This is a genomic window from Arsukibacterium sp. MJ3, assembly GCF_000987765.1.
In the GTDB taxonomy this organism is placed as follows: domain Bacteria; phylum Pseudomonadota; class Gammaproteobacteria; order Enterobacterales; family Alteromonadaceae; genus Alishewanella.
Map to the genome: position 1 here is coordinate 57,672 of NZ_LAHP01000008.1, position 57,671 is coordinate 115,342.

A 57,671-nucleotide genomic window follows, 5' to 3' on the forward strand; every position below is an offset into this window, starting at 1 on the left:
GTAGACATTAACGAACCAAACACACCGCCATTGGTAATGGTAAAATTACCACCGGTTAAATCGTCCATAGACAACTTACCGTCACGGCCTTTTAAGGCAATAGCTTTAATGGCTTTTTCAATTTCAGCCAAATTCATCTTATCGCAGTCGCGCAGTACAGGTGTTACCAAACCCCGTGGTGTTGATACTGCAATACTGATATCAAAATAGTTATGATAAACAATATCATCACCATCAATGGCGGCATTCACTTCTGGAAAGCGTTTCAATGCTTCAGTTACCGCTTTAACGTAGAACGACATAAAGCCTAAACGAATATCATGACGCTTTTCAAATACGTCCTGGTATTGCTTACGCAACTCCATGATAGGTTTCATGTTAACTTCGTTAAAGGTTGTTAACATTGCAGTAGAGTTTTTAGCTTCCAGCAGCCGGTTAGCAATAGTCTTGCGCAGCCGGGTCATGGGTACCCGTTTCTGACTACGATCTCCTGCTGCTACTGCTGGAGCAGCAGAGGTCGTGCTTTTGCTACCTGCTGCTACAAATTTTTCAACATCTTCTTTAGTTACCCGACCGTTTTTACCACTGCCTTTAATTTTGCTGGCATCTAACCCCTTTTCAGCAATCATCCGCCGCACTGACGGGCTTAACGCATCATCATTGCTTTCATCAGCTGGCGCAGACTCAACCTTGGATTTACTGTCATCTTTTTTGGCTGATGCATCGTCTTTTTTATCAGCTGAGTCATCTTTCTTGGCAGCCGGTGCGCCGCCAGCCTCCATATTCCCAATAACTTCTTCAGCAGTTACGGTAGCACCGGTATCATGAATGATCTCACCCATTACGCCGTCAGCCTGGGCAACTACTTCAAGTACCACTTTGTCAGTTTCAATATCAACTAATACCTGATCGCGTGTTACAGATTCGCCTGCTTTAACGTGCCAGGTGGCAATGGTTGCATCTGCAACAGATTCTGGAAGTACGGGTACTTTAATATCCACTTTTTCACCTTTTAACGGTTAGTCTTATTTCGTTCACCCGGCTCATACAATAAGCCGGACTATTCATTATTTAATGGTAAGCGCGTCGTTAACCAAAGCCTGTTGCTGCTTGTTATGCACCGACAAATAACCCACTGCTGGCGAGGAAGACGCCTCACGCCCTGCATAACTCAGATAGCCTTCTTTAGGCAGCGCTGCCCGGAAGTGATGCTGGCTGCAATACCATGCACCCTGATTTTGTGGTTCTTCCTGACACCAAACATAATCAGTAACATGGGAATAAAGGCTTAACACCTCAGCCATTTCAGCATGCGGAAACGGATATAATTGTTCAACCCGAACAATCGCAACATCAGTCTGCTCACGCTTACGCCGCTCTTCAAGTAACTCGTAATACACCTTACCACTACAGAACACCACGCGTTTTACATCAGCAGGGTTAATATCGTCAATCTCAGCAATGACGTTCAAAAACTTGCCTGCTGCCAGTTCTTCCAGGGTAGAAGTGGCCAGCGGATGACGTAATAAAGACTTTGGTGTCATAACAATTAAAGGCCGACGCATTGGTCGCACCATTTGCCGGCGAAGCATATTATAAACCTGAGCCGGGGTGGTCGGGATACAGACCTGCATATTATGATCAGCACATAATTGCAGGAAACGCTCTAACCGGGCTGAAGAGTGTTCCGGCCCCTGACCTTCATAACCATGTGGTAACAATAAGGTTAAACCACACAGCCTGCCCCATTTTTGCTCACCAGAACTTAAGAATTGGTCAATAACTACCTGAGCACCATTAGCAAAGTCACCAAACTGTCCTTCCCAAAGCACTAATGCCCGAGGTTCAGCAGTAGCATAGCCATATTCAAATGCCATTACAGCTTCTTCAGACAGCGCTGAATCGAAAATCTGGAACGGTCCCTGGTCTTCACTAATTTTTTCTAGTGGAATATGGGTACTGCCGTCTTCTTGATTAAACAATACAGCATGGCGATGAAAAAAAGTGCCGCGGCCAGAGTCTTGTCCAACAAAGCGTATCCGGCTACCTTCGGCTACGGTTGCAGCATAAGCCAGAATTTCCGCAAAGCCCCAATCAATCTTTTTTTCGCCTTTTAACATTAATGCCCGGTCTTCATATACCCGGCCTACCTGACGTTGCAATATATGACTGTCAGGTACGCTTATGGCTTTTTCACCAAGCGCCACCAATTTATCGACCGCCATACTAGCATCGTAGGTTACTTCCCAGTCATGCCCAAGGTAAGGCGTCCAGTCTACTGATGGCGCCGTCATTGACCGACGTTCGTCTACCACGCAGTCGCCTTTATCCAGTGCGTCGCGATAATCACCTGTCAGCTTTTTAACATCGTCATCTGTAAGTACGCCTTCACTCACCAGTTTTTTGGCGTAAATTTCCCGTGGTGTCGGATGCTTTTTAATCATCTGATACATCAACGGCTGAGTCGCGTTTGGCTCGTCGGCTTCGTTATGACCATTACGCCGGTAACAAAACAAATCGATAACCACATCACGTTTAAACGTATTACGATAATCTACCGCTAACTGAGCAACAAACACCACGGCTTCAGGATCATCACCGTTAACATGAAAAATAGGTGCCTGTACCATTTTAGCAATATCAGTACAATAAGGGGTAGAACGGGAATCTTCCGGATTAGAAGTAGTAAAACCAACCTGGTTATTGATAACTACCCGTACAGTACCACCGACTTTAAAGGCACGGGTTTGCGATATGTTGAACGTTTCAGCAACCACACCCTGACCTGCAAAAGCCGCATCACCATGAATGGTAATAGGCAAGGCCAATGAGCCATCAGTACAACCACGACGATCAAGACGGGCCCGCACTGAACCAATAACTACCGGGTTTACTATTTCCAGGTGTGAAGGGTTAAATGCCAGCGCTAAATGAACATTGCCACCTTTGGTTTCAAAGTCAGACGAAAAGCCCATGTGATATTTCACATCACCGGCACCGACAACTTCATATTTCCCTGCAAATTCGTCAAACAGCGTTGAAGGCGTTTTACCCAACACATTAATTAAGGTATTTAAACGACCGCGGTGGGCCATGCCAATAACAGAATCTTTGGCACCCTGCTCACCAGCTCGATGAATCATCGCTTTGAGCATTGGAATTAATGCATCGCCGCCTTCCAGACCAAAACGTTTGGCACCCGGGAATTTAGACCCAAGATATTTTTCAAGACCGTCAGCGGCCACCAAGCCTTTAAGAATACTCAAGCGGGTTTCTTTATCGAATACCGCACTTGACAATGTCCCTTCAAGCCGCTGTTGGATCCAACGTTTCTCGTCGGTTGAGACAATATGCATATACTCAGCACCGATGGAACCACAATAGGTTTTTTCCAGCGCTTGGTGCAAATCGCCTAATTTCATCGTCTCTTGACCACTGGCGAATGATCCAACATTGAACTCAGTAGCGTAATCAGCTTCAGACAAGTCGTGATACGATAATTCAAGATCGCGAACACGTGGTTGCTGCCACAAATTCAAAGGATCTAGTTTGGCATGTTGATGACCGCGAAAACGGTAAGAATTAATAAGTTGTAGTACTTTCACCTGACGGGTGTCTGCGGCATTACCACTGTTAACAATTATAACTTCGCGATGTTTGTTTCGCGCTAAATCAGCAAACTGCCGTCGAACATCAGCATGTCGAGTTTCAAGATCGACCCCATCGATTTTTGGTAAGCCGGCGAAAAATTCACGCCATTCGTCACCAACACTGGTGGGCTCTGCTAGGTAGGATTCATAGAGGTCATCCACATAGGCCATGTTACCACCGCCAAGATGTGAAGACTCTAACCACGCCTTCATTACACCTTCCTGCATTTAGTTTCCCTTATTTCTGAGCACCTGAAAAAAGTAGCAAAAAAACCGTCACTTCGCTGGCGAAATGGCCGGTTTTTCTAATATTAACTAAAAAAGGACGCGTTACAGCGCCCGGTTCAACAACATCGACTTTATCTTACCAATTGCTTTAGTTGGGTTAAGCCCTTTTGGACAAACCGCTACGCAATTCATAATGCCATGACAACGGAACACACTGAACGCATCATCTAAATCGTTTAAACGCTCTTCTGTTGCGGTATCCCGGCTATCGGCTAAAAAGCGATACGCGTGTAATAAACCGGCTGGGCCGATAAACTTATCCGGATTCCACCAGAACGACGGACATGACGATGAACAGCATGCACATAAAATACACTCGTACAGGCCGTCAAGCTTAGCACGCTCTTCCGGGCTTTGTAAAAACTCACCGGCAGGCGGTAATTTACCATCGTTAATAAGATACGGCTTAACCTTTTCATACTGAGTATAAAATTGGCTCATGTCGACAACCAAATCACGAATGACCGGTAAGCCAGGTAAGGGTCTTATAACTATTTTTCCACCTTTCAACCCCGCAGCTGACAAAGGCGTGATACAACCCAAGCCATTTTTACCGTTGATATTAAATCCATCAGAACCACATACACCCTCTCTGCAACTTCTTCTAAAAGAAAGTGTAGGATCTTGTTCTTTTAACTTTAACATCGCATCAAGAACCATCATATCCCGGCCTTCCGGGTTATCTAATGTGTATTCCTGCATGCGCGGCGCTTTGTCGACATCAGGGTTATAACGATAGATTGAGAAAACTATTTTATTCATCGCTTTGCCCTCTTAATATGTACGTGCTTTTGGCGGGAAAGATTCGCGGAACTTAGGTTCTAAGTTTACTTTCCGTTTAAATAACTCATCGTTTTCAGGATTATACACACTGTGACATAACCAGTTAGCGTCATCGCGATCAGGAAAATCAGAACGTGAATGTGCGCCTCTGCTTTCCTGCCGGAAATTAGCTGAGGCAGCAGTTGAGTAAGCCGTCTCCATCAAATTATCAAGCTCTAAACATTCAATACGCATGGTATTAAAATCTGAACTCTTATCATCGAGTCGGGCGTACTTTATACGTTCACGTATTTCATTTAATTCCGACATACCTTCTGCCATAGCGTCACCCTCACGAAATACAGAGAAATTAAGCTGCATACATTTTTGCAAATCTTTCTTAATTTGAACCGGATCTTCACCTTGTCCTGGTTTAGTTTCTTCCCAGCGCTGGGTACGGGCTAAAGCGGCATCTAAATCCGATTGTGAAGCGGCACGAGCTTGTGCAGTAGCCGTTAAGGCTTCGCCTAAATGTAAACCGGTTGCCCGGCCAAACACCACTAAGTCGAGTAACGAATTACCCCCTAAACGGTTGGCTCCATGCACCGATACACATGCAATCTCACCACAGGCAAATAAGCCAGCAACCACAGACTCGGTACCATCCGCTTTGGGCTTAATAACCTGCCCATTAACGTTAGTTGGAATACCACCCATCATATAATGGCAAGTAGGAATAACGGGGATAGGTTCTTTTACCGGATCAACGTGAGCAAAGGTTTTTGACAGCTCACAGACACCTGGTAAACGGCTTTCCAGCACCTCGGCACCCAGATGGTCTAACTTAAGCTTAATGTGTACGCCCCAAGGGCCATCACAACCGCGACCTTCGCGAATTTCTGTCATCATGGCGCGAGCAACTACATCACGACCCGCTAAATCTTTAGCATTAGGCGCATAACGTTCCATAAAGCGTTCGCCGTTTTTGTTAAGAAGGTAACCACCTTCTCCGCGACAACCTTCGGTAACCAAAGAACCGGCGCCAGCAATACCGGTTGGGTGAAATTGCCACATTTCCATATCCTGTAGTGGCACACCTGCGCGCATTGCCATACCTATGCCATCACCGGTATTTATGTGAGCATTTGTAGTAGAGGCGTAAATACGACCGGCACCACCGGTCGCTAACACGGTTGCTTTAGCTTTAAAGTAAACAACTTCGCCAGTTTCAATCTCAATAGCAGTACAACCAACAACTGCGCCATCCTGATTTTTCACCAAATCAAGGGCGTACCATTCAGAAAACACCTGAGTACGGTTTTTAACGTTTTGTTGATACAACAAATGTAGTAAGGCATGGCCTGTGCGATCTGCGGCAGCAGCAGTACGTGAGGCTTGTTCCCCACCGAAATTTTTCGATTGGCCGCCAAAAGCTCGTTGGTATACCCGGCCGTTTTCAAAACGCGAAAACGGTAATCCCATATTTTCCAACTCGGTTATTGCTTCCGGGCCGGTTTTACACATATATTCAATGGCGTCTTGATCGCCGATATAGTCTGAACCTTTAACGGTATCAAACATGTGCCATTCCCAGTTATCCTCATGAGAATTACCTAATGCTACGGTAATACCGCCTTGTGCTGACACAGTATGTGAGCGGGTAGGAAATACTTTGGATAATAATGCACAGGTTAAACCTGATTTGGTAATCTGCAACGCAGCACGCATGCCGGCACCACCGGCACCAATGACAATAGCATCAAACTCTCTTACTGGAATATTCACTTAAGCACCCCACAACACAAATAAGCCAACCGCGACATAACCAAAGGCCAGTGCGTAAAGGAAGAATTGCAAAACAGCACGTGTACTGGCTGATTTAACGTAATCAGTCAGAACTTGCCATAGGCCTATACGGGTATGAACAGCAATAGAGAGCAACGCTAATAAGGTAAACACTTTCATGAATATGTTGGCGAATAACGCCTGCCATATTTCAAAAGTCACCACAGGGGTAACTAAAAAGAAACCCAAAATAAACAGGGTATACAATGACAGCACAATAGCACTGGTTCGCAATGATACGTAATCCTGAACGCCATCACGCTTTAAACTTGCCTGATTTAAAACCATAACCAAACTCCTGCTAAAACAGCTAACACTAGCCATAAACCCATGACGATATTGGCGCTTAACGTACCCGATTTAAGCTCCTCCCAATGCCCCATGTCCATAACGAGGTGTCTGACACCACCTAACAGGTGATAAATCAAAACAGTAATTGTGCCCCACGCGATAAACTTTGCAAAATGTGAGGTCATCAGTAATTGCACATAATCAAAGCTAGCCTGGCTTTGCAATGAATACGCCCATGCCCAAATAACGAATACGAGTGCAAAAAACATTGCTACACCAGTGACACGATGCAAAATCGATGCTTTGGCTGCAGCAGGTAATGATATCGTTGATAAATCTAGATTTACTGGTCTTTGCTTTTTCACAGTTTCTTGCCTATCTATGCTCGTACAGAGCTAAGTTATTGTTTATAGGTGCTGCAAAAAAAGCCACCCGCCATGCCGATATACTCTTGTTTGCCTAAGCTGGTTCAACAAAAAGAATTAGACTGGTGAACTGATTTTACGCCGGCCATAGTATATATTTCATGACCACTTATTACAATTTTTGTTTGGTTTTACTCGGAAAATTCCGCATGCGAAACATTACACATTTAAGGATTGCTTACAATACTACTAGAGTCGAATACCTATTAACCAAATACGCATTAAAATTGACTTATAGGGGCGGTTTGCGAGTAGAATAGTTTTAATACCCTTAGAATCCGAAACTACAACAATTAGGAGAAATCCAATGGCAGATAAAAAGGCCGTCGTGCAGATTGATGGTAACTCATTTGAATTACCTATTTATTCTGGCACGGTTGGTACTGACGTAATTGACGTTCGTACGCTCGGGCAGCAAGGTTATTTCACATTTGATCCGGGCTTTATGTCAACGGGCGCCTGCGAATCTAAAATCACCTATATTGATGGCGATAGCGGTGTACTGCTGCACCGTGGTTATCCAATTGAACAGCTTGCTGAACATTCAGATTACCTTGAACTGTGTTATTTGTTACTTGAAGGCGAGCTGCCTAAAGAAGAGCAATATAACGACTTTGTTACCACCATTACCAGACACACTATGGTGCACGAAAAAATTGCGTCGTTCTTTCAGGGTTTCCGGGTTGATGCTCACCCAATGGCCATGCTGTGCGGCGTAGTTGGCGCTCTGTCGTCTTTTTACCATTCAGATTTGGACATTAACGATCCGCTACAGCGTAAACGCAGTGCGCATCGCTTAATTGCAAAATTACCGACAATTTCTGCCATGGCATACAAATACACGGTAGGTCAGCCGTTTGTTTATCCGCGTAACGATTTAAGTTATTCAGAAAACTTCCTTAATATGATGTTTTCGTTACCCGCTGAAAATTATAAAGTCAGTCCAATACTTGCCAAAGCAATGGACAAGATTTTTATGCTGCATGCCGACCACGAACAAAATGCCTCAACTTCAACGGTTAGGCTGGCAGGCTCATCTGGTGCTAATCCTTACGCTTGTATTGCTGCAGGTGTGGCATCGCTATGGGGCCCGGCTCACGGTGGCGCAAACGAAGCCTGTCTGAAGATGTTACAACAGATTGGTTCTGTTGAAAGGATCCCAGAGTTTGTTGCTCGTGCTAAAGATAAAAATGACAGTTTCCGTCTGATGGGCTTTGGCCATCGGGTTTACAAAAACTTTGACCCACGGGCTAAAGTAATGCGTGATACCTGTCATGAAGTATTAAAAGAACTTAATGTTAAAGATCCACTCTTGGAGGTAGCGATGGAACTGGAGCGCATTGCGCTGGAAGACCCCTACTTCATTGAGAAAAAACTGTATCCCAACGTCGATTTTTATAGTGGCATTATTTTAAAAGCTATTGGCATACCAACCAGTATGTTTACAGTGATTTTTGCGATGTCACGCACTGTTGGCTGGATTTCACACTGGGACGAAATGTTAGGCGAAAAAGGGCACAAAATTGGCCGGCCGCGTCAATTGTATACTGGTTATGCCAGCCGTGATTTTAAAAAACTTGATAAGCGCTAAGCTCAAGTTTTACTAAAAAGCGGCGACAATCGCCGCTTTTTTTATAACCAGAGCAATACAAGGTTACTCATACGGTAAACACCTGAGATTTTATGTCCCACTTTGATCCTGTAAACTTTCGTGGCCATTTTGAGTTCTTTCAGCAAAACCCTGATTGGGTTTATCTGGATAATGCGGCCACTATGCACAAACCAACCGCAGTGCTTAACGCGATTACCCGCTTTTATCAGCGTAATAACAGCAATGTGCATCGTGGGGCGCATACCCTAAGTCAGAATGCGACCCGTGCTTTTGAGCAAGCCCGTGACGATATAGCCGCCTTTATTAATGCCAAAGACCGTCAACAAATAATATTTTGCAGTGGCGCCACCGCCGCGTTAAATCAAATTGCGTTTGGGTTGATGCATACCGTGCTGCAACCAGGCGACCGAATACTTATTACCGCGCTGGAGCATCATGCCAATATTGTTCCCTGGCAACTGCACTGTGCTGGTTTTGGCGTAACACTTGACATAGTTCCCTTAACGGCAGATAACAAGATTGATCAACAGGCTTTTACCCGCTTACTGGCTTTACAGCCGAAAGTTGTTAGTTTTAGTCATATCTCTAATGTATTGGGTCATATTCAACCAATAGCACAGATGATCCAACAAGCGAAAAAGGCCGGCGCCATTACCGTTGTCGACGGTGCACAGGGCATAGTGCATGACCGGATTGATGTTCAACTACTGGACGTTGATTTTTATGTTTGGTCTGGACATAAATTATATGGCCCTACCGGGATTGGCGTGTTGTACGGTAAAACCGAATTACTGGAACAACTTAAGCCTATTTTTGGTGGTGGTGAAATGATTAGTGAAGTGCAATTTAGTCACAGCTTATTTAACAAATTGCCCTTTAGATTAGAAGCCGGCACTCCAGATATATCGGGGGCTATCGGCCTAGCAGCCGCCATTAACTGGTTGCAAAAGTTTAACACAAATGAAATAAAGAACTATAAAACAATGTTATTAAAACAGTTTTATAACGGGTTACAGGCTATCCCTGGACTGGATATTTTATCATCGCCTGTGCATAATGCCGGTATCGTAGCGCTGAATGTACAGGGTGAGCATCCTGCCGATGTTGCTGAGCTACTTAATCAGCAACATGTCGCGGTTAGAGGTGGTCAGCACTGTGCCATGCCGTTTTTTAGTCAATTAGGGTTGGCTGGGGCGGTAAGATTCTCATTTGCGCCTTATAATACTGAAGTAGAAGTGGCAACTAGCCTGCAAGCCCTTGCCCAGGCTGTGGAGATTTTAACGGCATGACTTTGGATCAACTACTCACAGACACTAAACCGGCGTTGAGCCAAATATACAGCACTGATTTACCAGAGTTGTCTCAGGCAAAAGACTGGCAAAGCAAGTATCGTGTGCTGATGCAATTGGGCCGAAAATTGCCTGCTATCCCGGAAAAGATGAAACAACCGTCGCTATTAGTTAAAGGTTGCGAAAGTCGTGCCTGGTTAATGCATTATTATAACCAGCATCAGGATCAACATTTTTTCGTGCTGGACAGCGAAGCCCGCATTGTTAAAGGCTTAATGGCCATTATGCTGTGTCTGGTTAACGGCATGAGCAATACTGATCTGAAGAAATTCAATCTGGCTCAGGCGTTTGACAAACTAAACTTAAAACCCTATTTAAGTCAATCACGCGGCAGTGGTTTAAATGCGATGATGGAGCGGATTAAAAGCTGTTGCCATTAAGATTAGCCGCTTCGTTAGCTTTAATAGTCAGTTTTTGTAATACCCTCGACACCGCAGCAAATCCAAAACTGGCGGTTACTACGGTGGTGGCGCCAAAACCGCCGCTACAATCCAGCCGCATACTACTAACTTCTCTGTCATTTGTTAACTGGGCGGTCTTTTGTTGACACACCGAGCCATCGGTCTGCGGATACACTAACTGTTCAGTGGAATAAACACAATCCAGACCAAAACGCCGCTTCGGGTTGCGGCTATAATGATAATCGCGGCGTAAACTATTGCGAACTTTAGCCAATAACGGATCATTAATGGTCTGGGTTAAATCGGCAATCTGAATTTGCGTTGGATCAGTTTGACCACCGGCGCCACCCGTACTAATCACTTTTATCTTATTACGTTTACAATAGGCCAATAACGCCACTTTAGCCTTTATCGAATCAATAGCATCCACCACATAATCCATTTGCGGTGTAATAAGCTGAGACAGATTATCAGCGGTAATAAAATCCTCAACCTGATGTACAATACCATCCGGATTAATGGCATGCAGCCGTTTAGCCATCACCGCAACTTTGTCCTGCCCTACCGTTTCAGTTAACGCATGCAGTTGACGGTTAATATTACTAACGCAAACATCATCAAGATCAATCAGGGTAATTTCACCTATACCAGAGCGGGCAAGAGCTTCAGCAGCCCAGCTACCAACTCCACCAATGCCAATAACACAAACATGGGCACGGGAAAATGCAGCCAAAGCGGCAGTACCATATAACCTGGCAATACCGGCAAAACGTAAATGATAATCAGACATGGTTACTCGCTAAACGACAAAGATAAAATATTAGGTGGCGTGTACTTAGGCCAACTAAGTTGCCAGGGTGCTGTCCATGCCGATAAAGCGTCAATATCATGCAGCTGTTGATACATCTTGCCTTGCATAGGAGGCTGAACATATCGGTATGTCATGCCATTCAGACTGAAACATAAAGCATAAGCATGCAAATACACCCGATCTGCCTCAGCGCCCTGATACAAGGTATCACCAGCTATTGGCGCACCAATACTCTTTAGTGCCACCCGAATTTGATGAGTTTTGCCACTGTAGGGCTTAACTAAATAAACCCGCAAGGGTAAATCAGTAAACCCCTGACTAATACAATACGTCACAGCAGGGTTGGTATGACTTTGCAGTAATTTCCAGGCACCTCGGCGTGCTGGCGCCATATCACCTTTTATCCAGCCTTGCTTTTTCAGTGGCTTAGTTAAACTTATTGCCAAATAGTATTTGGCAATCAACTGTTCAGTAAACAATGCCGTAAGCTGCGCCGCCGCGTTACTGGTTCGGGCCAGCACAATTAAGCCAGAAGTCACTTTATCTAAACGATGTACCGGGTAAAGTTTAAAACCAAGTTGCTGTTCTGCTTGAACCACAAGGCCTGCGCCCTGCTCAGAATGAAAACTAACACCCGCGGCTTTATTTAGCACCACAAAATCAGCGGTCTTGGCAACAAGCTCAAAAGCGCTAATCATTGGCGTAAACTTAAGGCGTAATGCCGCGCCTGTTCCAAATCGGCCGGGGTATCGACACCTACCGGCGGCGTTTCCAGCGCAGTGTCGACATGAATAGCTGCCCCGTGCCATAGCACTCGCAGTTGCTCCAGACTCTCAATTTGCTCTAATGCCGATGCTGGCCAACTAACATACTGCTGAATAAAACCAGCCCGATAGGCATAAATACCAATATGCCGCCGATAATGACTGGCGACATCGTCGGCAACAATGCCGTCTCTATCATAAGGAATGGTGCTGCGACTAAAATAAAGCGCATAACCGGCTTTGTCAGTCACCACTTTAACAATATTAGGATTACGAATTTCTGCCGCATGCGTTAAGGGTACTGCTAGTGTCGCCATTTGCGCTTTTTGTTGTGCGGCCAGATTTGCTGCCACCTGACGAATAATTAACGGTGGAATAAAGGGTTCATCACCCTGCACATTAACCACCACGGTATCGGCAGCCAGCTGTAATTTAGCAACAACCTCAGCCAAACGCTCGGTGCCTGAATGATGATCGGCTCGGGTCATACAAGTCTCACCGCCAAAACCGTCAACAACAGCCGCAACCCGACGGTCGTCTGTTGCTACCACGACTCTGCTGGCACCACTTTGTAACGCCTGCTGGTAAACCCATTCAATCATCGGTTTGCCGGCAATGTCAGCCAGCGGCTTGCCGGGTAAACGACTACTGGCATAGCGCGCAGGAATAACCACTACGAACGCCATTTTTTAACCTCATCTAAAGTTAACTGCTGCGCTTCATCCGCGATCAGCACCGGAATGTTATTACGCACCGGATACGCCAGCGCATCTACTAAGCAAATTAAGCGCTGGTTAGTGTTATCGTATTTCAGCTTTCCTTTACATAAAGGGCAAGCAAGAATTTCAGTAAGGGCAACATTAATAGCCATAGCTACTCCAGAAGTGTGGTAATGCGGTGAAGAATATCGGCGGTATCTTTTGCACTGAAGCTAGCGTCCACCGGCAAAAAATACCAATCATCGCTAGCAAAGTGCTGGCATTTCACCGCGTCTTTTTCAGTCATCAGTACCGGACCGTTAATGCCACTAAAGTCAGCCGCACTAAACTGATGATGATCACTGAAAAACCGGTTTTCAACTACCGTAAAGCCGGCTTGAACTGCCGTTAATGCAAAGCGTTGCGGATGACCAATACCAGCTACCAGCGTCACGCTACAAGGCGTAAGCTCACGCCCGGTTAACAAGGCTCTAGCGGCCGAGCCTTGCAGCTGCATCATACAGTCGGCGCCGCTAACCGCACCAGAATTGGCAATAATCAAATCAACCTTGGCCAAACGAGTACGAGGTTCGCGCAGGGGGCCTGCCGGTAATAATAACCCATTGCCGAAACCGCGCTTAGCATCCACCAGTACAATTTCCAAATCCCGGGCCAGTCGATAATGCTGCAAGCCATCGTCACACAGAATAATATCGACTTCAGCCAGTGCAAGTAATGCTCGCCCGGCGGCTACCCGATCCGGACACACCACTACCGGGCAATTGCTGCGCCTAGCCAGTAACAATGGCTCATCCCCCACTGCAGAGGCAAGACTATTCGGTGAAACCAGCAACGGTTCGGTAATGTTGGCACCATAACCGCGACTAATAATGCCAGGTTTAATACCTTTGGCTTGCAGTTGCTGACATAACCACAACGTAAAAGGCGTTTTACCGGTGCCACCGACACTGATATTACCGACAATTACTACCGGTTTAGTCAGTTGATAACACCGTATAACACCCAATAAAAACAACTGGCGGCGAATAAATATGATAAGCCAATACAGTGCGGCTAAGGGTAGTAACAATACACTGAGCCAATGGCCTTTTTGATACCAGCTCTGCTCCAGCAGACTCATTGCTCTACGCCAAACTGCAACTTATAGAGTTGAGCATAAGCCCCCTCAACGGCCATGAGTTCAGTATGAGTACCTTGTTCGACAATCCGCCCCTGATCCATCACAATAATCTTGTCGGCCTGCTCAATAGTCGATAACCGATGGGCAATAACAATATTGGTGCGGCCTTTTAGTAATTCATCCAGTGCCGCCTGAATTTTCCGTTCCGACTCAGTATCCAGCGCTGACGTAGCTTCGTCCAGCACCAGGATGGGGGCCTGCCGCAGCAAGGCGCGGGCAATAGCAATACGCTGGCGCTGACCACCCGATAAACTAACACCATTCTCGCCTATAACCGTGTCAAGCCCGTCTTTTAACTGGTTCGAAAATTCCAGTACATGCGCCTTTTCTGCCACATCAAGCAAACGCGCCTGGCTAACCGGTTCATCCAGACCGTAACTAATATTATTGGCAATAGTATCGTTAAATAACGTGACATGTTGTGACACTATCGCCATTTGATTTCGCAAAGACCCCAAAGAGCATTGGCGGATATTTTGACCATCTATAGTAATTTCACCACTACTAAGTTCATAAAAGCGTGGCAACAAGCTGGAAATAGTGGTCTTACCGCTGCCCGAACGGCCCACCAACGCAATAGTTTGACCTGCTGAAGCAGTAAAACTGATATCAAACAACACCTGCTTGTCGTGGCCAGGATAACTAAAGTTAACCTGATCAAAGCAAATGTCACCTTTTACATTAATCAGTTGCACACTACCGGTATCCTGCTCAACCGGTTCATCTAAAATGGCAAATACACTTTTAGCTGCCGCCAGACCACGTTGAAACTCACTGTTCACCGTGGTTAGTTGTTTTAGAGGCCGCAGCATCATCATCATTGACGCAACAATAGTGGTAAAGGTACCTGCCGACAGACTGGCCAGCATTTCTGGAAAGCTGGCCATATACACCACAAAAGCCAGCGCAAATGAGGCAATAATCTGAATCGTTGAGACACTAATCGCCCGGGTAGCTTCCATTTTTACGTCTTGCTGACGAGTTAAATTATTTATCTTATAAAATCGTTGCTTTTCAATATCCTGACCACCGAACGATAAAATGACCTTATGGCCGTTAAGCATTTGTTCTGAGCAGGTTGTGACATTACCCATGGCATTTTGAATATTGCGGCTAAGCAGTCGAAAACGTTTTGATACAACGCTGACAACGACCGCTATTACAGGTGCGATCAGTAGAAATATAGCCGATAATTGCCAGCTCATGATAAACATCATTACCAGCAACCCGGTGACAAACACCCCTTCGCGAATTAACACCGACAACGAACGCGAGGTGGTTTGTTTTATTTGCTCGGTATTATAAGTAACTTTAGAAATTAGCTCGCCAGTAGAGTGCTGGTCGTGAAAACTGACCGGCAAGCGCATGTAGTGCTCAAATAATTGCTGTCGCAACGTCTGCACAACATGGGTGCCAACCCAGTTCAAACAATAACTGGAAATAAAGTTAAAAATGCCCCGAACGATAAAAATAAGCACAACAAATATCGGCGCATAACGCAGATAGTCTGTGTTTTTTTCATTAATGCCTACGTCAATAAAGTCAGGCAGCCGCGATATAAAATAGACATCAATCAGGGCATAGCCCAACATACCTAACGCCGCAGCCAAAAAGCCAAATTTATAGGGAATAACATAACGAAATAAACGCCGGGCGGTACCCGCTTGGTTAGTTTGAGACACTGACAAAGGTTGTTCCTGCCATTTAAGTTTCGCTTATTCTAGCGTGTTGTTACTAAGGTTTCAGCTATTGCCGGTGGCTTTTCTACCCAAAATGGTAATCTTTGCCGCTGCCAACTAGATACTTCAAGCTTATTTGGCTTAAATCGAATACTGATAGCACCATATTCAGCGGTGTTAAGCAAGGGTACACCTAGTAACGCCAACCGTTGCTGAACGGCCTGAGCCGGGTGCTGATAGCCATTCATAAAGGCAGCCGCATTAAGCGCCAGTGACGGATTCACCCGCTGCAGCAGGCTAAGGCTATTAACCGCGGCACTGCCATTATTGGCCAATAACATTACCTCAGCGGTTAAGTCACGGCTATCTGCCAATAATATTTGCTCAGTAGCGCGGTCAATGATGCCTGGAATAAACAACCGCCAGCCCGCAACAGTAACGCGCAATATACAGTGGTCGCTTGCAGGGACTACCAACACCTCTATCTGAATGTCATGATACCACGCGGGTAATTGTTGGCATGAGCTTACGCCGCCCTGTTGGCTAAAGCTGTCGAGGTTATTCTGGCGTACCGGATAATCAGCTAACAACCGCCATTGCCGCTGGCGTTCGGTACGTTGCTGGCGAAACAACAGATAATCAAGTTGGCGAATACCTAATTGCCGCAGCACCGGTTCGAGTTGCCTGGCAGCAATATCCTGAATTGCCAAAGCGGGTGCGGCATCATATAGCAAGGCCCGACTACCGCGCTGTAAAAGTACGACTTGCCGTTGGCCACTATCCAGCAAATGTAGCTGCCATGTCGAGACTTGCAGCGCACTGCCGCTTAACAGCAATACGCTAAGAGGAATAAGGATCAGCATGGCTTTTCTGATAAACAAGAATGCCAGCAATAGCACCATAGTTAGTAAGGAGACCATGACCCCTGACACCTGACTCATTGGCCACCACAGTGGCTGGTCAGCACTCGCGTGCAACCACCACAATAGCGGCCTGAACGCTAAATCTGTTAACTGCCAGAGCCATGTAACGTCGCTAACACCACTGAGGGTTAGCAGCAAACTTAGCAACAACAAAGGAATGGCAACCAGGCTGCACCAGGGTACAAAAATAAGATTAGACAGCAGTACTACCGGACTAAAACCACTAAACAACACGATAGTCAGTAATGTCATCATCACACTGAGCAGCAGATGAAAGCGTAAAAACCATATTAAACGTGCCCGCCAGTGATACTGCGTCAGCGGATAACGCCATAACACAATAAAAATAATAGCGACCGCTAATACTGACAACCAAAAACTGGCACTTAACACCCAAAACGGTTGCACTAACAGCAATAATGACACTAACACCAGCCAGAACCGGCCCAGTGACAACCGGGCTAGTTGACTGCGACAAATAACTAAAAGAGCCAACGCAACACTGGCACGTACAGTAGGTATGGCAAAACTGGCCAACCAGGCGTAAAAAAGTGCAGCGCCAAGTGCCAGTAGTAACGCTAATTGATATTGGCGACCTATCGCCAGAACACCTTTACTGCAACTTGCCAGCCACAGCACCCAGCCAAATACTAAGCCAATGTGTAAGCCTGATATAGCCAATAAATGCCCCAACCCGGAATGCTGTGCGCCAAGCCACAAACGCGCTGAAAAATCGCGCTCGCCCACCGCCAGCGCTTTAAGTAATGGTGCCGTAGCATAAGGGCTAATGGCTCGCTCTACTCGTTCCAGCAATAACTGGCGCAGCGAATATTGCTGCTGCAACAAAATGTGCGGCCCTTTGCTCACTTGCCCTTGTGCTAACAGCCCATTGACCCAACCATAAGTAGTTGTATTAAAACCGCCGGGGTTTACCAGGCCGTGCAGTGGTTTTAAACGCAGCCGCAGACGCCAGTGCTGCCCTGCCGCCAGTAACGGCGGTTGCTGCCAGCGCAAGGTTAACTGATAGCCTCGTGCTGGTCCGCTTAGCACCGTGGCGCTAAACTGGCTGTACTGTGCATACACTTTTGGCGTAGCGTTTATTTTAACTAACAGTACAATATGGTTTTTTTCAAGTAAGGTAGAGGAAGCCAGTTGCTGTTGCTGATACTGCCAGCTTAAGCTGGCGAAGAAACAGCCGGCACCAAAAAAAACCGCCATTACTTTGGGCCATCGTCGCGCGCACAACAGCAAAATCAGCATTGCTAAAAAAATACTGAAAAAAGGTGGCACTATTGGCAAAAATAATGACAATAGGCTGGCTGTAGCAACTCCAATGCAAAATCTTAGCATGGCCTCTTCGAAAACAGGTTGAAATGCCCAAAAAACTATTTAAGAAATATCTACCATCAGCTGAAAAAATCAAGCAACAAAAAATTTTAAATATTTTTGGCAATTTATTACATGATGGCAACTTATGGCATTTAAACCGGCGCTCAGCGCGCGGGGCCTTTGCTGTCGGGCTTTTTTGGGCCTGGATCCCAATGCCCTTTCAAATGCTGGCTGCCGCGGCCATCGCTATTCCGCTGCGGGTTAATCTGCCCCTGACATTGGCCTTAGTCTGGGTATCAAACCCACTAACTATGCCAATCATGTTCTACTTAAGTTATTTAATTGGCACGGTAGTGCTGGCGGCGCCGGTAGAGCCATTTGCTTTTGAAGCGAGTATGGAATGGCTCCGTTACAGTATGCACACTATCGGCAAACCTTTTTTACTGGGTTGCCTGCTGATGGCAACTGCCGCCAGTATAAGCGGCTATTTTTTTATAGACTGGTTATGGCGTTTATCAGTGAAAAAAGCCCAGCTGGCTAAATTACTGAGAAAGAAAAAAACTGATCCTCAACAACATTAGCGCTGGCCCAGTATTGCTGCCGGCTCTACTTTGCTTGCGCGCCAGGCCGGATATAACGTGGCCAGTAAGCTCAGTAATAATGCAATAGCTAATGTTAGCAGCACATCTTGCCAACGTAATACCGAAGGTACAAAATCAATAAAATAAATACTGGGGTCCAGTAATGAGCTGCCTAATAACCGGGTTAAACCAGCAAAAAGTGACTCAATACTACTGGCTAAAATCACCCCCAGCACGGTACCAAGCAATGAGCCAATTAAACCATTTAACCAGCCCAGTAATACAAAGGTTTTTACCAGTTGCCCAGGCGCCATGCCCATGGTCAGTAAAATAGCAATATCGGCTTCTTTTTCCCGCACTGCCATTACCAAGGTTGCGACAATGTTAAAACACGCCACGCCGATGACCAGCGTCAGTACCAAATATAAAATGGCCCTGACCATTTGAATATCGTTATACACATGGCCTTGTGTCCGGTACCAATCTAGCAAATAAACATAATCTTCAGACAACCGGCCCAACTCGCGGGCCAATTGCGCTGCAGCAAAAATATCGTCAATCCTAAATGCCAGGCCATGCACTTCACCCTCTGGCAAGCCCAACCAGTTTGCTAACGTTGTCAGATCTACCCATACTTGGCTGTAATCGAGCTGCCCACCAAGCGACACTATAGCACTGACCGTTAAGTTAACCGTACGGTGGCTGGCCATGCTGCCATCTTCAGCAAAGCGTGGCAGCATCAGCTGCACATTTTGCCCAACGGCAATATTTAACACCTCTGCAATGCCCTGCCCCAAAACAACCTGATTATCGCTAAGGGTCGCCATACTGCCAGAGGTAACATATTGACGCACATCACTGATATGTTGCTCATACAACAGGCTAACCCCCCTAACCTGTGCCGCTTTTACCGCCTCCCTGTGACGCAGCATGCCATTGGCTTTAATAAAAGGTGCCCCGGCGGTTACGCCAGCAGTCGTTTCCATTTTTTGTAGTTTACGCGGCCAATCGGCCAAGGAATACTCGACAGCTTCAAGTTCAATATGCGGGATCACCGAGAGCAACCGTTGCTCTAGCGCCTGCTCAAAGCCGTTCATGACCGACAGTGCCAGAATAAGAATCGCCACCCCTAAGGTAATACCCGAGGTAGAAGATGCCGAGATAAAACGAATAAAACCGCTGGTATGACGGGTTGAACGATAGCGCTTTGCCAGTTGCCAGGCCAGACTAGCCATGCATCACCTCAAGCTTACCTTCGCGCATAATATATTGAGTATCCAGCCGGCTAGCCAATTCCGTATCATGGGTAACCACTACAAAACTGGTATCAAGGCTACTATTAAGCTCTCTAAGTAACTGGTATATTGCTTCAGCGGTATGTTGATCCAGATTCCCGGTTGGCTCATCGGCTAACACTAATGCCGGCTCGGTAACCAACGCTCTGGCAATAGCTACCCGCTGCCGTTCACCGCCGCTGAGTTCAGCCGGTTTATGACTGGCACGGTGGCTAAGACCAACCCGGGCAATCATTGCGCCGGCCTGTTGTAATGCCAGCGCTTTTTTGGTGCCGCGGATCAACAGCGGCATCGCCACATTTTCCAGCGCAGTAAAATCCATTAACAAGTGGTGAAACTGGTAAATAAACCCCAGCTTTTGATTGCGTAAGTTAGCTTTTTTGGCCGAGCTTAACCCTGCCAACGGCTGGCCGGCAATCTGTACGCTGCCGCTGTCGGCTAAATCTAATGCGCCTAAAATATGCAGCAAGGTACTTTTCCCTGAGCCAGAGCTACCGACAATTGCGACCATTTCACCGGCCGCCACGCTTAGGCTGACATTATTTAACACTTCCGTCAGATTGACACCATCCCGATAGCGTTTACAGATCTGAGTCGCTTCTAATACTTTATTCATCACGTAAAATTTCCGCCGGATTAACTTTTACAGCCCGCCAGGCTGGATACAGCACTGCCAGCAGGGTTAGCCCTACAGCACAGCCAAAAATAGTAACAATTTGTAACGGGTTTATCGCCACCGGTAATGCTATGCCACTGGCCAGCTGCAAACCAAGCAGGCCTAATACTTCATTAAGTCGGAAACTTAGCAACAATCCTGCCAATACACCCAATACCGCACCCACCATACCATTTACCACCCCCTGAAAAGCGAATACCGCAAACAGCTGGCTGTCGGTCATGCCTAAGGTTTTCAAAATGGCTACTTCTGCTTGTTTTTCAGTTACCATCATCACCAGCGCCGAGACAATATTAAACGCCGCCACCGCCACTATCAGCAACAACATTAACCACATCATTGCTTTTTCCATGGCAACCGCAGCAAACAGCTTGCCCTGGCTTTGCCGCCAGTCAGTAACCTGGCTAAAGCTGGCGCTCTGACTTAGCCGCTCTGCTAGTAAGGGTGCACTAAAAGGTTCCGCCAAGCTTAGTCTCCAGGAAGGTTCACGCAAGCTTGCAGGCAACAACCGGGCTAAGTCTTCCAAGCGGGTTACCGCCAGCAGGTTATCCACTTCTGAACCAGTATCCACTATTCCCACCACTTCAAATAAACGTTGCCTGGGCAACCAGCCCACCGGCGTGTAACTGCCGCCCTGCGCCAGCATAAACCGCAGTTGCTGACCGCGGCTTACTGCTAATTGTTCAGCCAAGCCCCGCCCCAGCACCACGGCATAACGGGTGTTTGCAAAGTCCTGCCAACTGCCTATCACCAGCGCCTGTTGTAGAAATTGGGGAATGGTTTCACTATTAATGCCCTGCAGCATCACCGCATTTAATTGGCGCGGCGCCTGCACCAGGGCTTCTGACTGTAAAAATGGGTTAATATCCTCTATCTGATCAGCGGCAAAAAGTTCAGTTTGCCAGACATTGTCTGCCACTACCGGCTTTACCACTACATGCGGAATAACGCCTAAAATGCGCTTTTTAAGTTCAGCTTCAAAGCCATTCATCACCGAACTGACCAGCGTCAATGCCATAACACCCAGCAAAATGCCGGCTACTGAAAAAAAAGTAATAAAGGAAATAAAGGCATTGCCTTTGCGGCTTTGGCTGTAGCGCAAACCAAGCAAAATGCTAACGGGTAATTGCATGTTAATATTCAGGACTTTGCCTCGGTTAGATGGTAAATTAACTGCCAAAAATCGCTGCTGATAATAGTGATTATTAGCGACAATAACAAGCAACCTTAGCCGAGACCTGCTATGGACCCACTATTACAGTCACTGACTGACGCCTATAATGACTACTTTAGCGTCGTGCACGATATCACGGTTAACTACAAAGTACTCGACAGCGGTCTGCCCTCAGAACACGACTTTATTGCCAGCATTCCTGAACCGTTTTTACTAGCAGGCGAAATGGGTAATCTGAATATGTCGGCGCTGCGCGCATTAAACCGGATTGGTGAACTGGCCGACGAGCTGGCCAACTATTTGCAACAACAAGCACGAAAAATCGATTTGTTGCTGCACTACGTATTACGCCAGCAAGACAATGCTGAGCATCGTCAGTATACCTTAAGCTATGGTGGTGCAGGCTTATGTTTACAAAGCCCGCGACCACTTCCGTTGTTGGCCATTGTTGAATTAAAAGTGTTTCTGGCCGAAAACGAAGGTGCGGTGTACTGCCTGGGTCAGGTGATCAGTGCCGCGCAACAAGAAGACGGCTGGCAAATAAAAGTTGTGTTTCGGCGCATTAGAGATCAAGATCGTGAACTAATCGTCAGGGCCAGCTTGCATCAGCAGTCCCGCCAGCTAAAACAAAAAGCTGCACAGCGCCAACTACCAGACTAACCGCGACACTTTGCATAGGGTTTTACGTTTTAATGAGTTTGATCAAATCTTTACCTCGCATTAAACGCCAACAAGATCAGCTTAGTTGGGGTCAGCTACATGGGGCTGCTCTGCCCTATGCTATCGCCCAACTTGTTCAGGCCGAGCCTGCAGTTTATTTACTGGTGGTTCCCGATACGCCAAGTGCCGTAAGGCTTGAACAAGAACTGGCGGTGTTTTTAGCGAACAGCCACTGTCCGGTGCTTACCTTGCCCGATTGGGAAACGCTGCCTTATGATGTGTTTTCGCCGCACCAGGACATTATTTCGCAACGTCTGAAAACCTTATATCAATTGCCCCGGCTGCAACAGGGGCTAGTGATTGTGCCTGTTAGTACCTTGTTGTTAAAAATTAGTCACCGCAATTATCTGGAACAAGCCAGTTTTTTAATTGAAAAAGGCCAGCAAGTTGACTTAACCGCGTTAAAACTGCAATTAATTGCCGTCGGCTATCGCGCGGTGGACCAGGTAATGGAACATGGTGAATTCTCTGCCCGTGGCTCGTTACTTGATCTGTTCCCTATGGGCTGCAGTTCACCATTTCGAATAGATTTTTTTGATAACGAGGTCGATGGTATTCGTACCTTCGACCCCGACAATCAACGTAGCGTAGAGCAGGTTTCTGCTATTGAATTGCTGCCAGCTCATGAATTCCCCACCGATAAAGCCGCTATTGAACGCTTTCGGCTGGGCTATCGTGAACGCTTTGCGGCTAGAAATGAAAAAGAATCATTATACCAACAAGTTACACAAGGTATTTTCCCCGCTGGCATTGAATATTATTTACCACTGTTTAGCGAAAAAACCGACAGTTTATTTAGTTTTTTACCGGCTGGCTGCATTGCGCTAAGCTACGGTGATGTTGAGCACAGTGCTAATCAGTTCTGGCAAGAGTTAAAACGCCGTTATCATGACCGGGCAATTGATACACTGCGGCCTATTTTGCAGCCGCAAGAGCTTTACTTACAAACCGATGAATTGTTCAGTGAACTGAATAAATTTAGCCGGTTAAAACTCAGTCGTGCCACCCTGCCGGTTAAAGCCGGTCAGGCCAATGCCTCTGCAGTAGAATTGCCTGAGTTAAATATCCAGCACCAGCTGAAACAACCCTTAGAGCAACTCATTCAATTTTTACTCAGCTTAAAACAACAAAACGGCCGGGCTATCTTTTTTGTTGAAAGCGAAGGCCGGCGGGAAAGTCTGCATCAGCTCTTTAACAAAGCCGGTATTAAAGCACCCGAAATTGAGCATTTAGCTGATTTTGCCAGCCATAACGCCGACGTAGTGATGTTAGTTGGCGCGCTGGAGCAAGGTGCGCTAATTACCAGCACGCCGCCCTTGGCGTTAATCAGTGAAAACGAGTTATTTGGTCAAAAAATCAGCCAGCGGCGCCGGCGTAAAAAAAGTCAGCAAGTGTCTTCAGACACTATTATTCGTAATCTGGCAGAACTAAGTGAAGGCCAGCCAATAGTACATTTACAACACGGTGTTGGCCGCTATCAAGGCCTGCAAGTGCTGGATGCAGCCGGTATTAGTGCTGAATTTGTTACCATTGAATATGCTGGCAGCAGTAAACTCTATGTTCCGGTGTCATCGTTACATCTGCTTAGTCGCTACTCGGGCAGTGATAAAGATCATGCGCCACTGCACAAACTGGGTAACGACACCTGGGAGAAAGCCCGGCGCAAAGCCGCTGAAAAAATTCGTGATGTTGCTGCAGAATTGCTGGATGTCTACGCACAACGGGCGGCCCATCAAGGTTTCGCCTTTACGGTAGATCAGCAACAATATGCGGTATTTGCTGACAGTTTCCCGTTTGAAGAAACGCCCGATCAACAAGATGCCATTACCGCCGTGTTAAACGATATGCAAAGCCGGCAACCCATGGACCGGCTAGTATGTGGCGATGTTGGTTTTGGTAAAACTGAAGTCGCCATGCGTGCCGCTTTTGTCGCCGTTAACGATGGTAAACAAGTCGCGATTCTGGTGCCGACTACGCTACTCGCGCAACAGCATTTTGAAAACTTTAAAGACCGTTTTGCTAACTGGCCGGTGCGGGTTGAAGTACTGTCTCGCTTTATCAGCCAGAAACAACAAAAAGCCATCTTAGAAGATGTTGCCAATGGCAAGGTTGATATTCTTATTGGCACCCATAAACTGCTGCAAGACGATATCAAGCTGCACGATTTAGGCCTACTGGTGGTGGATGAAGAACATCGCTTTGGTGTGCGGCAAAAAGAAAAAATTAAAGCGTTGCGTGCCGATATTGACATTTTAACGCTAACCGCGACCCCTATTCCACGTACCCTAAATATGTCAATGTCAGGTATGCGTGATTTGTCTATTATTGCTACGCCACCATCAAGGCGACTGGCGGTAAAAACCTTTGTCCGGGAGTTTGAAGTTGGCTTGCTGCGAGAAGCGGTAATGCGGGAAATTCTGCGCGGTGGCCAGGTTTATTTTTTACATAACGATGTTGCCAGTATTGAAAAAATGGCCAGCGATCTGGCTGAACTAGTGCCTGAAGCCAATATTGCCATTGCCCATGGTCAACTGCGTGAGCGTGATCTGGAACGGATAATGGCTGACTTTTATCATCAGCGCTTTAATTTACTGCTCTGCTCTACCATTATAGAAACCGGTATCGATGTACCTACAGCCAATACTATTATTATTAACCGTGCTGATAATTTTGGTTTGGCTCAGCTGCATCAATTGCGCGGCCGGGTGGGTCGCTCGCACCATCAGGCCTACGCGTATTTGCTGACGCCACCACCAAAACGACTTAGTAAAGATGCTGAAAAACGGCTGGAAGCTATCTCCTCACTGGAAGATTTAGGTGCGGGCTTTATACTGGCCACTCATGATATGGAAATTCGTGGTGCTGGTGAATTGTTAGGCGCTGAGCAAAGCGGCCAAATTGAAACCATCGGTTTTACACTTTACATGGATATGCTGGAAGAAGCCGTTACCGCTCTAAAAGAAGGGCGCCAACCAAGCCTTGATGCCATGTTAAGCCAGCAAAGTGAAATTGATTTAAAAATTCCGGCGTTATTACCCGATAGCTATATACCAGATGTTAACCTGCGGCTGTCGTTTTATAAAAAACTGGCTAGCGCCAAAGATGAAGACGAACTGGACGAAGTTCAGGTAGAATTAATTGACCGTTTTGGTTTACTGCCCGATGCAGCGAAAAACCTGGTTAAACTTACCGAGTTTAAACAACAAGCTCAGGCGTTGGGTGTTCGGCGGATTGAAGCCAATGCCAAAGGCGGTGTAATTGAATTTGCTGATAAAACCCGGGTTGCGCCTGGTTACATTATTGGCCTGATCCAACAGCAAAGCCGGGTTTTTAAACTTGATGGCGGTCAAAAACTTCGTTTTACCATCGCCAGCCCTGACGCCAAAGACCGGCTAGTATTAATTGCCAATATGTTAGCTGACTTCAGCCAACATCAGCTGGAGAAATAATGAAATTATCTTTTATTACTAATATGTTAAGTGCATTAACACTGACATTAACCGCGACAACGGTTGTGGCCAATAGCAATGCCAATGAGCGCTGGTTTGAAGTTGAGCTGATTGTATTTAGCCATGCTGGTAGCAGTAAATTAAAAGAACAGTTTAGCCAAGAGGTTAAACCTATCCGGCTTAGCAACAGCATCGATTTAGTGTCTGCCATGTACCAGCCAGATATTCAGTCGTTACTGCAAAATAGTAATGACTGCAACCTTACAGGGGTTGCACCCGTTAGTTTATTGCCGGCAGAGCTGCGCAACTGGCAACGATGGCAACCGCGGCTTTATCCGCTGTTTTGTATTAGTGAACCCCAGGTACCCGCCTGGTTTAATCAAGGGCTTTTTCCAGAACGCCAACTAAATACTCAGTTACCTATGCCCGCACGCATGCCGGTGCAACTGGCAGCAAAAGCTGACAGCCATCAATCTGTGCCTTACCTGGCGCCGCTTACGGCTTTTGCATTAAACGATGTCGCCAGCAAGATTAATCGCCAGCCTAATCAACACGTGATCCTGCACACCGTGTGGCGCCAAGCGCCGGTGACTGAGCGGCTGGCAATACCCAGCCGCTGGTTTGCTGGGGAAAATTATTCATCCCAAATAGATTATTGGGGCCAGCGAATTACACCGGCAGCAATGGCGGCAATTACCCCAGCTAATCCGTTGCAGTACCAGCAACAGGATGATGTCTTTAGCGCTATTGATACTCTGCTTGCACAATTGACGGCGACCGGCAAATTGGAAAATCTGCAGACAGGCCGGCAAAGCGAGATACCAATAAGCGATAACCTGTCTAATGTGCCTGCCGAGGTGTGGCAGCTAGATGGCCTGTTTAAATTACATTTAGACCACTACTTGTTTGTAAATACGGAGTTTAACTTATGGCGACCAATGGCTGACACTATGCAAAGCATTAATGTAAAACAAAGTCGGCGGGTGATCAGTGGTGAAATTCACTACTTAGACCACCCCTACCTTGGCATCGTGTTACAAATACGCCGCTACCAGCCGCCTGAGCTTTAGCTTAACCCATCAAATAACAACACATCAACTGCATATCACCTTAAACGAACCGGTTAAAACGGACAAAACGTTAATGGATGGTTGCTTTATTTAAAAAAGGAACTAAAATAGCGTCTTCATTACATATTTATACAAATAACAACGGGTAAGTAACATAGTTTTTTCTTACAGTGTCTAAACCCGTTAACCACAATCAGAGATCAATGGACGACTTAAATCTGCAGCCAGAGTTTACCCCCGCGCACTACGTGTTATTATTGCTGTTACTGATTTTTGCCAGTGCGGGTAGCAGTATTTTAGCTTGGTTTTTACCACAGGCTGCTAACAGCTTGTGGTTAAGTGCGTTACCACCGTTGCTTGGCTTGTACAGCCTGTTAATACTATTTAAAGGGCTTGGCATTATTCGTTTACCTTCAGCAGCAGTTTACTCAGCCATTTTCACCCCGGTTACCGTAATAAGCTTTTATCAATTTTTCTTATAGCACGTTATCAGACCAACGGTTTTAGGGTATTATGCGCCCTTTGCACCATTGAGGATAACAGATGTCAATTAACTGGTTTCCAGGCCACATGCACAAGGCCCGTAAAGAAATTGCTGAGGTAATGCCTCAGGTTGATATCATTATCGAAATGCTTGACGCCCGCATCCCTTTTTCCAGCGAAAATCCATTGGTACCGCAACTACGCGGTAATACGCCCTGTATTAAAGTACTAAACAAAGCCGATTTAGCCGACCCGGTACTAACGGCAGTTTGGGTAGCGCATTTTGAACAACAATCCGGAGTGCGTGCTATCCCCATCAGCCAACAACACCCTGAGCAAATTAGAGCGTTGTTAACACTGTGCAATGAGATGCTACCAGAACGTAATCTTGACATCCGGCCAGCCAGGGCAATGATTATGGGTATTCCAAATGTGGGTAAATCTACCTTAATTAATACTCTGGCCGGGCGCACCATCGCTAAAACCGGCAATGAAGCCGGTGTCACTAAAATGCAACAGCGGATCAGGCTAGACAATAATGTTATTTTGACTGACACCCCAGGTTTTTTATGGCCTAAACTCAGCCCGCCAACCTGTGGCTACCGGCTGGCTGTAACGGGTGCCATTAAAGACACGGTGTTTGAATATGCCGATATCGCCCTGTTTGCTGCCGATTATTTGTTGCAAGTATACCCCGATGCGGTAATGCAACGTTTTGATTTAACCGAGCAACCCGAAAATGATCTCGCTCTGCTTGATGCAATTGGCATTCGCCGCGGCTGTATGCGTAAAGGTGGTATAGTCGACTTAGAAAAAGCCGGTACTATTCTTATTACTGAACTTCGTGCCGGCAACCTCGGTCCATTGACGCTGGAAACGCCCGATATGGTAAGCCAGGAGCAAATTGATGCGAAAGCAGCAGAAGCGACTAAAGCGCAAGATAAAGCCGAGCGTGAAGCTGAGCGTAAACGTAAAACACAGCGGAAGTACCGCTAACGTCTTGTTGTTACAGCAAACAAACGCTACTATCCTCTGTGGTTATTGAGGGTGTCATGTTTATTAGAATATTGCTTGGTAAAACACGGTTTAGTCGAATTCAGCTAAGCAAGGCATTGGGTGTAATTTTTTTGCTATTGATAATGCTGAATCATGCTGTAATGGCATGTGATGGCTTAGTCATTCACTTGCCTGAGCATGCGCATGCTTATACCAGCCTAAGCGACAACCACAGTAGTAATAACAGCGTTGTTGATGATACTGAGCTTCACACTGAGCACGCTCATGTAGCCTGTTATATCGCTTTTTTTCATGGTATCGAATTACTCAATTTCAGTAACAGCGCCATAGCCAGCGCCAGTCGCCGAGTTAACTTTATCAGCTACAGCCCACCGGTTCCGCCTCCCAACAACTGATCCTGCTTGTTTGTCATTTTATTTACTGATTAACTAACAGGAGCATACCTATGCGTATGACATTGACGCTAACGGCATTGCTGATCGCGGCGCTTTGCTCGCAGCTACTGCATGCTGAGACGACAACGCTAACATTGGCACAAGCCTTACAGCGTACCTTGCAACACGACATAAATTTACTCACCTTTCCATACCAGTTTCGGATGGCAGAAGCTGAAGAAGTGCAAGCCACTATAACACCCAACCCTGAACTGGATGTTACGCTGGAAAATGTGCTGGGCACTGGTGAAAACCGTGCGTTGGCCAGTGCAGAGCTTACCCTTAGCCTGAGCCAGCAAATTGAACTGGGCCAGAAACGGCAGCGCAGGCTGACGCTGGCACAACACCATAGCCAGCTGCAACGCGATAACTATCAACTGGCCAGGCTGGATGCACTTGCCGCGACCAGCTTGCAGTATTTACAGCTATTACGCCTGCAACGATTACAGACATGGGCAAATGACAAAATAGCCCGTGAACAGGCCCTTCTAAGTACGGCAGAGGGTCGCAGTAAAACCGGTAATCTGCTAGATGCCGATATCAGCCGGATCAGACTACGGCTGGTTCGCAGCCAGATTGAATTAGCCGATATTACCCAAGCTATCGAAAGCCGGCGTTACCGTTTAGCCGCAAGATGGCAGGCAGCGCCCGACTTTACTGTAGTCGCGGGTGATATCAGCATACTACCAATGCTACCGGCGTTGTCGGCCTTACAAACGCAACTGCAACATAATCCGGCGTTACAACGTTATGCCACGCTGGCGCGTATTGCACAAAGCCAGCTGCGCCTGACCGAGGCCAACAGCAAAGCCGATATCCGGTTCTCTGCCGGCGTAAGACGCAACGAAGCTAGCAATGACAACGCCGTAGTATTTGGTTTTAGTATGCCGCTAACCTTATCAGACCCCAATCAGGGCCGACGACAGGCTGAGGCCACTGAGCAAGCGCTCTTACTCAGACAACAGCAACATGCCCGCACTGAGCTGTCGTTATTAATCCAACAACAGTGGTTAAATTTAGAGCAGCTTCGCGGCACCGTGCACGCCGTCAACAACCTGCTTTTACCAGAAGCAAAGCAATTGCGACAAGCCAGCTTACGTAGTTATCAGCAAGGTCAACTGGATTTGCTTAGTCTGTTATCTGCTGAAGAAGAGTTGGCGCAAGCCGAACGCGATGTAATTGAAAGCCAAAGCCGCTTTCATCTCACCTTATTGGAGTTGGAGCAACTTACCGGTCAACCCATGATCCTGACTAGCACGGCAGCAGTTGCTGCGTTGGAGTATAGCAATGACTAAGACATTGAATTTATTGACCAGCCTGTTTATGTTTTTTTTATTACTTGGTAGCAACAGCAGTTACAGCGCAGGCGGCCACGACGGGCATGACGATGAACATCAAACTAAAGCAGCTGAAGGCCCACAGGGTGGCAGATTGTTAACCGAGGCGAACTTTGCCATTGAAGTGACTATTTTTGAAACTAACATACCAGCGGAAATGCGCTTATATGCTTATGCTGATGGTAAGCCGGTCGAACCTGATGCGCTAACCGCTAAGGTGACACTGCAGCGGTTGGATGGCCAGCAAGATGACATACAATTTAGCGCAGAGCAGCGTTATCTGGTCAGTGATATCAGTATCGCCGAGCCTCACTCTTATAGTGTCGATGTCAATGTCGAGTATCAGGGAAAACATTACCACTGGCACTACGACAGCTTTGAAGGGCGGGTTGAATTGAACGAGCGCATAATGGGCTTAACAGGTATTGCCACCGATATCGCTAATAGCCAGACATTAACCCAAAAAACGCATTTATTTGGGGTGATCAGCGCCCCGCCTACTGCCCGTTTTAATGTACGGGTTCCTTATAGCGGCATAGTTAGTCAGGTGCTGGTGCAACAAGGTGATGCCGTCAGTAAAGGACAGCTGCTGGCGCGCGTCAGCAATAAAACCACCTTAAAACAATACGACATTATCTCGCCGGCTGCGGGCGTCGTTACCGAGCGCTTCTTTAATAACAACGAGCTTATTCTCGACGAAATACTGTTTAGCATCGCCGATTATCGCCAGCTGTATGTTGAACTGTCGGCCTTTCCTAACGATATACAGCAACTCCGGCTTGATATGCCGGTGACCGTGTTTAGTTTACATCATGGCGAAACTGCCAGCAGCAGCATTAGCTACATCGCACCACAAATGACAGAAGGGCACATTGCGCGGGTACGTGCAGTAATAAGCAACAGCAGTGGTTATTGGCGGCCAGGTATGCATGTTGAAGCCACAGTACTCACGGCAGAAATACCGGTAGCGCTGGCGGTGAAAAAAAGTGCTATTCAGCGTTATCGTGATATGCCAGTGGTGTTTGCCCGTTATGGCAATACCTTTGAGGTGAGGATGTTACAATTTGGCCGCGAAGACGATGACTACATTGAAGTGACATCGGGCCTTAAACCGGGCACTGAATACGCTACAGCCAATAGCTTTGTGCTTAAAGCTGATGTATTAAAATCCGGCGCCAGCCATGCTCACTAGGAGGGCATTATGATTGATATACTGTTAAAGTTTGCCCTTGAGCGCCGTTATTTAGTGCTAGGCCTGACCTTGTTGCTGGTACTAACCGGTATTTATAATACGCAGCGTTTACCAATGGATGCAGTGCCCGATATTACTAATGTCCAGGTACAAATTAATACGACTGCCCCAGGTTACTCGCCACTGGAAACCGAGCAACGGCTGACGGTACTAATTGAAAACGCCATGGCCGGCTTACCGAAGCTGCAATACAGTCGCTCGTTATCACGCTACGGTATGTCGCAGGTTACCGTAGTATTTAATGATGGCACCGATATTTACTGGGCACGTCAGCAGGTCTCTGAACGCTTACAGGCGGTAAGAGCCAATTTACCCAAAGATACCAACACCACGCTTGGCCCCATAGCCACCGGCCTCGGTGAAATTTTTATGTATACCGTGAGCGCTCAGCCTGACGCGGTAAAAGCAGATGGCAGCACTTATACCGCTGAAGATCTTCGCACCTTACAAGATTGGGTAATTAAACCACAACTGGTTGTCGTAAAAGGTGTGACCGAAGTGAACACCATTGGCGGTTACCTGCGCCAGTATCAAGTGGCACCCGATCCCGCCAAGCTACTCGCCTTTAAACTAACCCTGGATGACATCGCCACTGCACTTGAGCGCAATAACAGCAATGTTGGTGCCGGTTATATTGAGCAACGCGGTGAACAATGGCTGGTTCGCTCACCAGGTCAACTGCGTAACCTTGATGATATCCGCATGCTAATTATTGCCAAGCGTGATGATGCCCCAGTGCGGTTGCATCATGTTGCAGAGGTATATCTGGGTAAGGAGTTACGAACCGGTGCCGCCAGCTTAAATGGTGAAGAAACCGTGCTGGGTACCGTGTTTATGCTAATGGGTGAAAACAGCCGTACTGTGGCAAAAGCCGTGGCTGAGCAACTGCAGCAAGTAAACCAGTCATTACCTGCGGGAGTAATAGCGCAAGCAGTATACAACCGCACTATCCTGGTAGACAAAACCATTGCCACCGTGCAGAAAAATCTGTTCGAAGGCGCCGTGCTGGTTATCGTAGTATTGTTTATTTTTTTGGGTAATATTCGTGCGGCACTGATTACGGCGTTAGTTATTCCACTTAGTATGTTATTTGCCATCAGTGGCATGGCCATCAATAACGTTAGCGGCAATTTAATGAGCTTAGGCGCTATTGACTTTGGCTTAATGGTCGACGGTGCTGTCATTGTGGTAGAGAACTGCCTGCGCCGGTTAGGCTTAGCGCAGCATCGAACTGGTCGCTTGTTAACGCTAGAAGAACGTTTACTTGAAGTTTATCACGCCACCCGAGAGGTGTTTACCCCGGCGGTATTTGGTGTGCTAATTATTATGTTGGTTTTTATGCCCATTTTTGCACTAAGCGGGGTAGAAGGTAAAATGTTTCACCCTATGGCCTTTACCGTAATTGCCGCCTTGGCGGGTGCTGTGTTGTTGGCCATTACTTTTGTACCTGCAGCGGTGGCTATTTTTGTCAGTGGCAAGGTTAAAGAGCAAGATTCCGGGTTAATGCGCACCTTAAAACGCGGCTACTCGGCAGTACTGCGTCAAAGTTTACGCCACTCAATGCTGTTTATCAGTACAGCGTTGTTGTTGGTGGCCGCCGTATTCTGGCAGGGCAGTAAGCTAGGAAGTGAGTTTATGCCTCAGCTCGATGAAGGCGATGTGGCCTTACATGCGCTACGCATACCCGGTACCAGCCTTAGCCAGTCGTTACAAATGCAGCTGCTGCTGGAGCGTGAAATTGTAGCATTACCGCAGGTAGAACGGGTATTTAGCAAATTGGGTACCGCAGAAATTGCCACCGATCCGATGCCACCGAATGTTGCTGATACTTTTGTCATATTAAAACCACAAGCACAGTGGTCAGACAGTAATATGAGCAAGGCTGACTTTGTTGCGTTGTTGCGGCAAACCGTTGAAGCCGTACCTGGCAATAACTACGAGTTTACCCAGCCGATTGAAATGCGCTTTAACGAGCTAATTGCTGGCGTACGCAGCGATGTGGCACTACGAATATATGGTGATGATTTAGCCACATTGGCTGAATTGGGTGAGGCGGCAACTAAATTGCTGGCTACTATACCCGGTGCCGTTGATGTGCGGATGGAGCAAGCAACGGGTCTGCCAATGTTATCCATTGAGCCAGATCGTGAACATCTGGCATTACTGGGTATCGATGTGGCCACAGTGCAGCAGACTATTCAAACTATGGTTGGTGGCTCTCAAGTCGGGCTTATTTATGAAGGAGACAAAGCATTTGCTTTAATCATCCGGGCCGACGAGACACTTCGAAGCGATCCGCAACAATTAAAACGCCTGCCGGTAGCGCTGCCGGAAATTAATGATAACGGTGCAAACGCCGAGCTTACTTATGTACCACTGGGTGAAGTAGCACATTTTAATGAAATTGACGCCCCGAATCAGATCAACCGGGAAAGCGCCAAGCGTAATATTGTGGTGAGCGCCAATGTAGCTGGCCGCGATCTTGGCAGCTTTATCAGCGAAACCAGGCAGCTAATGGCCGATAAGCTTGAGTTACCCGCCGGTTACTGGCTTGGCTACGGCGGCACGTTTGAGCAATTGCAATCGGCATCTGAGCGCTTAATGTGGATAGTACCGCTAACCTTACTGATGATATTTGGTCTGCTCTACAGTGCACTTAATTCAGCTAAAGATGCATTAATCGTATTTAGCGGCGTTCCCTTGGCCTTAACCGGAGGCTTTGCGGCATTAATGCTTCGCGATATGCCGCTGTCAATTTCAGCTGCAGTAGGCTTTATTGCCTTATCGGGTATTGCGGTACTGAATGGTGTGGTGATGTTAGCGATGATTACGCAATTACGTGAGCAAGGCCTTAACTTGTTGCAAGCGATACAACAGGGTGCCTTGCAGCGTTTGAGGCCGGTGTTAATGACAGCACTGGTGGCAAGCCTTGGCTTTGTACCCATGGCCTTTAACAGTGGCACCGGCGCCGAAGTGCAACGGCCGTTAGCCACCGTTGTCATTGGTGGCATTATTACCGCGACCTTACTTACCCTGGTGCTATTGCCGGCGCTGTATAAACTGGTACATCGTAAAGCCAGTCAGTAAACCGTTACTGGCCAGTAATAACAGCAACTGCAGATGTTGTACCAGCAGCAACTGCAGTTGCTGCTGGCTGCGCAGTGCCACTTGGACTTGTATAGCGACATCGGCAAACTCACGTAAACTGAGTATGCATTGTCCTTTTAGTCGTTTTCTTCGCACTTCACCTTATCAATACCCTGCTCTAACAACGCGCTTTTAATGACGATATGTACTAAAACCTAGTCGTCTATGCTCAGCACATTTAATTTATCTCAGGCATTGCCCGTGACGGTATTTGCCCCAATTAATTACATAATGTAGCTATTATGCTGTGCCATTACTAACCTGAACCATTATTAACCGAAAAAGGGTCCCACCATGTTTTACGAACTGACCGTAGTGCAAAATAGTAAAATGCTGCAAAACCTGAGTGCCATTTTAGCCAAAAGCACAGCCTTTGCAGAGAGCAAAAAAATTGACGTTGAAGTATTGTTAAATGCCAGACTAGCTCCCGATCAGTTTAATTTGATGCGTCAGGTACAAATTGCTTGCGACAGCGCCAAGCTAGGCGTAGCACGCTTAACTGACAAGGTTGACAGTGCACCAAAACATGCTGATGACGAAACAACATTAGCTGAGTTACAGCAACGCATTACTGACACGGTGGCTTATCTGGCAACCTTTACCGAAGCCGATTTTGCCAATGCGGCTACCCAACGAATTTCGCAACCACGTTGGGAAGGTAAATATCTACATGGTCAGGAGTTTTTGATACAACATATCATGCCAAATGTGTATTTTCATATCAGCACTGCCTATGCCATTTTGCGCCATAACGGCGTAGAGGTGGGTAAAAAAGATTACCTTGGTGCCATGCCATACAAGGCTTAACAAAAACAGTATAAAAAAACGCCGGCTAATGCCGGCGCTTTTATTGCTGAAACGCTATCGTTCCAAAACCACGCGGTATCGCGCCTTGCCACTTTCCAAATGTGCTATCGCTTCATTTATCTGTTCAAACTTAAACATCTCCACCACCGGTTTAATATTATGCTGCACAGCAAAATCAAGCATTTTTGCAATGGTTTGCGGACTGCCAACGGGTGAGCCTGAAACACTTCGCTGCGCCATAATAAGGCTAAATACATTGACATCAAGCGGCTCTAGCGAAGCCCCTACAAAATGCAGGCGGCCCTTTGGTTTTAAGGTGGCCAGATACAAGTTCCAGTCTAACGTCACATTTACCGTTGAAATAATAAAATCAAAACGCCCGGCGGCTTTTTCAATATCATCGCTACTGAGAGAATTAATGCAATGGTGTGCACCCAACTCTTTTGCTTCAGCCGTTTTACTTTCGCTAGAGGTAAAGGCAGTTACTTCACAGCCCCAGGCCCGTAAAAATTGCAAACCAAGATGGCCTAAACCACCAATACCAATTACCGCAACCTTATCTGTTGGTTTTACATCAAATTGCACCATAGGGTTAAAAACAGTAATACCACCACAAAACAATGGACCAGCGGTTTTGGCATCCATTCCTTCAGGTAACGGTATTACCGCACTGGCATTAGCCCGCACTTTATCGGCAAAACCACCATGGCGGCCCACGATTGTGCCCTGTGCTGTGGTACACAAGTTTTGATCACCACTGCCGCACGTGCTGCACACGTTGCAGTAATCAGAGTGCCAGCCTAAGCCAACCACCTGCCCGGCTTTCAGATGATTCACGGCTGTGCCTACTGCCGCTATGCGACCGACCACTTCGTGGCCTGCTACCAGTGGGTAACTTGACATGCCCCACTCGTTATTTAACATCGATAGGTCAGAGTGGCAAATCCCGCAATAATCAACCTCAATTTCTACTTCATCACGGCCAAGTGTACCAGGATCATATTCCCAGGCTGTCAGCTCCCCTTTTGCTTTTAATGCGGCATAAGCTTTAATCATATTGTCTCCCGGTAAAGTGATTTCTGTCCGAATATACTTACAGTACTGCATACAGTATTGACCAGATCTGCCAAGCTGCACGGAAATAAGTACAAAGCGCTTGTTATTTGTACAGCAAAACCTGTTTCTTAACTGGCTTTCAGGTATAATCCGCCGACTTTTTTCAGGTAGCCGTAACTTCAAGAGACTCTATGACAGTACAAACCTTTGACCCAAGCCAAACCACTACTCTGGATATGCCCGCCAAGGCATTAACAGCGCAGGCAAAAACCGGTGCTAACAAAGGCAATACTATCGGTTTTGTAAGTTTAGGCTGCCCGAAAAATCTGGTTGATTCTGAGCGCATCCTGACGCAGTTAAAAAGCGAAGGCTACAACATCGTACCAAGCTACGAGGATGCACAGTTAGTTATTGTTAATACTTGCGGTTTTATCGATAGTGCTGTTCAGGAATCACTGGATACCATTGGTGAAGCATTAGCCGAAAACGGCAATGTTATTGTTACCGGCTGCCTTGGTGCACGCGAAGATGAAATTCGCCAGGTGCACCCGAATGTTCTTGGTATTACCGGCCCACACTCTTATGAGAACGTATTAAAACAAGTACACCAGTTTGTACCAAAGCCAAAGTACGACCCCTTTACCATGCTGGTGCCAGACCATGGCGTTAAACTTACACCGAAACACTATGCCTATTTAAAAATTTCTGAAGGCTGCAACCACCGCTGTACTTTTTGTATTATTCCCTCCATGCGCGGCGACTTAGTAAGCCGGCCAGTGGGTGACGTACTGGATGAAGCGCAGCGCTTAAAAAATGCCGGCGTAAAAGAGCTGTTAATTATTTCACAAGACACCAGCGCCTATGGCGTTGACGTAAAATACCGCACCGGCTTCTGGAACGGCGCGCCGGTAAAAACCTCAATGCAGTCGTTATGTGAAGCGCTTGGCGAAATGGGTATTTGGGTGCGTTTGCACTATGTTTACCCCTATCCGCATGTCGATGACATTATTCCGCTTATGGCACAGGGTAAAATACTGCCCTATTTAGATATTCCGTTTCAGCATGCCAGCCCGCGTATTTTAAAGTTGATGAAACGTCCTGGCCAGGCCGAACGAGTGCTTGAGCGCATTAAAAAATGGCGTGACATCTGCCCGGAGTTAACCATTCGCTCCACCTTTATTGTCGGCTTCCCCGGTGAGACCGAAGAAGACTTCCAGATGCTGCTCGACTGGCTAGATGAAGCGCAACTCGATCGTGTTGGCTGCTTTAAATACAGCCCGGTAATAGGCGCCAAAGCCAACGAGCTGCCTGATCCGGTTCCGCAAGCAGTAATGGATGAGCGTTATGACCGCTTTATGTTAAAACAGCAAGCCATCAGCGCTGCCCGGCTGCAAGCCAAAATTGGCAAAACCATCAAGGTGCTAATTGATGAAGTAGACGACGAAGGTGCCATTGGCCGAAGCTTCGCCGATGCGCCAGAAATTGACGGTGCGGTGTACTTAAACGGCTTAACCCACGTTAAACCGGGTGATGTTATTGATGCCATAGTTGATGAAGCCGATGAGTATGACTTATGGGCATCAATTGCAGAATAAACTCGTTAATTTTTAAATAGATACGGTCAAGACATTGAAAGCGCTGGCGAAGAGATTTAAGAAGCCTCAGAAGGAAACTAACTAGCACTTTTACGGATGGCTGTTTTAACAAAGCGCAGCACCGACAGCATGTCGGTGCTGCACTTTATGTCATTTAAAAATGGCAATGCGGTAGCCCTTTTCAAGTAACATAGTAACTACTTCACGCTTAAATTCTATTTTAATTAAATCTCCCGCTTTAATTTAATTTCCACGCGCAATCAGGACAATTTGTTTAGCTATATCCTCAGGTGAAAGTACAAAATCGACACAACCGCTGGCAATTGCGCTGGTCGGCATATCTGGTTGCGTGGCGGTATCGGGTTTCTGCGCGATGGTAATGCCCCCTACTTTCTTTATGCCACAAAGCGCATCTGCTCCGTCTCCATCGTAGCCGGAAACAATAACAGCGATAAGTTTACCGTCCCAGTACTCAGTAAGGGAGCGCAGGAACACGGTAATCACGTCAGGCCAACCTCTGGGCTTAGATATTGGTTTTAGGCGAAACTCACCATCAAGTACATGCAAATCGCGCTTTTCCGGGATAATGAACACATGGTTTGGCCGAATATCTAATTTTTCCGTGATCAGTTCAACCGGCATTGCGGTATGCCCAGGCAGGATCTCATGGAGCATAGTGGCAACTGTTCTAAGGTGATTAACGATAACAATAGCAACCCCCATATCGGACGGTAGATGCCGCAGTAAACGGATATACGCATCAAGACCACCAGCCGAACCGCCTACGCAAACCACCGGAAAATGTTTTCTGTCTTTATCGGTTGCCATTAACCAGCATTCCTTAATTGGTAAATTCCGGCATCGCCAAAATTAGTAATAATTATTATGGTCAGGGCAAAATGAACTCTATATTTGGATGGTTTCCGCATCGGCATCAAATTTAACATTAGCACGCATCAAATATAGCATCTTTACCAATTGCACAGCGGAATTTATAATTAAGCAAATACGTGCATAATAGGCACTATATTTCTATGAAGGGCAATTGATGAAACGCTGCGCATTCTTAACTATGGATAGTCTTGAAGGTTTTTTCGCTTACGATGACCTGCTATTCGGCCCTTTTAGCCGACACGGCTGGCAAGTTGAGCAGGTGTCATGGCGTAAGCCTAATGTAGATTGGAACCAATATGACATAGTCGTGGTTCGCAGTACCTGGGATTATCAAACAAATGCCGAAGCATTTATCACCGTTCTGGCGCAAATTGATGCCTCTACTGCTCGTTTGGAAAATAGCCTCCGTTTAATTAAATGGAATATCAGTAAAGATTATTTAAAGGATATTCAGGGCCAGGGTATTAGCATAGTGCCCACTCTCTGGTGTCAACAGTTTGATGCGGCAAAAATAGCTGAAGCCTTTAAAACGTTTTCTACCACTGAGCTGGTAATAAAGCCTCTCATCAGTGCTAATGCCGACCATACCTACCGTCTTAGCCGGGAAAAACTGCTGATGCAGTCTCAGGAACTGGCCAAAGCTTTTGCAACACGGCCCTTTATGGTGCAACCTTTTGTACCGGCTATTGTAGAAGAAGGCGAATACTCACTATTTTATTTTGGCGGACGCTACAGCCATTGCATCATTAAAATGCCTAAAGCAGATGATTTTCGGGTACAAGAAGAACATGGTGGAACACTCAAGTTAGTAGAACCTTGTGAGGAAATGCTAACTCAGGGCCGTCATACTATGGCCTCTTTACCTGACGAGGCGTTATATGCCCGTGTTGATCTAGTGCGTTTTGCCAACGAATTTGTCGTTATGGAAATAGAGCTAATAGAGCCTTCTTTATATTTCAACATGGATCCTGCCTCACCGGAGCGTTTCACAGCGGCCTTTGTTGAGCGCTTTGGTGAAGGCTAGCAAAGCTAAGTTAAAATATTTTAACCATAAAATATTTACAGCCAGTTTTAGGATACCCTTGCTGAACCCATTGCGTGGTGTAACCGTGCTTTTGATAAAATGGCATAGCTTGAAAGTTAAGGGTATTTAGCAGGCATTTTACACACCCGCGCTGTTTCGCTGATACTTCAATTTCCTTGAGGATTTTACTGCCAAATTGCTGACCACGTAGCGCTTCAGACACCCACAACGTATCAAGTAGTAACCAATCGCCAAAGGTACGAGCCGCTGCCCCTGCCACCACGTCACCATTATCATTTTTAAGTTGTACCGCTAAAGGCCGGCGTTCGCTTACTTCCCAATTAGCCCAATTAAATTCAGCAATTTTTTTATCAAGGTACTCAATTAATGCAGGCTCTGGGTTGTCTAAAACTTCAATTTTCATTGGTACTCCAAATTACCTGGTAACCCAGGCTTTACTTTTTAATAAAAGCCGCACTACCTTATAATGCTGCCATTTATCGACAAGGTTATGCGCCACCTTATTATCGACATCTTTTATTCACGGCAAAAAAGGCAACTATAATGCACGATGGCTTGAACAACATGGATAAAAAATTAGCACCCTGTAACATTTTTTCCCTGCAAAACATTTTAAAATCCTGTATATTGTCGCACTATTTTCAAACCCTAGCTTATAGAGATTACTATGTCAGCAGATTTATCCTTATACAGAAACATTGGTATCTTCGCCCACGTTGATGCCGGCAAAACTACTACTACCGAGCGTATCCTGAAACTGACCGGTAAAATTCATAAGTTAGGCGAAGTTCACGAAGGTGAATCTACCACCGACTTCATGGAACAAGAAGCCGAGCGCGGCATAACTATTCAGTCAGCAGCTGTAAGCTGTTTCTGGAAAGGCTACCGTTTTAACGTTATCGATACCCCTGGTCACGTTGACTTCACCGTTGAAGTTTACCGTTCACTGAAAGTATTAGATGGTGGTATCGGTGTATTTTGTGGCTCTGGCGGTGTTGAACCACAATCAGAAACCAACTGGCGTTATGCCAACGATGCTGAAGTATCTCGTCTGATTTTCGTTAATAAGCTAGACCGTATCGGTGCTGATTTCATCCGGGTAACCGAACAAGTGAAAAAAGTGTTAGGTGCCAAGCCATTAATCATGGTTTTACCTATAGGCCGTGAAGAAACGTTCGTTGGTGTTGTCGATCTGTTAACTGAAAAAGCCTACATCTGGGATGAAACTGGCTTGCCAGAGAACTACACCATAACTGATGTACCTGCTGATATGGCCGATGATGTTGCTATGTATCGCGAGCAGTTAATTGAAACCGCGTTAGAACAAGACGACGACCTGCTAATGGCTTACATGGAAGGTGAACAGCCTTCAATTGAAGACATTAAACGTTGTGTCCGTAAAGGTACCCGTGACTTGGTATTCTTCCCAACTTACTGTGGTTCAGCCTTTAAAAACAAAGGTATGCAGTTAGTATTAGACGCCGTTGTTGATTACTTACCATCACCAACTGAAGTTCTGCCACAACCACTGACTGACGAAGAAGGTAACCCGAACGGTAAGTTCGCACTGGTTTCTGCTGCCGAGCCTTTCCGTGCGCTGGCTTTCAAAATCATGGACGACCGTTTTGGCGCCCTGACCTTCATCCGTGTATATTCTGGTGTACTGAACAAAGGTGACACCATTATGAATTCGTTCACAGGCAAAAGTGAGCGCATCGGTCGTATGGTTGAAATGTATGCTAATGACCGTATTGACCTTACCTCAGCGCAGGCCGGTGATATTATTGCACTTGTTGGCATGAAGAATAACACCCAGACTGGCCACACCCTGTGTGATCCTAAGCACCCTTGTACACTTGAGCCAATGGTATTCCCAGAGCCAGTAATCTCTATCTCTGTTACGCCAAAAGATAAAGGCTCCGTTGAGAAAATGAGTACTGCTATTGGTAAAATGGTGTCTGAAGATCCAACCTTCCGGGTTGAGACCGATATTGACTCTGGTGAAACCATCCTTAGAGGTATGGGTGAGTTACACCTGGATATCAAAGTCGACATTTTAAAGCGTACTTATGGTGTTGAGTTAGTTGTAGGACAGCCACAGGTGGCTTACCGCGAAACCATTACCCGCGAAATAGAAGACAGCTACACCCACAAGAAACAATCTGGTGGTTCAGGTCAGTTCGGTAAAATTGATTACCGCATTCGTCCGGGTGAGCAAAACTCAGGTTTTGCTTTCAAATCTACAGTAGTAGGTGGTAGCGTTCCAAAAGAGTTTATGCCTGCTATCGAGAAAGGCTTTGCCTCTATGATGTCAACCGGCACCCTGGCTGGCTTCCCGGTACTAGACGTTGAAGTTGAAGTATTTGACGGTGCGTTCCACGCCGTTGACTCATCAGCTATCGCCTTTGAAATTGCCGCTAAAGGCGCTTTCCGCCAGTCAATTCCAAAAGCGGGTGCACAACTGCTTGAACCAATCATGAAAGTTGACGTGTTTACGCCAGACGATCACGTAGGTGACGTTATCGGTGATTTAAACCGTCGTCGCGGCATGATCTCTGGCCAGGAAGCCGGTGTTACGGGCGTACGGATTAAAGCTTCCGTACCACTTTCTGAAATGTTTGGTTATATCAGTACCCTGCGTACTATGACATCAGGCCGTGGTCAGTTCTCTATGGAGTTCTCACACTATTCACCGTGCCCGTCAAACGTAGCTGAAACGGTTATCGCTAAAGAAAAAGAAAAGAAAGCTGCTGCTGCTAAAAACTAAGTAGTAAGCCCGCAGTTAAAAAGCCCCGCTGGTACTACCAGCGGGGCTTTTTTATTTGGCATCAGCATCCATCTGGGACCTTGCAATTGGCTCTATGGCATAAGCCTTGCTACAGTTAGTCATTGAACTTAACAACTGCAGCGCATTTTTCATCACGCGCTGCATAAGGAGTTGCCGATGAGCTCAACCCGTTTTACCCAGGGCGGCTATCCGCTAACGGCCGGCTGTTTTGACGAACTCGTCAGTGCTAATGGCAGTATTCGCCGCCCCGCTGTCGCCATTGCCCGTTTTATTGATAAGCATGGCCCCAGCGAATTAATCAGAAGACAATCATTTATAAATCAAACTATTAGTGACATGGGCGTCTGTTTTACCCTGTATGCTGATGGCGATAATATCGACCGGGCCTGGCCACTGGATGTCATGCCCCGCACTATTCCCAGCAGCGAATGGCAGCTTACCAGTGAGGGTCTGAAACAGCGCTTGCAGGCGCTTAACCTATTTATTGACGACTTATATAATGACCAGAAAATCCTAAAAGATGGCATTGTACCCAGCGCACTGGTGTTACAGTCCAGAAATTATTTAAAGGCCTGTCAGGGTGTATCGCCCCGTTATAAGGCATGGGCCAATATATGTGGCACCGATTTAGTGCGTGATGGCAACGGTAAGTTTCTGGTATTGGAAGATAATCTAAGGGTGCCTTCTGGTGTATCGTATATGCTGGAAAACCGCACCGTGATGAAACGGGTATTTCCGGAGCTGTTCGCCGACTCGACTATTTATCCGGTAGATGACTACCCGCATCAGTTGTGGAAAATGCTGGCATCATTGTCACCGCGCGATGGTGATGTTCCCTGCATCGTGCTACTAACACCTGGCATTTATAACTCTGCCTATTTTGAGCACACTTTCCTGGCCCAGCAAATGGGTATTGAGCTGGCAGAAAACCATGACATGTATGTTGAAGATAATGTGGTTTGGTTAAAAACCCTGCGCGGTAAAAGGCGGGTCGATGTTATATACCGGCGGGTCGATGATGTGTTTATTGACCCAGAAGCATTCCGGCCCGACTCGGTGCTGGGTATTCCGGGCCTGATAAGGGCCTGGGCAAAAGGCAATGTTGCCATTGCCAATGCACCCGGTTCCGGCGTGGCAGACGACAAGGTGATTTATGCTTATGTGCCACAAATTATTCAATATTATCTCGGCGAACAACCGCTGTTGGATAATGTTGAAACCTTTTTGTGTCTTGATCCCAAACAAAAAAGTTATGTGCTGGCTAACCTTGACAAACTGGTGGTGAAACCGGCCAATGAGTCTGGCGGCTACGGCATTTTAATAGGCCCCCGCTCTACCCTGGCCGAGCAACAACAAATGGCGGCAGCAATTGAAGCTAACCCACGCAATTTTATTGCTCAGCCTACGTTAAATCTTTCCACTGCCCCCACGTTATGTGGCGACGTGTTAGAACCACGCCACCTTGACCTGCGACCCTTTATTTTACAGGGTGAGGAACTTTACTGCACCACTGGTGGCTTAAGCCGGGTTGCTTTGGTCAAAGGTTCTCTGATAGTCAATTCATCCCAGGGCGGTGGTAGTAAAGACACCTGGATCATTAATGATGAGGTATAACACATGCTATTAAAATCAGTTGAACATATCTTTTGGCTTGGCCGTTATCTGGAACGTTTAGATAATACTGCCAGGCTGGTTAATGCAACCAGTCATCTGTTGATCGACAGCCATAAAGATACCAAGTTTAGCTGGCCGGTGCTGCTGGATGTGATGGGCCTTAACAGCAGCGAAGCGCTGGCAGAATATCAGCTGCCGGCAGATGCCACACCCGAACAATCCAGTATTGAACACGCGGTGATGGCGCATTTAATCAGCAACAAAGACAGTACCGTATCTATCCGTTATACCTGCAGCCAGTTAAAATTTAATGCCCGCACCATCCGCCAGCTGATTCCACGGGATATGTGGGAAGAATTAAATAAACTGGACTTATTTTTACAGCAGCATTGCCAGCTGCTGCAAGGCAGACAGCATCGCTACAATCTGATGACTGAGGTCAGCCGTCGCTGCCAGATGGTAGTGGGAGTTCTGGATGGCGTGATGTTACGCGGCGACGCTTTTGATTTGTTTAACAGCGGCCGACTGTTGGAGCGAGCCGATATGACCACCCGCATTATGGATGTGCTGGTGTTACAACAACTGCAACCGACCCAGATCAAGCGGCCGAAATTTCGCTGGACCTCTATTCTCAATGCCTTAGGAGGCATTGAGTCTTATCATTATTATGTAGCAGAGCAAAGTGGCGATGTTGATGCCATCGATTACCTGTTAACCTATGCTGATTTTCCGCGGTCTATTGCCTATTGCTTAAACCGGGTAGCGGCCTCGGCCAGAACCTTGCCACACAGTAGCAATATTTTACAGCAGGTACACGCATTGCAGGCACTGCTAAAAGACCAGCCGCTGACTGATTTATCAACGGAACAACTGCATCTGCTGATTGATCAGATCCAGGCCGGTATTATTAACCTGCATCAGGTAATAGTTACAGCCAATAGTAGCCAGCTGAGTCAGCAGCAAAGTCAGCAGCAATCTGCCTGAGCATTATCCGGCCACCTGACAGCAACGAGACCACAGGAACCCTATGTCATTGAATGCAGAGCCACCCATCTACAACGAGCAGCAACACTGGCAAGGGCTTCCCCAGTGGCAGGCAATGCAACACTGGTGGCAACAACAGAACCCCAGCCGGCAAAGCCAATTGTATAACGAATTACACCACCAGTTACGGGAAAACGGTGCTGCAGTTGACCCCTGGCATACTTCGGCGCGCCAGCTCGACTTGCAACCCTGGCTAATTGGCAGCGAGCAGTGGCACGCATTGGAAAGCGGTGTGGCGCAACGCCATAAATTGCTTAACGCTATGCTGGCTGATTTATATGGCCCGCAAAGCCTGTTACAACAGGGTATTGTTCCTGCTGATGTGGTTTATTTAAATGCCAGCTTTCTGCTGCCCTGCGCCGGATTGGCTGCGGCTCAACCCTGGTTATCACTGTTCGCCTGTGATGTTGGCCGCAATAGTGACGGTCAGTTCTGTGTTTACAATGATGTTAGCCGAGTGCCTGCCGGGCTTGGCCATGTACTGGAACATCGGCTGGCCTTTAACAACACCACCACTGAGCTGAATAATCAGATTAAAAAAACCCAGCTAGCCGGTTTTTTCCGCCAGTTACAGCAACTGCTGCAGCAACCGGCACCAGGCAGCAGCCAATTACCACTGGCTGCACTACTGACCCATCAGCAGCGCGACACGGCCTATTTTGAACATGCTTTTTTAGCTAATTATCTGGATATTGCGCTGGTCCATGGCGCAGATTTAATGTTTAAAGACGGTAAGCTATGGCTAAAAACCCTAAGCGGTTTGCAACCTATTCAAAGTGTGTTGCGCTATCTAGAGGATAACAGCTGCGATCCGCTGGAGCTGGCACCCACCAGCAATGGCTGTGCCGGCCTGCTGCAAAGCATTCGTCAGGGCCAGCTGTTTTGCGCCAACCCGCCAGGTACTTCGTTACTGGAATCCGGGGCGCTGTTGCCTTTTATGGCACAGGCCTGTCAGTTTTTACTGGCAGAGCCGCTGCAACTGGCCAGCGTAACGGCGCTATGGTGCGGTAATAGTGACGCGTTAAGCCAGCTACAACAGCAGCCACAGCGCTACTGTGTGCAACACCTGAACAGTGATCAGCAATTTGTATTATCTCAGTTAACTGATGCTGAGCTGGCCGCTTTCTGGCAGCAATTAGCCAAGCAACCCCAGGCATTTATCGCCAAAGAAATATTACCCTTAAGCCAGCTGCCCTGCCTGACGGGCAGCGGTGGCTCAGAATCGCAGTCGGCCGCCCTGCGCCTGTTTAGTCTGTTGGATAAACAACAGGAAATTGCAGTATTGCCCGGCGCTCTGGGCCGAACCAATCACCATCCGCTGGCGCTGCAAACCCAGTTAAACCAGGGTTTTAATCAGCAGTTTAATGCCAAGGATGTATGGGTACTGGCCGAGACAAGTCACAGCAGCAGCTTATTACACAATGCCCGCAGCTCGGTTACCTTGTCGCGTCAGGCGGGTTTATTGCCAAGCCGGGTGGCAGATCATTTATTCTGGCTTGGCCGCTATAACGAGCGGCTGAATTTAATTTGCCGGGCGTTACGTGCCGCCTTGCCATTACTGAGCAGCGATGACCCAAAGCAGGGCCAGTACGATGCCCGGGCCTTGCTGCAGTTTTGTCTGCAGGCCAATGGCGCCACGCCCGACCCCGACGCAACGGTTGAGGTGCTGTTGCAACCACTATTTTCAGACAGCAACCCGCAAGGGCTAGTCGCTGTGCTGAAGAACCTATTGTTTAATGCCCAGTCGGTACGGGAATACTTTGGTGAAGACACCTGGTATGTACTAGACCGGCTACAAAGCGCGGTGTACAGTTGGCCGGCACAGCCCGACTGGCTGCAACCGGCAGAGCTGTTACGTACGCTTGATGAAATTATTTTATTACAAACAGCCATTTATGGTATTAACAGCGAAACCATGACCCGCAGCCACAGTTTACGCTTTATGGATTTAGGCCAGCACCTGGAGCGGGCGCTGCAAACCTGTGGTTTACTGCATTCGGTGTTTTGCCAGACCACAGCTGCTGACAGTTTACTGGAGGCCTTGCTGCGCATGGCAGATACTCTGCTAACCTATCGCCGCCGTTATCATAGTGCCCTGCATCCGTTACCCATTGTTGACCTGCTATTACTGGATGACAGCACGCCGCGCTCGGTGAGCTACCAGTGCACCGTCTTATTACAAAAGGTCAAGATGTTGCCACCACAACAATTTGCCAATGGCACCAACCAACTGCAGGGTAATCAGAGCCAATTAGCCAGCGAAATACTGGCGTTGCTGCAGCAAACCGATCCGCAGCAGCTGTTTGACGCCGAGCAACAACCACAATTAGCGCTAAGCCACCTGTTGTTGCAATTGCAATTACGACTGCGTCAGCTATCAGATACGATCACCTTGTCGTATTTCAGTCATATTGATTTACATAACCAGTGGCAGCGTTTCTGATATGAGATATAACCTGCGTCACCTTACCCAGTACAGCTACCCGCAACCCGTTGCCAACAGTTATAACCTGGCATGTCTGACGCCACGCCAGCTGACTTATCAACAGGTCGAACAAACCCATTTAGATGTTGAGCCCTACCCTTCTGAAGTGCAACAAAGGCTTGATTACTTTGGCAACACCCAGCATTTTATTCATTTGCAAAGCCCGCATCTGCAGCTGGCAGTCACCGCCAACAGTATTGTTACCGTGCACAGCCGCGACAACGTCCTGAAAATTCAGGATGGCGCCAGCCTTAGCGAGTTACAGCAGCATATGGCCAGCCAGCATGATATGACCACTCTGCAGGCCAGACTCTGCCAGCAAAGTAGCCAGCTGATCCCATTACTGCCCCAAGCGCGGGCCTTGCTTAGCCCGTTGTTAGCTGAGGATATAAATATATTGCAGCTGGCTCAGGCACTAAATCAGCTTATTTTCAAAGAATTTCAATACGATCCGGAATTCAGTACCATTCTCACCCCCCTTAGCGAAGTCATCAAACACCAGCGCGGCGTCTGTCAGGACTTTGCACATCTGGCCATCAGCTGCCTGCGCAGTATGGGTATTCCAGCGCGCTACGTCAGTGGTTATCTGGAAACCCGCCCACCGGAAGGCCAGCCCAGACTGGTTGGCGCCGATGCCTCTCACGCCTGGTTTGCGGTATTTGACCCGACCCTCGGCTGGATTGACTTCGATCCGACCAATAACCTGTTGGCCGATGAACAACATATTACGCTCGCCTTTGGTCGGGATTATGCCGATGTGGTGCCATTGAAAGGATTGTTACAGGGAAGTGGCGAACACACGCTAACGGTAGCCGTCGACGTGGCACCCGTCAGCGGTTAATATTATGCAACACCACTGCTTTAAACTGTGGGTTAGTGCTTAAGAATTACATAGAGTGCATGAATGATGCCGGGTATAAAACCCAATAAAGTCAGTAGGATGCTTAGCCAGAAATGGCCTTTTAATCCCACCTCCAAAAACACACCTAAGGGTGGTAACAAAATAGCAAAAAGGATTTTAATCGGATCAGTCGCGGTAACAGCCATAAAAACTCCGTAAGTTTAAGATTATCAGCTTTTAACAGGCAGGAAACATGCCGCCTCCGCTGAATTTTATAACTCATTGATAACTTACTACATTTAAATTAATGTGTGCCACAAGCAAGTAATTAGATCGATAATAACTACCCTTGCTGTAAAGTTTACCGGTTGACGTGAACGTTAACATTTAGGGTGCCGTATTATTTGCTGCCAGACTATTAAGCCAGCGATAACCCAGCCAGGCCGCAGCCAGCAAATAAGGCAAGCCACCTGGTACCCACATCAGCAGCCCGGCGAGCTGCTGATCGGCAAGTTGATGGCTGGAATAATATAGTAAGCTGTCAGCGAACGTCAGAACGGCGCCCAGAAAACCTGTGTGCATCAGGGTAAACAACAACGCCAATAGCGCCCAACTACGGGTACGTTCAGTACAATGCAATATAGACCACCACAACATCGCCGCAGTAAACACAAAACAGATATGTTCCACTAAATGCCACCAGGGGTGCTCTAATGCCAACACATAAAAGCGGGGCGTATGCCAGAACCAAACCACAGCAGCATGGACATAGGCCAGGCTCATTGGATAGGTCGCCAACTTAAGCAGCGGTTGCCATACTGCTCTGCCCCAACGCCCGGTTATAGCCGCAAACTGCGGTAACGGCAGACTTAATGCCCAAAGCGGCGCAATTACCACCATAAACAACATATGCTGCACCATATGAGCACTGGCGCTGGTCTCGGCCCACTCATCCAGCGGCCCCACCACCGCATAAGCGCAAAGCAGGCAACTGCCATGAAACAGCAACGCACGCCAACGCTCTGGCGGCCTTTTGATGCTGCCCAGTAAATACATTAACCAGAACAATGCTAATATAATAACCGCGACCATTGCCGCCCAGAAACTGGCACCGTCGCTTTGCACTGGATTATGTGCCTGCAGCGGCAGGCTGACACCGGCCAACAGCAGCGCTGTAGATGTGATTAAGCCGTGTCGTAAATTCAGCTGCATGGCGTAAATACCAACATGGGTAAACCTCCAGCCAGAGTAGCGGCTGCAGCAATCAGATATAGCATAGTACTGCCAAAGCCAATGAAACGCCTGACACCGCCCTTCGCGTTAGCATTGAGCTTGCTATTGCCCTGGTTATCGTTAGCTTGCGCTGCCAACGAAATACAGTAGCGACCGCTGCGCCGCGCCAACCACAATAACAGTGTCACAACTAATAGGGTTAACCCAAAAAGAGCACCGTTTAGCCAGGTCAGCGCACCTTGTTGCTCAGCAGGCGGTGCCAGCTGACAGGCGACCGATAGCCCGGCATACATGGCAATAAACCAGATACTCCAGATCGTAAAGCCAATAACCAGTTGAGCCGGATGGCCTGGGGCAAACCAGCCACGCTTATTCATGGCATGTTTGCTCATAGCGTAATTCTTGGCAAATCTTGTAGCTTATCTCATCGTAACGAGTGTTCATAAAGATGTCCCCCAACCCAGCGGTAACATAAAAAACAGCGCCACACTCAGCCAGTACATCGCCAGGTAATAAAACCATAGTGGCTTAATTACCTGGGGCTCATACGGCAAACTGGCACTGACGTAGCCGCGAGCCACCCTAAGCGCCTGTAAGGCAGTAAGCAGCACCGCCAGCGCAGCATGACCCAACAGGTACAGCAAAATGACCATTAACACCGCATCATGGGCATTGTCGGTATAATCCAGCGGTGCCATGATAAAAAGCACCAGCAACATTAAAAAATGCAGCAAGCCGGCACCGGCACTTAACCACAACTGACGTTGCAGTTGCTTAGCCGCACCATCAGCGAGGCGCTGACACAAGCGCTGAAATAGCCATACCGCAATACATACCGGTATACCGGATAACAACAACAACCATAGTGATAGCGGCCCCTGAGCGGGCGCTGACCACTGCGGTGCCGCTGTCCATAAATAAAACCAGCCGAACAACAGCGACATATATAAGGCACCATTGGCCAGCAAGGTAACAATCATGCCCCAGCGCCCAGGGCCATCGATAGTCCGTGATTCTAATGGCAACTCCTGCTCAACGCCCTTTGTCAAGGGCGCCGCATCGGGATGCCCGCCATTCTCCCAACTCCAACGCAGTAACAACGCAATAGTTACCACCATCGCCAGCAGCGCTACTACGTACCAGCGACTTAGCAGGCTAATACATACCACGGCCAGGGCCAGTGCGCTGTAAAGCGGCCACCAGGAATTGCCCGGCAAATGCAAAATTTTTTGAATCTGGGCATTGATAGCTGAAGTACCATAGGTTTCACGCAGGCCACTGTCAGCCTGAGCCAGCCCTTCCTGCCCGGCCGTTATTCTTTCAGCCAGCTGCGGGTCCTGCCATAGCGGGTGACGACTATTAACGGTTGGTATACTGGCAAAGTTATACTGTGCTGGTGGCATATCCAGCGCCCACTCCAGGGTGTCGGCCTGCCACGGATTAGCGCTGGCCTTTTGGCCAAACCAGAAATGCAATAATAAATCCAGAAGCACCATAGCCACGCCAATAGCCATCACAAAACCACCTATGGATGACAGCAGGTTTAATCCATCCCAGCCTAAACCGGCTTCATAGGTATAAACCCGACGCGGCATACCCAGTAAACCTGTCAGATGCATTAACAGAAAAGTCAGGTTAAAGCCGCCAAAGGTTAGCCAGAAGCCCCAAGGGCCGATCACAGCCGAAGGCATTCGGCCCGATACCAACGGCAACCAGTAATACAGACCTGCTATTAACGGGAAAAACATGCCGCCAACCAGCACATAATGCATATGGGCCACCACAAAGTGAGTGTCGTGGACCTGCCAGTTAAAGGGTACCAGCGCCAGCATCACCCCGGTCAGGCCACCGCAGACAAAAATCACCAGAAAGCCACTTATCCACAGCATTGGTAAGCGGAAAACGACTTTGCCGCGCCACAAGGTGGCCAGCCAGGCAAACACCTGTATTGCGGTAGGGATGGCCACCAGCATACTGGCGATTGAAAAAAAAGCCTGCGCCAACTGTGGGATCCCCACGGTAAACATATGGTGCACCCACAGGCCAAAACTGATAAAGCCAGTCAGAATAATGGCGATAACCAGCCAGCGATAGCCGACAATCGGCCGACCGCTAAATACCGGAATAAGGGTGGAGACAATGCCGGCCGCCGGCAGGAAAATAATGTAAACCTCGGGGTGGCCGAATAACCAGAATAAGTGCTGCCACAATAATGGATCGCCCCCCGCGGCGACTGTAAAAAATGGCATGCCTGCTGCGCGTTCCAGCTCCAATAAAATACTGGCCAGAATTAACGGCGGAAAGCCAAATACTATCATCAGGGCCATGACCAGAATGTACCAGCAGAACAAGGGCATCCGGCTAAGCGTCATGCCCTTGGCTCGGCTACACAAAATGGAAACCGTTAGCTCAATACCGGCTGCCATCGCCGAAATTTCGACAAAGGTAATACCCAGCAACCAGAAGTCAGAGCCGGGCCCGGGAGCAAACTCGCTGCTACTAAGTGGGGTATACATAAACCAGCCGGAATCGGGTGCAATACCGAGAAACAGGCTGAACATAATAATAATGCCGCCAAATAAGTAGCAGTAGTAACCTAGGGCACTTATCCGTGGAAACACTAAATCACGGGCGCCTATCATTTTTGGGATCAAATAAATGGCCAGGCCTTCCAGCACCGGAATAGCAAATAAAAACATCATTACGCTGCCGTGCATGGTAAAAAGCTGGCTGTACACGCCGGCACTGATTATATCCTGCTCAGGCAACGCTAGTTGGGTGCGCAGTAGCATTGCCAGTACGCCGCCAATCAGGAAAAACAGCATACCTGTTACCATAAAACGCAGGCCAATAGTGCCATGATTTACCGCGGCCAAACTGCCCCAACCGGGTAAATTCGCCCATACCCCGGCGAGTTTACTGGCGTAAGCTGGCGGCGATGATCCTGACTTGGCCTCATTCATCTGAAGCATTCTCCTGTAATTTGTGATGCGCAGCGGTGTGTCCCTGTAGCCACAGTGCAAATTTCACTGGCTCATGTGCAGTTACCGTAAATTGCATATGAGCATGACCCAGGCCACAATATTCGGCGCACTGGCCGCGATATATACCCGGCTCAGATGCTTCCAGCCGTAACACATTAGTCCGCCCGGGTAACATATCCAGTTTTACCCCCAGTCTGGGTACCCAAAAAGAATGAATAACATCGGCGCTGGTCAGGTGCAGATGCACCGGAGTATTTACCGGAATATGCAACTCATCAGTCAGTTGCCGCTCATAACCGGGATATTCAATCTGCCAATACCATTGGTGGCCGGTCACCTTAATATAGACCGCGTCTTCAGCGCTCAGCGGCATCATCCGCTGCCCTATTGGCACGCCTGCAATCAGCAGCGCCGTAATACTGACAACAGGCAATACCAAGCCGCCCCAGAGGATCCAGCGGCAACTTGGTGCATCTGCAGCATCATTTGCCTGACGTATTATTGCGTAGTGCCATAGCAGTACCACCGCCAACAAAATAATGCTGAAAAAGCCAAACATCGCCCACCACAACCATGCCACCTCGGCGGCAGCTGGCCCCTTAGGGTCAAGCGCTGAGAAAGGTCCACTGCAAGCTGTCTGGCTAAGTAGTGTGATAGCGCCGCAGAACACTGCTACACTCTTTGGCAACGAAGTGGGTCGCAACCGATTTGGCTGGGATAATTTAGTGAGCACAGCGCTTAATGTTTTGTGAGGTTTGATATGTCGATGGAACCGATTAACAGCCAGATCCAGGTATTTGGCCACCCTATTCACCCCGGGCTTATTCATTTTCCGGTGGCCGCGTTGCTCGGCCTGATTGCCACTGATCTGGCATTTATGTACGGTAGCGATCCGTTCTGGGCCAGAGCCAGCTTGTGGCTGGCTGGGGTCGGCGCTATTGGTGGCTGGCTGGCCAGTATTGCCGGCTTGATGGATTTGCTGCTGGTAAGCCAAATAAGACGCCTGATCAGTGGTTGGTGTCATGCGATGCTGGCAGTCATGTTGCTGTCGCTGGCCACGTTTAACTGGCTGCTGCGCCTGCCCGATGCTGCTGCCCAAATCATGCCCAAAGGGCTTTACTTGTCGTTGCTCAGTGGTTTGTTGATTGTCGCTACCGGCTATCTTGGTGGCCGGCTGGTCTATGAGTATGCCGTGGGAGTGAATATTGACGATATGCTGCAAGAAGACGCTAAATCGTGAACCAGCAATCGCCTGATTCAGCCATATCATGATGCAAACCATCGCAACGCCTCCAACTGCGGTTTTAGCAATACTAAGACAATAATGCTCGACAATAACAATAAAACAATACCAAGCAAGCCATAGCTTTTACCCGCCACGCTTTTGGCCGCTGGCCGGTGGCTGTACAAAATCAGCAAACCGGCAGTAACGTGGCACACCACTAATGCGGTTACTACTGTCAGTTTCAGTAACAACCACCTGTCTAAGTTATCATCAAACGCGAAAATTGCCGTACCAGAGACTATCGTTAATAAGCCGGCCGGGCTCGCCAGCAGGGTAAACCATAAGCGCTCTAAACTATCGCTCTTTTTAGAGATTTGCGGGCCTACCGATGAAGCACGCGGTATTAGCAGCAATAAAATACATAGGGCCGCCGCCCACGTCACCAAACTGCCAATATGCAAGAACAACAACCAGAGCATGAACCTATTCCATTAGTTACAGGCAAGATAAGCAAACATCCACGCAAAATGTTAATTACATGAATATGTTAAGTATTGCTGTTAACTGTAGCAGACAAAAACAGAGGTGCAGCCCGGCCGGCAAAAAAGTTTGCCCACCGGAGCTTATTTGAGCAGCATCACCCTAAACAACGGATTTTAATACTGAATATTTTTTATTTTAAATACGGTGCAATATAATACCGGCAAAAACAGTAATGTCAGTAATGTCGCAAACCCCAGGCCAAACATAATCACCACAGCCAGACTTGAAAAAAACACATCGCCCAATAGCGGGATCATTCCCAAAATGGTGGTAATAGCTGCCATAGCGACCGGCCTTACCCGGCTAACCGCGCTATCAAATACCGCATCAAAAGCCGCCTTGCCCTCTGCCAGCTCCAATTTTATTTGTTCTACCAGTACAATGCAGTTTTTAATGAGCATGCCGGATAAACTTAAAAACCCCAACAGCGCAATAAAACCAAAAGGGGCCCCAAGCAGTAACAACCCGAAACTAACACCGATAATCGCTAACGGTACACAAGCCCATATTACTAAAGCGCTTCGCAGCGAATTAAACATTAGCACTGTGACCACAAACATCAGCAAATACCCCAAGGGTAAAGAGCTAAACAGCGCGCGTTGCGCTTTTTGTTGGGCTTCGTACTCACCGCCCCAACTGAGAAAGTAGCCGGTGGGCATTGTAATAGCTTCAATATCCGCTTTAACCCTGGCATGCAATGCCGATGCAGTATCCTCTGACAAGGTGTCATGATCAGCCATAACGGTAATGGTTCTTTTACGATCACGCCGCTGAATTTGTGCATCTTCCCACACTAAATCAAAACCGGTAACAACCTGGGTGATCGGTACATATCGCTGCAATTTATTACTATAAACCTGTAAATCGTACAACGCATCCAGATTATCCCGTTCGGCTAACGGTGACCGGGCGACGATTGGCAGCAAATGCGTGCCATCCCGATACATACCCACAGTGCGCCCCGACATGCTGGTCAGCAACACTTCATCAATATCTTGTTTGCTAATACCCGCTCGTCTTGCCATCGCTTCGTTAAAATGAGGCCGGATCACCTTCGCCCGCTCGCGCCAGTTATCTCTGATACTAACGGCCTGACCATCGGCCAGTAAAATGGCTTTAGCCTGCTCAGCCAACTGGCGCAGGGTGTCTGGATTAGCACCGCTAAAACGCGCCTCAATTTTAGCCGGCGTGGACGGCCCTACTTCCAAACGTAATAACTTATGCTGCAAGCGTGGTAGCTGCGCGGTAATATAATCACGGGTATGCTGCATTAGTGCGGGTAATTGCTCGCGATGTTCAGCCCTGACAATTAATTGACTGTAAGCGGCAAAGTTTTTTTCCGGCTGATACGTTAACATAAAGCGTTCAGCCCCCCGGCCACTGGTACTGGTAACATGGCTTACTCCATCGAGCGTCGATAGATAATTCATCAACACCACGGCATCGGCGGTGGCATGACGAATGTCAGTACCTTCAGGTTGCCATAAATCAACCAGAAAAATTGGTGTATTAGAGGGTGGAAAAAACACCTGCTTAACATTACCAAAGCCAATAACAGCAACCACCAGCAACGTCAGAGTAAAGCCATAAGTCACCAGCCTATAGCGTAACGCCAACATAAGCACAGCACGATAGAGATTGAAGATCACGCCCTGATACAGTGGCTCTGGCTCACTATTGCCAGGCTGTAGTTTATCTTTAAATAACATACTGGCAAAAAACGGTGTCAGGGTTATCGCAGTGATCCAGCTAAGCAGCAACGACACCAATAATACCCAAAACAAACTGCCGGCAAATTCGCCGGTTGCATCACTCGATAAACCAATGGGTGCAAAGGCCGCAATGGCAATTACGGTGGCGCCAAGTAACGGCCACTGGGTTTGTTTAACAATTAAACTGGCGGCGTCGGCCAGTTTTAAGCGGCGCTGCATGCCAATTAAAATACCTTCGGTAATTACAATGGCGTTATCTACCAGCATGCCAAGGGCAATAATTAGTGCCCCTAGCGACACTCGCTGCAACTCAATTTGCATCTGCTGCATAAAAATAAAAGTACCCAGCACCGTTAAAAGCAGAATAACACCGATTAAAATACCGCTGCGTAATCCCATAAACAGCAATAAAACGGCAATTACAATTGCCACCGCTGCCGCTAAGTTCAAAATAAAACCACTAACCGAATTCGCCACTTCATCCGGCTGGTTGTAGATAGTATGCAGCAGCATACCCACTGGTTTGTTATATTCCAGCTCGGCTAACCGCTGCTGCACATGTGCGCCGGCGTTAACCACGTTAACCCCACTGGAGAATGATATGCCTAAGGTAAGTGCATTCTGGCCAGCGAAGCGGATGAGCTGATTTGGTGCTTCGACGTTTTCCCGATAAACTTTTGCAACATCACCCAGATAAATTAACTCTTTTGAATCAGGGCTTGAGATAATCAGTGTTTCCAGCTCAGCTACCGACTGAAATTCACCGGTTGGATAAATGCGTAGCCGGTCTGGCCCCACTTTAATAGAGCCGGCATTTGCCACCATATTCTGGCTTTGTAATAAGGCAGAAAGCGTTTGCGGTGCAATACCCAGTGCCGTTAAGCGCGGCCTGGAAATTTCAACAATCACTTGTTCTTGCTGCACACCACCCACAGCTACCTTACCAACGCCTTGCACCAGCACCAGCTCCCGGCGCAGAAAATCAACATAGTCACGCAGTTCATCGTCATTAAAGTCGGCACCGCTAACAGCATATAATATGCCATACACATCACCAAAATCGTCTTTAACCTGCGGTGGCCGCACACCCGGCGGCAACTGAGGTTGCAAGTCATTTACCTTGTGGCGCAGTTCATCCCATA

Annotated in this window: 49 protein-coding genes (2 of these 49 cut by a window edge); 22 read left to right on the forward strand and 27 right to left on the reverse strand. The window is 47.5% G+C overall.

Going from position 1 to position 57,671, the window contains the following annotated elements; all coding sequences use genetic code 11:
• From odhB to sdhC, 6 genes are all read right to left on the reverse strand, one after another.
• Positions 1-1,001, reverse strand: partial view of a 2-oxoglutarate dehydrogenase complex dihydrolipoyllysine-residue succinyltransferase gene (gene odhB / locus VT06_RS07865; RefSeq protein WP_046553750.1) — the 5' portion only. The gene continues 214 nt to the left of window position 1, outside the view; the window shows 1,001 of its 1,215 coding nt (coding positions 1-1,001); it begins with the start codon at positions 999-1,001; the stop codon falls past the left edge of the window.
• A 66-nt stretch (positions 1,002-1,067) separates the two neighbouring features.
• On the reverse strand, positions 1,068-3,878 hold the full coding sequence (locus tag VT06_RS07870; RefSeq protein ID WP_046553751.1) for a 2-oxoglutarate dehydrogenase E1 component: 2,811 nt from the start codon (positions 3,876-3,878) through the stop codon (positions 1,068-1,070).
• 102 nt (positions 3,879-3,980) lie between these two features.
• The gene (locus VT06_RS07875; protein ID WP_046553752.1) at positions 3,981-4,700 is read right to left on the reverse strand and encodes a succinate dehydrogenase iron-sulfur subunit; all 720 of its coding nucleotides are present in this window, start codon (positions 4,698-4,700) and stop codon (positions 3,981-3,983) included.
• A 12-nt stretch (positions 4,701-4,712) separates the two neighbouring features.
• Positions 4,713-6,485 carry a succinate dehydrogenase flavoprotein subunit gene (sdhA, locus tag VT06_RS07880; protein ID WP_046553753.1) on the reverse strand — a complete coding sequence of 591 codons (1,773 nt, stop codon included), beginning with the start codon at positions 6,483-6,485 and terminating at the stop codon, positions 4,713-4,715.
• A complete protein-coding gene (gene sdhD, locus VT06_RS07885) occupies positions 6,486-6,833 on the reverse strand; it encodes a succinate dehydrogenase, hydrophobic membrane anchor protein (protein WP_046553754.1) in 348 nt (115 codons plus the stop codon).
• Positions 6,824-7,201, reverse strand: coding sequence for a succinate dehydrogenase, cytochrome b556 subunit (gene sdhC, locus VT06_RS07890; protein WP_082122472.1), 378 nt, complete (start codon positions 7,199-7,201; stop codon positions 6,824-6,826). The genes sdhD and sdhC overlap by 10 nt, the downstream gene beginning before the upstream one ends.
• A 367-nt stretch (positions 7,202-7,568) precedes the next feature.
• Here sdhC and gltA point away from each other — a divergent pair, with 367 nt between their 5' ends.
• The 3 genes from gltA (at position 7,569) to VT06_RS07905 (ending at position 10,602) form a co-directional block, all read left to right on the forward strand.
• Positions 7,569-8,852 (forward strand): citrate synthase, encoded by a 1,284-nt coding sequence (gltA, locus tag VT06_RS07895; RefSeq protein WP_046553756.1) that lies wholly within the window; start codon positions 7,569-7,571, stop codon positions 8,850-8,852.
• 92 nt (positions 8,853-8,944) lie between these two features.
• Positions 8,945-10,162, forward strand: a complete 1,218-nt coding sequence (locus tag VT06_RS07900) for an aminotransferase class V-fold PLP-dependent enzyme (RefSeq protein WP_046553757.1) — start codon at positions 8,945-8,947, stop codon at positions 10,160-10,162.
• Positions 10,159-10,602, forward strand: a complete 444-nt coding sequence (locus VT06_RS07905; protein WP_046553758.1) for a SufE family protein — start codon at positions 10,159-10,161, stop codon at positions 10,600-10,602. The genes VT06_RS07900 and VT06_RS07905 overlap by 4 nt, the downstream gene beginning before the upstream one ends.
• On the opposite strand, the gene tcdA is transcribed toward VT06_RS07905, so the two are convergent.
• The 7 genes from tcdA to VT06_RS07940 are packed head-to-tail and all read right to left on the reverse strand — an operon-like array spanning position 10,583 to position 18,049.
• The gene (tcdA, locus tag VT06_RS07910) at positions 10,583-11,413 is read right to left on the reverse strand and encodes a tRNA cyclic N6-threonylcarbamoyladenosine(37) synthase TcdA (protein WP_046553759.1); all 831 of its coding nucleotides are present in this window, start codon (positions 11,411-11,413) and stop codon (positions 10,583-10,585) included. The genes VT06_RS07905 and tcdA overlap by 20 nt on opposite strands.
• Before the next feature lie 2 nt (positions 11,414-11,415).
• Positions 11,416-12,132 carry a pseudouridine synthase gene (locus tag VT06_RS07915; protein WP_046553760.1) on the reverse strand — a complete coding sequence of 239 codons (717 nt, stop codon included), beginning with the start codon at positions 12,130-12,132 and terminating at the stop codon, positions 11,416-11,418.
• Entirely contained in the window at positions 12,129-12,884 is a 756-nt protein-coding gene (kdsB, locus tag VT06_RS07920) for a 3-deoxy-manno-octulosonate cytidylyltransferase (RefSeq protein WP_046553761.1), read from the reverse strand. The genes VT06_RS07915 and kdsB overlap by 4 nt, the downstream gene beginning before the upstream one ends.
• On the reverse strand, positions 12,872-13,063 hold the full coding sequence (locus tag VT06_RS07925; protein WP_200897938.1) for a Trm112 family protein: 192 nt from the start codon (positions 13,061-13,063) through the stop codon (positions 12,872-12,874). The genes kdsB and VT06_RS07925 overlap by 13 nt, the downstream gene beginning before the upstream one ends.
• A gap of 8 nt (positions 13,064-13,071) precedes the next feature.
• A complete protein-coding gene (gene lpxK, locus VT06_RS07930; RefSeq protein ID WP_046553763.1) occupies positions 13,072-14,037 on the reverse strand; it encodes a tetraacyldisaccharide 4'-kinase in 966 nt (321 codons plus the stop codon).
• Entirely contained in the window at positions 14,034-15,779 is a 1,746-nt protein-coding gene (gene msbA / locus VT06_RS07935) for a lipid A export permease/ATP-binding protein MsbA (protein ID WP_046553827.1), read from the reverse strand. Before msbA ends, lpxK begins: the two co-directional genes overlap by 4 nt.
• A 38-nt stretch (positions 15,780-15,817) precedes the next feature.
• Entirely contained in the window at positions 15,818-18,049 is a 2,232-nt protein-coding gene (locus VT06_RS07940) for a DNA internalization-related competence protein ComEC/Rec2 (RefSeq protein ID WP_082122474.1), read from the reverse strand.
• Between the two features lie 23 nt (positions 18,050-18,072).
• Between VT06_RS07940 and VT06_RS07945 the strand changes: the two genes are divergently transcribed.
• The gene (locus tag VT06_RS07945) at positions 18,073-18,609 is read left to right on the forward strand and encodes a DUF2062 domain-containing protein (protein WP_046553764.1); all 537 of its coding nucleotides are present in this window, start codon (positions 18,073-18,075) and stop codon (positions 18,607-18,609) included.
• Here VT06_RS07945 and VT06_RS07950 read toward each other — a convergent pair.
• From VT06_RS07950 to VT06_RS07960, 3 genes are read right to left on the reverse strand one after another with little or no spacing between them, the layout of a single operon-like run.
• On the reverse strand, positions 18,606-19,844 hold the full coding sequence (locus VT06_RS07950) for a lipoprotein-releasing ABC transporter permease subunit (protein WP_046553765.1): 1,239 nt from the start codon (positions 19,842-19,844) through the stop codon (positions 18,606-18,608). The genes VT06_RS07945 and VT06_RS07950 overlap by 4 nt on opposite strands.
• Entirely contained in the window at positions 19,837-20,520 is a 684-nt protein-coding gene (gene lolD, locus VT06_RS07955) for a lipoprotein-releasing ABC transporter ATP-binding protein LolD (protein ID WP_046553766.1), read from the reverse strand. The genes VT06_RS07950 and lolD overlap by 8 nt, the downstream gene beginning before the upstream one ends.
• A complete protein-coding gene (locus VT06_RS07960) occupies positions 20,513-21,712 on the reverse strand; it encodes a lipoprotein-releasing ABC transporter permease subunit (protein ID WP_046553829.1) in 1,200 nt (399 codons plus the stop codon). Before VT06_RS07960 ends, lolD begins: the two co-directional genes overlap by 8 nt.
• 111 nt (positions 21,713-21,823) lie before the next feature.
• Here VT06_RS07960 and VT06_RS07965 point away from each other — a divergent pair, with 111 nt between their 5' ends.
• The 9 genes from VT06_RS07965 to VT06_RS08005 all read left to right on the forward strand — a co-directional run bounded on the left by VT06_RS07965 (position 21,824) and on the right by VT06_RS08005 (position 34,603).
• Positions 21,824-22,414, forward strand: a complete 591-nt coding sequence (locus tag VT06_RS07965; protein ID WP_046553767.1) for a PilZ domain-containing protein — start codon at positions 21,824-21,826, stop codon at positions 22,412-22,414.
• A 32-nt stretch (positions 22,415-22,446) separates the two neighbouring features.
• Entirely contained in the window at positions 22,447-25,923 is a 3,477-nt protein-coding gene (gene mfd, locus VT06_RS07970; RefSeq protein ID WP_046553768.1) for a transcription-repair coupling factor, read from the forward strand.
• The gene (locus VT06_RS07975) at positions 25,923-26,993 is read left to right on the forward strand and encodes a CsiV family protein (RefSeq protein WP_046553769.1); all 1,071 of its coding nucleotides are present in this window, start codon (positions 25,923-25,925) and stop codon (positions 26,991-26,993) included. Before mfd ends, VT06_RS07975 begins: the two co-directional genes overlap by 1 nt.
• A 203-nt stretch (positions 26,994-27,196) precedes the next feature.
• Entirely contained in the window at positions 27,197-27,475 is a 279-nt protein-coding gene (locus VT06_RS07980) for a hypothetical protein (RefSeq protein WP_046553770.1), read from the forward strand.
• Between the two features lie 61 nt (positions 27,476-27,536).
• Entirely contained in the window at positions 27,537-28,472 is a 936-nt protein-coding gene (ylqF, locus tag VT06_RS07985) for a ribosome biogenesis GTPase YlqF (RefSeq protein WP_046553771.1), read from the forward strand.
• Positions 28,473-28,528: 56 nt separating this feature from the next.
• Positions 28,529-28,888, forward strand: a complete 360-nt coding sequence (locus VT06_RS07990; protein ID WP_046553830.1) for a hypothetical protein — start codon at positions 28,529-28,531, stop codon at positions 28,886-28,888.
• Between the two features lie 50 nt (positions 28,889-28,938).
• On the forward strand, positions 28,939-30,222 hold the full coding sequence (locus VT06_RS07995) for a TolC family protein (RefSeq protein WP_046553772.1): 1,284 nt from the start codon (positions 28,939-28,941) through the stop codon (positions 30,220-30,222).
• Entirely contained in the window at positions 30,215-31,456 is a 1,242-nt protein-coding gene (locus tag VT06_RS08000; RefSeq protein WP_046553773.1) for an efflux RND transporter periplasmic adaptor subunit, read from the forward strand. The genes VT06_RS07995 and VT06_RS08000 overlap by 8 nt, the downstream gene beginning before the upstream one ends.
• A gap of 9 nt (positions 31,457-31,465) precedes the next feature.
• A complete protein-coding gene (locus VT06_RS08005; protein WP_046553774.1) occupies positions 31,466-34,603 on the forward strand; it encodes an efflux RND transporter permease subunit in 3,138 nt (1,045 codons plus the stop codon).
• On the opposite strand, the gene VT06_RS18060 is transcribed toward VT06_RS08005, so the two are convergent.
• Positions 34,556-34,759, reverse strand: a complete 204-nt coding sequence (locus VT06_RS18060; RefSeq protein WP_152658995.1) for a hypothetical protein — start codon at positions 34,757-34,759, stop codon at positions 34,556-34,558. The two genes, VT06_RS08005 and VT06_RS18060, sit on opposite strands and share 48 nt — an antisense overlap.
• A gap of 198 nt (positions 34,760-34,957) precedes the next feature.
• Between VT06_RS18060 and VT06_RS08010 the strand changes: the two genes are divergently transcribed.
• A complete protein-coding gene (locus VT06_RS08010; RefSeq protein WP_046553775.1) occupies positions 34,958-35,470 on the forward strand; it encodes a DUF1993 family protein in 513 nt (170 codons plus the stop codon).
• A gap of 54 nt (positions 35,471-35,524) precedes the next feature.
• Here the strand turns inward: VT06_RS08010 and VT06_RS08015 are convergent, their stop codons facing one another.
• Positions 35,525-36,526 (reverse strand): NAD(P)-dependent alcohol dehydrogenase, encoded by a 1,002-nt coding sequence (locus VT06_RS08015; protein WP_046553776.1) that lies wholly within the window; start codon positions 36,524-36,526, stop codon positions 35,525-35,527.
• Between the two features lie 191 nt (positions 36,527-36,717).
• On the opposite strand from VT06_RS08015, the gene rimO reads away from it, so the two are divergent.
• Complete coding sequence (gene rimO, locus VT06_RS08020; protein WP_046553777.1) at positions 36,718-38,121, forward strand: 30S ribosomal protein S12 methylthiotransferase RimO; 1,404 nt, start codon at positions 36,718-36,720, stop codon at positions 38,119-38,121.
• A 243-nt stretch (positions 38,122-38,364) separates the two neighbouring features.
• Here the strand turns inward: rimO and VT06_RS08025 are convergent, their stop codons facing one another.
• A complete protein-coding gene (locus VT06_RS08025; RefSeq protein ID WP_046553778.1) occupies positions 38,365-38,949 on the reverse strand; it encodes a chemotaxis protein CheB in 585 nt (194 codons plus the stop codon).
• Positions 38,950-39,193: 244 nt separating this feature from the next.
• Between VT06_RS08025 and VT06_RS08030 the strand changes: the two genes are divergently transcribed.
• On the forward strand, positions 39,194-40,039 hold the full coding sequence (locus VT06_RS08030; protein WP_200897936.1) for a RimK family alpha-L-glutamate ligase: 846 nt from the start codon (positions 39,194-39,196) through the stop codon (positions 40,037-40,039).
• Between the two features lie 10 nt (positions 40,040-40,049).
• Here VT06_RS08030 and VT06_RS08035 read toward each other — a convergent pair whose 3' ends face one another.
• Complete coding sequence (locus tag VT06_RS08035; RefSeq protein WP_046553780.1) at positions 40,050-40,463, reverse strand: GNAT family N-acetyltransferase; 414 nt, start codon at positions 40,461-40,463, stop codon at positions 40,050-40,052.
• Between the two features lie 264 nt (positions 40,464-40,727).
• Here VT06_RS08035 and fusA point away from each other — a divergent pair, with 264 nt between their 5' ends.
• From fusA to VT06_RS08060, 5 genes are all read left to right on the forward strand, one after another.
• Positions 40,728-42,827 carry an elongation factor G gene (gene fusA / locus VT06_RS08040; protein WP_046553781.1) on the forward strand — a complete coding sequence of 700 codons (2,100 nt, stop codon included), beginning with the start codon at positions 40,728-40,730 and terminating at the stop codon, positions 42,825-42,827.
• A gap of 177 nt (positions 42,828-43,004) precedes the next feature.
• Positions 43,005-44,462, forward strand: a complete 1,458-nt coding sequence (locus tag VT06_RS08045; protein WP_046553782.1) for a circularly permuted type 2 ATP-grasp protein — start codon at positions 43,005-43,007, stop codon at positions 44,460-44,462.
• Between the two features lie 3 nt (positions 44,463-44,465).
• On the forward strand, positions 44,466-45,446 hold the full coding sequence (locus tag VT06_RS08050; RefSeq protein ID WP_046553783.1) for an alpha-E domain-containing protein: 981 nt from the start codon (positions 44,466-44,468) through the stop codon (positions 45,444-45,446).
• A 43-nt stretch (positions 45,447-45,489) separates the two neighbouring features.
• Positions 45,490-47,949 (forward strand): circularly permuted type 2 ATP-grasp protein, encoded by a 2,460-nt coding sequence (locus VT06_RS08055; RefSeq protein WP_046553784.1) that lies wholly within the window; start codon positions 45,490-45,492, stop codon positions 47,947-47,949.
• A 1-nt stretch (position 47,950) separates the two neighbouring features.
• Positions 47,951-48,832, forward strand: coding sequence for a transglutaminase family protein (locus VT06_RS08060; protein WP_046553785.1), 882 nt, complete (start codon positions 47,951-47,953; stop codon positions 48,830-48,832).
• 32 nt (positions 48,833-48,864) lie between these two features.
• Here the strand turns inward: VT06_RS08060 and VT06_RS17795 are convergent, their stop codons facing one another.
• From VT06_RS17795 to coxB, 5 genes are all read right to left on the reverse strand, one after another.
• Complete coding sequence (locus VT06_RS17795; protein WP_046553786.1) at positions 48,865-49,038, reverse strand: YqaE/Pmp3 family membrane protein; 174 nt, start codon at positions 49,036-49,038, stop codon at positions 48,865-48,867.
• 181 nt (positions 49,039-49,219) lie between these two features.
• Complete coding sequence (locus VT06_RS08070) at positions 49,220-50,044, reverse strand: cytochrome c oxidase assembly protein (protein WP_046553787.1); 825 nt, start codon at positions 50,042-50,044, stop codon at positions 49,220-49,222.
• A complete protein-coding gene (locus VT06_RS08075; RefSeq protein WP_235357384.1) occupies positions 50,035-50,457 on the reverse strand; it encodes a hypothetical protein in 423 nt (140 codons plus the stop codon). The genes VT06_RS08070 and VT06_RS08075 overlap by 10 nt, the downstream gene beginning before the upstream one ends.
• A gap of 48 nt (positions 50,458-50,505) precedes the next feature.
• On the reverse strand, positions 50,506-53,028 hold the full coding sequence (ctaD, locus tag VT06_RS08080; RefSeq protein WP_046553789.1) for a cytochrome c oxidase subunit I: 2,523 nt from the start codon (positions 53,026-53,028) through the stop codon (positions 50,506-50,508).
• Positions 53,021-53,719, reverse strand: coding sequence for a cytochrome c oxidase subunit II (coxB, locus tag VT06_RS08085; protein ID WP_235357385.1), 699 nt, complete (start codon positions 53,717-53,719; stop codon positions 53,021-53,023). The genes ctaD and coxB overlap by 8 nt, the downstream gene beginning before the upstream one ends.
• A 90-nt stretch (positions 53,720-53,809) precedes the next feature.
• On the opposite strand from coxB, the gene VT06_RS08095 reads away from it, so the two are divergent.
• Positions 53,810-54,289, forward strand: coding sequence for a DUF2231 domain-containing protein (locus tag VT06_RS08095; protein ID WP_046553792.1), 480 nt, complete (start codon positions 53,810-53,812; stop codon positions 54,287-54,289).
• Positions 54,290-54,315: 26 nt separating this feature from the next.
• On the opposite strand, the gene VT06_RS08100 is transcribed toward VT06_RS08095, so the two are convergent.
• Entirely contained in the window at positions 54,316-54,753 is a 438-nt protein-coding gene (locus tag VT06_RS08100; protein ID WP_046553793.1) for a CopD family protein, read from the reverse strand.
• Positions 54,754-54,930: 177 nt separating this feature from the next.
• A protein-coding gene (locus VT06_RS08105; RefSeq protein WP_046553794.1) for an efflux RND transporter permease subunit crosses the window boundary here: on the reverse strand, positions 54,931-57,671 show its 3' portion. 319 nt of this gene lie beyond the right edge of the window; the window shows 2,741 of its 3,060 coding nt (coding positions 320-3,060); its start codon lies off the right edge, out of view — the gene reads right to left on this strand; it ends in the stop codon at positions 54,931-54,933.

Bases quoted from the DNA above. Each gene is read 5' to 3' on its own strand.
- sdhD (WP_046553754.1), bottom strand. From the start codon at position 6,833: ATGGTTTTAAATCAGGCAAGTTTAAAGCGTGATGGCGTTCAGGATTAC.
- kdsB (WP_046553761.1), bottom strand. From the start codon at position 12,884: ATGGCGTTCGTAGTGGTTATTCCTGCGCGCTATGCCAGTAGTCGTTTA.
- VT06_RS08095 (WP_046553792.1), top strand. From the start codon at position 53,810: ATGTCGATGGAACCGATTAACAGCCAGATCCAGGTATTTGGCCACCCT.
- gltA (WP_046553756.1), top strand. From the start codon at position 7,569: ATGGCAGATAAAAAGGCCGTCGTGCAGATTGATGGTAACTCATTTGAA.
- VT06_RS08000 (WP_046553773.1), top strand. From the start codon at position 30,215: ATGACTAAGACATTGAATTTATTGACCAGCCTGTTTATGTTTTTTTTA.
- rimO (WP_046553777.1), top strand. From the start codon at position 36,718: ATGACAGTACAAACCTTTGACCCAAGCCAAACCACTACTCTGGATATG.
- VT06_RS08030 (WP_200897936.1), top strand. From the start codon at position 39,194: ATGGATAGTCTTGAAGGTTTTTTCGCTTACGATGACCTGCTATTCGGC.
- VT06_RS07940 (WP_082122474.1), bottom strand. From the start codon at position 18,049: ATGCTAAGATTTTGCATTGGAGTTGCTACAGCCAGCCTATTGTCATTA.
- VT06_RS08075 (WP_235357384.1), bottom strand. From the start codon at position 50,457: ATGAGCAAACATGCCATGAATAAGCGTGGCTGGTTTGCCCCAGGCCAT.
- VT06_RS08060 (WP_046553785.1), top strand. From the start codon at position 47,951: ATGAGATATAACCTGCGTCACCTTACCCAGTACAGCTACCCGCAACCC.
- VT06_RS07990 (WP_046553830.1), top strand. From the start codon at position 28,529: ATGTTTATTAGAATATTGCTTGGTAAAACACGGTTTAGTCGAATTCAG.
- fusA (WP_046553781.1), top strand. From the start codon at position 40,728: ATGTCAGCAGATTTATCCTTATACAGAAACATTGGTATCTTCGCCCAC.
- VT06_RS07915 (WP_046553760.1), bottom strand. From the start codon at position 12,132: ATGATTAGCGCTTTTGAGCTTGTTGCCAAGACCGCTGATTTTGTGGTG.
- VT06_RS08010 (WP_046553775.1), top strand. From the start codon at position 34,958: ATGTTTTACGAACTGACCGTAGTGCAAAATAGTAAAATGCTGCAAAAC.
- VT06_RS07995 (WP_046553772.1), top strand. From the start codon at position 28,939: ATGCGTATGACATTGACGCTAACGGCATTGCTGATCGCGGCGCTTTGC.
- tcdA (WP_046553759.1), bottom strand. From the start codon at position 11,413: ATGTCTGATTATCATTTACGTTTTGCCGGTATTGCCAGGTTATATGGT.
- ctaD (WP_046553789.1), bottom strand. From the start codon at position 53,028: ATGAATGAGGCCAAGTCAGGATCATCGCCGCCAGCTTACGCCAGTAAA.
- VT06_RS07875 (WP_046553752.1), bottom strand. From the start codon at position 4,700: ATGAATAAAATAGTTTTCTCAATCTATCGTTATAACCCTGATGTCGAC.
- lolD (WP_046553766.1), bottom strand. From the start codon at position 20,520: ATGAATAAAGTATTAGAAGCGACTCAGATCTGTAAACGCTATCGGGAT.
- VT06_RS07905 (WP_046553758.1), top strand. From the start codon at position 10,159: ATGACTTTGGATCAACTACTCACAGACACTAAACCGGCGTTGAGCCAA.
- VT06_RS07950 (WP_046553765.1), bottom strand. From the start codon at position 19,844: ATGGCTAGTCTGGCCTGGCAACTGGCAAAGCGCTATCGTTCAACCCGT.
- VT06_RS07965 (WP_046553767.1), top strand. From the start codon at position 21,824: ATGGACCCACTATTACAGTCACTGACTGACGCCTATAATGACTACTTT.
- ylqF (WP_046553771.1), top strand. From the start codon at position 27,537: ATGTCAATTAACTGGTTTCCAGGCCACATGCACAAGGCCCGTAAAGAA.
- VT06_RS08070 (WP_046553787.1), bottom strand. From the start codon at position 50,044: ATGCAGCTGAATTTACGACACGGCTTAATCACATCTACAGCGCTGCTG.
- VT06_RS08050 (WP_046553783.1), top strand. From the start codon at position 44,466: ATGCTATTAAAATCAGTTGAACATATCTTTTGGCTTGGCCGTTATCTG.
- VT06_RS07870 (WP_046553751.1), bottom strand. From the start codon at position 3,878: ATGCAGGAAGGTGTAATGAAGGCGTGGTTAGAGTCTTCACATCTTGGC.
- lpxK (WP_046553763.1), bottom strand. From the start codon at position 14,037: ATGAGTCTGCTGGAGCAGAGCTGGTATCAAAAAGGCCATTGGCTCAGT.
- VT06_RS08025 (WP_046553778.1), bottom strand. From the start codon at position 38,949: ATGGCAACCGATAAAGACAGAAAACATTTTCCGGTGGTTTGCGTAGGC.
- VT06_RS08005 (WP_046553774.1), top strand. From the start codon at position 31,466: ATGATTGATATACTGTTAAAGTTTGCCCTTGAGCGCCGTTATTTAGTG.
- VT06_RS07960 (WP_046553829.1), bottom strand. From the start codon at position 21,712: ATGCAATTACCCGTTAGCATTTTGCTTGGTTTGCGCTACAGCCAAAGC.
- mfd (WP_046553768.1), top strand. From the start codon at position 22,447: ATGAGTTTGATCAAATCTTTACCTCGCATTAAACGCCAACAAGATCAG.
- VT06_RS17795 (WP_046553786.1), bottom strand. From the start codon at position 49,038: ATGGCTGTTACCGCGACTGATCCGATTAAAATCCTTTTTGCTATTTTG.
- VT06_RS08055 (WP_046553784.1), top strand. From the start codon at position 45,490: ATGTCATTGAATGCAGAGCCACCCATCTACAACGAGCAGCAACACTGG.
- VT06_RS08035 (WP_046553780.1), bottom strand. From the start codon at position 40,463: ATGAAAATTGAAGTTTTAGACAACCCAGAGCCTGCATTAATTGAGTAC.
- VT06_RS07945 (WP_046553764.1), top strand. From the start codon at position 18,073: ATGCCCAAAAAACTATTTAAGAAATATCTACCATCAGCTGAAAAAATC.
- VT06_RS08100 (WP_046553793.1), bottom strand. From the start codon at position 54,753: ATGCTCTGGTTGTTGTTCTTGCATATTGGCAGTTTGGTGACGTGGGCG.
- VT06_RS07975 (WP_046553769.1), top strand. From the start codon at position 25,923: ATGAAATTATCTTTTATTACTAATATGTTAAGTGCATTAACACTGACA.
- VT06_RS08015 (WP_046553776.1), bottom strand. From the start codon at position 36,526: ATGATTAAAGCTTATGCCGCATTAAAAGCAAAAGGGGAGCTGACAGCC.
- VT06_RS07980 (WP_046553770.1), top strand. From the start codon at position 27,197: ATGGACGACTTAAATCTGCAGCCAGAGTTTACCCCCGCGCACTACGTG.
- VT06_RS08045 (WP_046553782.1), top strand. From the start codon at position 43,005: ATGAGCTCAACCCGTTTTACCCAGGGCGGCTATCCGCTAACGGCCGGC.
- VT06_RS07900 (WP_046553757.1), top strand. From the start codon at position 8,945: ATGTCCCACTTTGATCCTGTAAACTTTCGTGGCCATTTTGAGTTCTTT.